The sequence below is a fragment of the Xanthomonas sp. NCPPB 3174 genome (assembly GCF_056725205.1).
Genome location: NZ_CM161517.1, coordinates 4878058 through 4935728 on the forward strand (window position 1 = coordinate 4878058; position 57671 = coordinate 4935728).

Genomic DNA, 57671 nt, shown 5'->3' on the forward strand with positions numbered 1-57671 from the left:
TGTCTTCACTAGCCATATTCATGGGCTATGTTTCCGAATCTAACGCAGAAGCGTCGTGCGCCAGATGTGAAACAGGATCAAAAATTGGCACGGCGCCGTCTTGCATACGCAATAACTCCCCAGGATATGGGCCGCAATATTGCAAGTACACCGTAGGTTCGGGATCTCCCCCGATGATCTACTGCGATGTGGGAGGATTTACCGGTTGCGAGTGCTGACAAACATCGAGAAGTGCCTATTCGCTAGGCACTTCTCGTTGACCACCTCAGGTGATTTATGCGGAAAAAAAAAGTTGCAAGCGTCAGCTTACTTGCCATCTTAGCCGTGACATTTTTTTTATACCTTTATAGAGGATCAATAAACTTTATATATACACCATGGTCTCTCGGCTCTAGCAAGCCGCATCCTATGAACGATGAGGCAAGGCCAAGCCAACGTTCAACGAATAACAAGTCCTCTAGTGTTACCACCACAGATGCAACTCACGGATTGGACAGCTCTATGTCGCGTCAAGATGATAAAACGGATCCTGGCTTAGCGGGTACGCTACCGTCATCAATCAGCGAAAAAAATATGAAACGGGTAGTCGCAATGCGAAACGACCTGATCGGTTCTAGCGATTTTTATAAAGACATTTATGACCTATATTCTGCTGAGGGCAAAGATGAAAAATGGTCACCAAGTATGGAAGCAAATATTGATACCCATCTGCGTTCCAAAGGGCGCGGCTATGATGGCTTGGAGGTTTCTGAGCCTAGTTGCAGCAAAACAATTTGTTACATAAGCACGGTCGTCAAGCCAAACACTTCTCCCAAAGCCGCTAATGCAGACTGGCAAACGCTCATGACATCTGCTTATGGTGAGCAATGGTTTAGAGACAACTTCGCAGATGCTCATATTGTTCAAGGTGGCGACAATAATGGGACAATTTATATCTCATTCTTTCAAAGAAAGTAGCCAATAGCACTGAGCATTTGGGAGCTTTTGGACTCATCAAATGTTAACCCTTGACGCCAGACTTCAGGCAGAAACTCTCATTAGGCTGATAAAACAGCCCGTGGTGACTGCTTTTTTGAGTAAAAACTTCGGCGGAAACAGCGACTACCATTTAAAAATAGTCGAGCAGCTAGCGCAACTCGCCATATCGACAAAATTAAACGCGCGCAATTTTCTATATGCACCGGACCCGGCGGCGCTCTATGCCCGGAGCTATGACTATGGCTGGAATCTATCCACCGAAGGCTCTTTGATTGACTTGAAGCGACTGTTACAGGCGGGCGGCCAATCGGTTAAACGGTCGATAGATCTGGATCTGGTGCGCCTCGGCTTACTTTGTGGATGTGTAAAAAGAATTAATAAAAGCCTGTCTTACGCGGTTGTAAGAGATGCCATCGGCGTACCGGATGAGGAACCCACTTTCACTTGCCGCCCTTGCTTTTGGTGCCTAGACATTATTGGGGATGAGATTGCGGAAGCACTCTATGAGAGCGAAGAAATTTTGTTGAACAGTTTAACTTATAGACGTTTATGCCCTTCATCGAAGGATGTAGCTCGCCGAGAGGGCGATACCCATAGAATAAAAAAATTTGGCGGCGCTCGGCAAGCGCGCTTATTCCAAGTGGGAAAAATAACGCTCGCAGCCGCTTTAGCTTTCTCGATCGCGGAATCGTGGTCAATGTTCTTTTTGCTGCTGATCCCATGTTTAGATGCTTTCCAACAAGTAATATATGCATTTTTCTGCACGTCGCAGCCCACCACGCTTAAATCCTTTGACCAAGAGGAGTTGAATGGCGCTGATGTAACCATTGTTATACCGCTACTTCTACACGGAGATAGCGACGTAATCGCAATTGTTTCAAACATATCCCGCGCTGCATCTTCTTCTCGGTCAGTAAAAAGAGTTATCTTGTTAACAGATTTTCCAGATCGCCTAACAGCTGAAGAAGGGCATTCTGAAAATCAAAAACTAATCAATTTGGCGACGGAAGCAGAAATCGGCTTTTCGGGACAACGCTTCACTTGGGAAATATTGCACCGTTGTAATGTAATCAGGAAAGACGGTACCTTCTGGGGTTGGGAGAGAAAGAGGGGCAAAATACTCGAGTTATGCTACGCTATTTCTTCCGGAAAGCGCTCTTTTTCCACGAGAATAGGACACCAACATGATCTGACAAAAATAGATATAGTTTTTATCATGGATGAAGATACAGTCATCATCGACGACTGCGTGGATTGGCTTTACCTGTCGATAAGGTACATGGAGGGCAATTCGCACCTTGACCATCATCCCCCCGGAATTATAGTCCCCGCTATAACTTCAGGTATTAAAGCGGAATCCGACCCTCTAATATCAGCAATACGCCACATCAGCAAATCGGGGTTTTATTCAACCCTGTTCAGCCAAGGTGTTTTTAGTGGGAAGGGCATGATGTCGGCTAGGGCGTATCTAGATAATGCTAGCAAATTACCGGAGGGCTGCATCTTAAGCCACGACACATTAGAGACTTATATAATGGGTGCAGCCATTCAACCGATGGCAGTAATAAAGGAATCCCCGCCCTCTACATATTTATCGCATGCTGCACGTCTGCATCGCTGGATGAGGGGGGACATCCAAAATTTCATATTCGGCTGGAGCTATGCCAATCAAGCATTTTCTGTAACTCATCGGTGGGATTTAATAATAACTAGGCTTTCGCAAATTTTCTACCCTATATTTTTTGTTGGCTTATTGATCCAAGGACACGTCTTAGCCCTTAGCTGCTTGATTTCCGCTCCATGGGTCGCCTTTCTGCTAACGTGGATATATCGCAATGTATCGCCTTCCTTCTATTTCTTATACACCCTCATAGTTACCGTTTGCGAAATTTTCAGGGCGGAAATAGTCCGCATTATTCTGAGCTGCCATAATTCTTTTTTGTTGGTAGACGCTGCCGTCACCTCTGTATTTAGAGCGCTCAGAAAAAGTAACCGTCTTCTTGAATGGACTCCGACAAGCCGGATTGGCGGCAATATCCACGTTAATCGAAGCTTGCTTGTTTCAGCATTTTCTGGAGTAGGGATTATGCTATTTACTGCAATGAAGAACTTTTCGTTTGAATACGCCTTTACGTTTCTTTTAGCCGCGGTCTGGACAGCATTTCCTTTAACCCAAGCCCGCCATTTCAATCCTGGCAAATAATTGAAGTTTGACTTGGACACTTTCATAAAGGTGATCAATCATGCGTAGACCTCAGTTGGTCTTGATGACGCTGAGCTTAATTTCTCTACTTGGGTTTTTGTCATCTTTGACAATTTATGCCAATGATACAAAGGTCAAAAGCCTAATAGATCAGCGCAGATGGCAAGATCGGAGTGTCCTTAACATTACACTCAACGCAGCAGAATTTATTGAATTGCGACGCAGAGGAAATGTGATCTTAGTCGATACTAGGCGTCGCGAAGATTTCTCCCGCGGCCATCTACTGGGTGCCATGAACATTCCTATCTATGAGCTTGCAATGCGTTTTAGGTCAGAAACAGATAGAAATAAGACCATTGTTCTTTATTGTGGAAGTTCACAATCTTGTGAACAAGGAGCAGTGATTGCCGGCAAGCCTACTTTTTGCGGACTGGCTTTGAGAGAAATAAATCAAATGGCGCCAAATCAGCGCGTCAGAATTCTAACAGGGCTAATTCCTGACTTCCCTCAGGCGGGCTTGGCGATAGAGTCGTCAGATTATTCGTTTCGGGTCGCCTACTTAAATGAATAAAATAAAAACATTTACCGTGTTAGCCGGACTATTTCTTGCTGCTAGCGGTGCATACTTCGCCGCGTGGCTTCACGGCAATTATATATTCTTGAAAGTCAAAGAAAATTCTATGCGCCCTGGCCTGTGTCCAGGAGATATTCTTTTCGTCGAGGTAATTAAAAATCCCGAAGAAGAAGACTACAAACGGCATGTCGGCGACAAGCTAATATTCGCTACAAAGGAAAACAAGGCGGCGATTAAGCGTCTTTATGCCGCTCCATCGCAGCGGGTCACTTACACTTTGAATCGAATCGAAGCGGAATCTTACGACTCACTTAGAGTCTCTACCTGTATGTCAGGCACAAATACAAGAAGTGATCCGGATTCTCTAGTGGTAGGAAGAAATGAGCTCTTCTTAGTGGGAGACAATCTCTCTATATCTACGGACTCGCGAGCGTTTGGCCCCGTACCTACTTCCACCGTAATCGGCAAGGTCGAAGCAACCGTGTCATTGCACCTCCATTCTTGTAGCTGCGCAAATGAATAGCGGTGACGCAATCAATGTGTGTATCCCCACACGAAACAGGCCGGTTCTGCTAAAGCGCGCTGTTGATAGTTTAATTAGCGATATCTCATGCTTTTCGGGGGATGTCCGAATCTTAGTAGTTGATCAATCCGATGCTGGTAATGCTTTCTTGAACACTGAGATTCTTCGTTCTCGCTCGGATAATTGCTCAAAAATATTCTATCTTGGCTGTAAAGAGCGCGAAAGCATAATTCGCACTTTTTCTTGGGAAAGAAAAATCTTTCTAGACACACTGTTGTCGGAAAAAAACGACTGCTATGGATTCAGCCGAAATTGGATTAGTCTTTTTTTTGCCGGACAGAAATACTGTAGTTATGACGATGACGTACTTATAAGATCGGCAAAAGCAATTTTGCCCTCAGGAGGCGAGCGCCCAATTAAGGGCTTTACGCCTTGGGGCCTTCTTGCCTATTCCAGCGAGAGTAATCTTATGGATAATATCTCGCTTCCAGGCAATAGCGCGACCTTAGCGCTTCACAGCTCTTTAGACGGCTCTGACGATATTGAAAAGCCCATCGCCTTTTCTTCATGCGGCGTCGCAGGGCATTCAGGCTTGAGCACTCATGTCTTGTGCAGCAAGATTGGGTGCTTGGAGTCACGCAGAAGAATATTCGCGTCTGACCGCTCTTTTCGCCGCACGATTGAAAGTTCATGGGTAGTTAGGCAAGCGCCTGTAAATACGCACACAAGCATGAACGGTTTTATTGCCACGGCCTATTGCGCATTAAACAGCAGCTCAATGATCCCATTTATACCCTATGGGCGTGGTGAAGACCGTATTTACTCTTCTTTGCTCCAGCACCTTGGGCTCAGTGAGAAGCGGCTTGAACTAGCGCAAAGCGTTTTCCATCTGCCGACACATGGACGAGTTCCAAGCAAGTCGATTGACGTCACTTCTACAGCCTCGTTGATTCTTAGCTTTTTACTGACAATTAATGTAGCCGGCGCTGATCTTGGAGCTTTTTTTAAAGAAGCTCAATCTAGACTTGTTTCGCCCGATTGGAAGGCGGATTTTTTGTCATGCTTTTCAAAATATTGCATGCATCAAGTTGAACAACTAATGCTTATAAGCTTGCTGGATGATCTTTGTGGGGCAGCATTCAGAGCCGTAGCGCGTGCCATAGAAGAATTCAAAGCTACAGCGACCATGTGCTTCCGTGCTGATATTCCCTGGTCTCTGGAAAATCGAGTTATCTATTGCAGGGATATTCTGCTCGATTGGCTCTCAGGAGTCGCCTCTTGGGACGCCATGTGGGATCAAGCGCTCTTAAATAGAAGCTATTTTCTTGATCTTTGCCAAATACGGCCACGCCATTAAATATTCTAGAATCTTTAAGGTGCACTTAAGCCGACTAATTTTTTGAAAACTACTCCGTTCCGGGTCGGCTAGACTCCCCATCGGTAAAATTTGGTCGCTTGCCGCTGCGTTTGCCACGCATCCACTCCGCAGCAAGAAGAGCGGCAGTTATGCAGCTATATAGGCGCTTGTATTAGCTATCTACTCTCCGGCAAAACTTGCTTAACTGTATTGTTACTGGCAATTTTTTAAGTAGCCCTGCAGTAGCGGTCGATGAACGCCCGGTGCGGCGGCATCGCGTCGGCGCAATGGCCGATGGTCTGCTCGACGCTGGCCATGAAGCGCTCCAGGTCGGCCTGCGGCACCTGGTCCACCAGTGGGTGGTAGGCGCGCGGCAGGATGCCCTGCCCGACCATCACCTGCACCCAGCTGATCTCGGCGAACATCTCGTCGCCATTGCGGTAGAAGCGGCCGCTGTCGCGGAACAGCTCCAGCGTCTCCTGCAGTTCCGGGGTGATCGGCATGCTGCGGCAGTGCCGCCAGAACGCGCTGTCGTCGCGCTCGGTGGCGTGGTAGTGCAGCAGCAGGAAATCGCGGATGCGGTCGAACTCGAAGGCGATGCGTTCGTTGTAGCGCCGCACCAGCACCGGGCTGATGCCCTCGCGCGGGAACAGCTCCAGCAGCTTGGAGATGCCGGACTGGACCAGGTGGATGCTGGTCGACTCCAGCGGCTCCATGAAGCCGCTGGCCAGGCCCAGCGCGATCACGTTGCGGTTCCACACCTGCTTGCGGCGGCCGGTGACGAAGCGCAGCGGGCGCGGATCGGCCAGGGCCTTGCCGTCGAGGTTGGCCAGCAGCGTGGCGGCGGCCTCGTCGTCGCTGATATGCGCACTGCAGTACACGTAGCCGTTGCCGGTGCGGTGCTGCAGCGGAATGCGCCACTGCCAGCCGGCCGCGCGTGCGGTGGCGCGGGTGTACGGCGTGGGCGGACCGACCTTGGCGCAGGGCACCGCCAGCGCACGGTCGCACGGCAGCCAGTGGCTGAAATCGTGGTAGCCGGTATGCAGCGCCTGCTCGATCAGCAGGCCGCGGAAGCCGGAGCAATCGATGAACAGGTCGCCGGCGATCGCCTCGCCCGAGACCAGGCGCACCGCGCGCACGTCGCCCGATTCCGGATGCAGCTGCACCTCCTCGACGATGCCTTCGCGCCGGGTCACCCCGCGCTGCTCGGCGTAGCGGCGCAGGAAGCCCGCGTACAACGCCGCATCGAAGTGGTAGGCGTAGGCGATGTTGGCCAACGGCGAATTCGGCGGCACGTCGGTGGCCGAGGTCATGAAGCGGTCGCGCTTGGCGGCGACGGTGTTGAGCGTATAGGCGCCCAGCGGCTTCGCCTTGCCGGCCAGCGCCTGCTTGAACCAGTACTGCTGGAACGGCAGCAGCCCGAGCGGATGCCCGATCTCGGTGCCGAAGCCGTGCACGTAGGACGTGCCGGGACGCTGCCAGTCGGCGAACTCGATGCCGAGCTTGAAGCTGCCCTGGGTATGGCGCACGAACTCGGCCTCGTTGATGCCGAGCAGGTTGTTGAAGGCCTTGATGTGCGGCACGGTGGCCTCGCCGACGCCGACGATGCCGATCTGCTCGGACTCGATCAAGGTGATGCGGTAGTCGGGGCCCAGCACACGCGCCAGCGCGGCAGCGGCCATCCAGCCGGCGGTGCCGCCGCCGACGATGACCAGGTTGCGGAGAGGGGCGGCGATCATGCGTGCGTGGTCCTGTACCGAAGAAAGGGGCGACCGCAAACGCGGACGGGGCCACGCGGCCCCGTCCGTTGAAACCCCACGCGCGCCGGTCGGGCACGTGCGTGGGTGATGCCGTGGATCAGAACTTGGCGCCGATCTCGAAGGTCACGGTGCGCGGCACGTAGTTGATGTCGCCGGTGGTGTTCAAGCCGACGTAGCTCGTATCCAGTCGTCCGCCAGTACCAAAGTAATTGCCGGTGCCGTCGGGACCGCCGTAGATGTAGCTCGAGTAGTTTTTGAAGTTGAAGGCGTTGAGCAGGTTCACGCGCGCCGTCAACTTGAAGTCGTTGTACACGGTGAAGTCCTTGGTCGCCTGGAAGTCCACCGTGCGGTAGCCCCAGATCTTGCCGCCGACCAGAAACTTGCCGCTGCCTGGCGGAACGAAGCCGATTTGCTGGCACGTTGCCCCATCTGCATCGACCTTGCCGTAGCAGGCAATTGTATTAACCGGCTCGGGCGTGGCCAGCACAAGCTTCGCACCAAAGGTCAGGCCCCACGGACCGTCGATCGAACCGGAGGCAACGAAACGATGTGCAGACACTGCATCGGACTTCACGAAGGGATAGTCATGGATGGTTGCCTTGTCGAACGCATAAGGCTCGTCGATGTTGCGGTTCTGACGCGCGCTGGTGTGCGTGTAAGACAGAGTCAGGCCCCAGCCCGATTCCTTGGTGTACGGCTTGTCGGCCGACAGCAGGATCTGACTGCTGCGCTGCTCCAGGCCATTCATGCCAAGGATCGTATTCTGATAGCCAGGCACCGGCTGGCCCCATGGCGCACTGCCCAACGCATCGAAATAGGCTCCGTTCGGGTAGCGATTGATCAACGACATGGCGAAGCCGTCGTAGCTCAGCACGCGCTGGAAGGTCACGTCAGTCTGCCAGTCGCCCACTTGATTGGTGATGCCGAGGCTGTACTGATCGCTATAAGGCGTCTTCAACTTATTGTTGAACATGAACAATTCCGCGCTGCCATTGACGCCCGGAATCGTATTCAACTGATCGACGCCATTGAGATAGCGAGGATCCCAAACGGCACAGGTACGATCAGCCTTGTAGCAAGAACTCGCCGCAGAATCCTTGAAGTACACAGCAACCGGAGACAATGCCGCCTTGCTGGTTTCAAGCGCCAATTGCTCGAACAGGTTGCGGTCGTAGGACCGACCTGCGCCGCCATGCAACACCGAACGCTCGTCGCCGAAGAAGTCATAGGAGAAGCCCAGCCGCGGCGCCCAGCCATCCTTGAAGTTCTTGCGGTTATGGCCGGTGCTGATGTAATCGGCAACATTGATGCCACTGGGCAGCAGGCGATTGGCCCACGGCTGGCCAGGATTGGCCGGATCGTCGGAGTACAGGGCGTTGACGAAGGCCTGGGAGGTGACGAAGTTGGTATAGGCCGGACTGTCTTCGTAGTCCCAACGCACGCCGGCATTGATCATCAGCTTGTCGGTGGCCGCCCAGTCGTCCTGAATGTAGATCCCGTACTGCTTGGAAGGCGACTCCACCGTGGCTTTCTGGCCAGGTGTGTTGTAGGGCGCGACGAAATCCACTCGGTAGGGAATAGCAGCGATGCCATTGGCATCGATCGAGTAACTGAACTGGGGATTGAGCGCCGCCGCGTCCTGCGAGGTCAGCTTGATGTCCTTGTAGCTGACGCCCATCTTGATGGTGTGCTCGCCATGCCACTGGAAGCTGGTGAAGGTCAGGTCATTCTGCAGGAACCAGCCCTTCTGGCTCTTGCGCTGTACGTTCAAGCCGCCAGCGGAGCCGGTTTCCAGGAAGGTGTACTCACCGATATTGGGATCGTTGTAGTTGAGGTACTTGTAGACGATGCCGTTGCCGATGCTCTTCGGATTCGGATTGTTCTCCGAGTCCTCGGTACCGACGATCAACTCGTTGAACCAGTTGTCGGCGCTATGCTGCCAACGAATATTGGCGCGCTTGTCCTTGTTGATCTTGTTGGTGCCGTGGTCCGGTGCGCTGGTACCGCCGACGTTGGCGGTCTGGGTTTCGTCGCGGTACTGTCCGCTCAGTTCAATGCGGTCGCGATCGGTCGGTTCGAAATCGATCTTGCCGAAGTAAAGATCCTCGCTGAACGGCATGTTGGCTGCGCCGTACTGGCTGGAGATGTTCGACGGCAGCAGGCCGAGGTAAGGCTGTGCGTTGGCGTCGGCCTGCACGCTCTTGGGCACCACGTTCTCCTTGCCTTCGTAGGCGACGAAGAAGTGCATGCGGTCCTGGATGATCGGGCCGCCCAGAGCGAAACCATACTCCTTGGTCTGCGAATCGATCTTGCCGTTCTTTTCCTCGTCCGGGCGCTTGTCGCGCAGATCCTGATCGGTGTAGCGGTAGAAGGCCTCGCCGTGGAACTCGTTGGTGCCGGACTTGGTGGCCGCGGTGATCGCCGCACCGCTGATCTGGCCATACTCCGCCTTGTAGTTGGAGGTGATGACCTTGTACTCACCGATCGCCAGCTGCGGGAACGGATTGCCCTGGGTATCGCTCTGGCCGGCGATGCCGCCGCCCTTGACGTAGCTCTTCTGGCCGACGCCATCGATGTACAGGTTGCCGGCGCTGGCGTTGGACGCACCGCCGCGCAGCTTGGTGTTTCCGTTGCCATCGACCTGGAACACCATGCCCGGCACAGTGTCGGCGAACTCCAGGAAGTTGCGGGTGGCCTGCGGCAGCTGCTGGATCTGGTGCAGCGACACCACGTTGCCCACTTCCGAGGTCTTGACATCCTTCAGCAGCGGCGCGCTGACGGTGACGGTGTCCAGGGTGGTCGCGTTGCCGCCGGCGGCCGCCGCGGTGCCGGCAAAATCGACAGTGGACGAGGAAGCCACCTGCAGGGTCACCGTCTGAGTGACGCCGTTGGCCTCGACCTTGTAGGTGCCCGGCGGCAGACCGACCACGGTGTAGTTGCCGTTGGCGGCGACCGGCGCGCGGCGCACCGAGCCGGTGGCGATGTTGGTGACGGTGACCTCGGTGCCGGCCTGGGCGGCGGCGACCTGACCGCGCAGGGTCGCGCTGCTGGACTGGGCCATCGCCGGCATCGTGGCGAACAGGCAGGTGGCCAGCGCGCAGCACAGCAGGCTGCGTGCGGGCAGGTTGGAGGCGGAACGCGGTTTCTTCATGACAAAAGCCCTCCCAGGGCGGTCAACGGGATCATTGTTGTGTTCTTCTAGGTGCTGCAAAAAACGACATCGGTGTTGCATGCGTCGGTGTCAGTCCATGGCGGTCCCTCGCTGGGCACTGGAAGCACGAACGATGAGTTGCGGGGCGATCGCGCCAGCCGACGCTGCCGACGCCGCCGAAGCGGCGTGCGGCTCCAGTGCGGCGAGCAGCAACTGCATGGCGCGGGCACCGAAGCCGGCGATGTCCACGCGCATGGTCGTCAGGGCCGGATGCACGTAGCGTGCCATCGGCACGTCGTCGAAGCCGGCCAGGGCGATGTCCTCGGGCACGCGCAGCCCGGCATGGGTGAAGGCGAACAGGCAGCCCAGCGCCATCATGTCGTTGGCCGCGAACACCACGTCCGGCCGTTGGCTCTGCAGCAGGGCTTCGCCGGCGCGGTAGCCGGAGGCCTCGTCGAAAGCGCCGGGCAACACCAGCGGCGCCACCTGCGGGCAGCGCTCGCGCAGTTCGTCGCGGTAGCCGCGCAGGCGCTCGCGCGCGTCGAAGTTGTCGTCCGGCCCGGCGATGAAGGCGATGCGGCGATGGCCCGCTTCCAGCAGGTGGCGGGTCATGGCGCGGGCGCCGCCGTAGTTGTCGACGTTGAGCACCTGCGCCTCGCCGATGCGCTCGGCGCAGTTCATCAGCACCGCCGGCAGTGTGCCGGGCAGCATGTCGGCCGGATCCTCGGCATCGCTGGCCAGGGACGGCGACATGATCAGCAGGCCGTCGACGCGCCCGGGCATGCGCCGCACCGCCAGCCGCTGCTGCTCCGGTTCGCCGTGGTAGCTGGACACCAGCAGGTGCAGGCCGCGCTCGCGCGCCACCGTGTCGATGCCGCGGATCAGTTCGGAGAAGAACTCGCCGTGCAGGTCCGGCAGCACCACGCCGATGGTGTGGGTACGGCGGCTGCTCAGGCTGCGCGCGGCGTGGTGCGGCACGTAGTGCAGGGTGCGTGCGGCTTCCAGCACGCGCGCGCGCACTGACTCGGCCACGTGCTGGTGGCCGTTCATGGTGCGCGACACGGTCGCCACCGACACGTTGGCCAGGCGCGCCACGTCCTTGATGGTGATGTTGGCGCGCTGGTCCGGCGCCATGACGGGGGGCGGGCTCACCAGTGTGCCTCCAGGGTCCGGAACGGCTTGGACAGGGTCACGCCGCCGGCGTCGTACTGGTCGATCCGGCGGCCGTCCACGCGCACCTGGGCCGGCCGCGTGCGCGTCGGCCAGACCACGCGCACGGCGGTGCCGGGGCGCAGGCCGCTGTCGAGTTCGACCCGCAGCCGCCCGTCGCGCTGGCGCGCGCGCAGGCCGAGCGTGCCGTAGGCGGTGGGCAGGCGCTGCACGGCCAGGCCATCGTCGGCGAGCCAGGCCGGCGGCACGCCGGGCAGCAGCACCAGCGCATCGTCGTCCTCGTGCATGAGCATGCCGAACAGCGTGCGCGCGTACTCGGCGCCGATCCAGGTATGCGGCATGTCGCCCAGGTAGCGCGGGAAGCGCAGCCGCGATTGCACTACCTCGGCCAGCACCTGCCATTCGAACGGGCGGCGGTCGCGCAGCAGGTCCTGCAGCAGTTCGTCGGCCACCTGCGGCTGGTCCAGATGCACGTAGGTCAGCACGTTGCGCATCTCGTACGGGGTGTAGGCCCACAGCGCGTTGGGCTGCTTGCGCTGGCGCACGTCTTCCAGATAGCGCGCGAAGGTGGTGCGCAGCGCCGCCTCCGGCAGCAGGTCCTGCTGGCCGGTGGGATCCAGGGCGATGGAGACGCTGGTCGGATCGCCGTCGCCCAGGTCGGCCGCGGCGGGAATGTAGTCCGCGCCCTTCCACGCCATGGTGGCGCGGATCGAGGCGGCCAGCGAGGTGCGCAGCGCCGCGTACTGTTCGCGCGCCCAGGCCGCGGTGGCGGTATCGCCCAGCGATTCGGCCAGCCAGGCACCGTCGTGCCAGCCCTTCAGCGCCCAGTAGTCGTCCCAGTAGCTGTGGGTGGGGCTGGAATAGCCTTCGTGGCTGATCGACGGGGCCAGGATGCCGCGGAAGCGTTCCGGCGCCGGCTGCTCGGCCATGTAGCCCGGCACCAGGGTGCGCTCGCGCAGCTCCTGCAGGAACTGCATCGCCAGCTTCACCTTCGGCAGGTAGGCGCGCACGCTCTCCGGGCCGCCGTCCAGCCGCACCACGTCGGCGACCAGGGTGATGTACTCGCCCTGGCTGTCGTACTCCAGGTCCGAGCCGAACCCGTCGTTGACGCTGCCGTCGTCGTTGAGGATCGGCGAGACCAACCCGTTCGGGTGCACCGCGTGGTCGCTGTACCACTGCAGGTAGTCGCGTGCGACCTGGGCCTGGCCCATGCGCAACAGGATCGCCGAGGTGGCCATGCCGTCGCGGATGAAGGAACGGTTGTAGTTGCGCGGCCCCGGCTGCATCGCCGGGCCGGTCTGGTTGATCAGCATGTACGCGGCCTGCGCGCGCAGCATGTCCACCAGGCTGGCGTCGGGCAGACGCAGGCCGACATTGCCCAGGCGCTGCTGCCAATCCGCGGAGACCTGCTCGGCCAGCGCATCGAAGCTGCGGCCCGCATCGCCACGGCCAGCGGCGAGCAGCGCGTCGCGGTCCAGCGGCGGCGCCGGCGGCAGGCGGCCCTGGGCATCGGCGCTGGCGGTGCCCAGCGGGAACGCCAGCACCACGTCCTGTTGCGCACCCGGCGCCAGGCGCACCGTGTAGTTCAGCATCGCCGCGGCCAGGCCGTCGGCGTCGTGCGCCTGGCGCTGCGCCGGCAGCGTGCCGGCGGCGACATGGCGGGTGATCTCGGTGGCGCCGTTCGCGCCGAACGCCTCGGCGCCGACGCCGCTGGGCGCGCTCAACGACGTCAGCAGCGCGCGGCCGTCGACCTGCACGGTGCCGCCGTCGACGGCGATGTCGTGGATCGGCGACAGGCCGCCGTTCTGCCACGGCGGATTCATCTGCATCGGCCGCACCAGCAGCGACAGGGTGCCGCTGACCGGCGTGGTGCCGATGTTGCGCAGGCGATGGCGCAGCAGCGTCACCGGCTGGCCGCCGCGTTCGATCGCGAAGGTCTCGCTGCGCAGTTCCAGCCCCGGCTGCGGCGACCAGCGCACCGACGGCATCGGCTTCCAGCCATCGCGCAGCGCGTGGGTCAGGGCATGGCCGTCGGCCCCGGCAGCGGTGCCGGACACGTCGCGCCACAGCGGCTGCACCAGCGGCGCGCCCTTCCACGCCTCCAGGTTGCCGTATTCGTCGAAGATCGACTTCTGCCGGCCGGCATGGATGCCGACCGCGGTCCAGTAGGTCTGCTGCATGTGCAGCGAGGCCGGGAACAGCGCGCGCGTGGCGCCGCGCTGCGCGGCGACCTGGTAGCGCTTCATCGGCGTCATCACCGCCTTCGGCCCCAGCAGGCGCAGGCGCGCCAGGGTCGGCGCGACGCCACCGGGCGCGGCGTCGACGCGCAGGCGCAGCGCGCGAATCTGCAGCGGCGCGGTGCCGGCCAGGTAGGCGCTGTCGCTGTCGCCGGCCTGCGGGTCGTCGGTCAGCGTCCGCCAGCGGCCTGCGGCATCCTGCGCCTGCAATTGCGCCGCGCCATGCGCGCCGGCGAACTCGACGATCAGGCCGGCGCTGTCGAACGCGCGCGGGAAGGCGATGTCCAGTTGCCGCGCCTGCGCGCCCTTGCCCGGCATCGCCATCGCGGCACCGCCCTTCCACAGCGCCGCAGCGTCGGCCGCGGACACGCCACGCAATTGCGCAGCGTCGGCGCCCAGCGGCTGCATCTCGTAGATCGACACGCCCCAGTCGGCGCTGCGCGCGGGCGCGGCCAGGCGCAGGTAGCGGGCCAGATGCGGCGCGAAGAACACCGTCTCGGTGCCGCCCAGCGAATCGGTCATGGTGTAGACCGTGTCCCAGCGCTGGCCATCGCGCGAGGTCTGCAGCAGGAAGCCTTCCGGATTGGAGGTGTCCCACTGCAGGCGCACGCCGCCGACCTGCGCGGCGCGGCCCAGATCGATCTGGAACCAGTGGCCGGGACTGAAGGCGCCGGCAGTGCGGGTGCTGGCGTCGCCGTCGATCAGATAGCCGATCGCCTGCGCCTTGACCTGCTTGGAGGAACTGGACGCCTGCCATTGCGCACGCGGCGGCAGGCGGCCGTCCTGCGCCTGCACCGGGGCCGTCATCGCAAGTCCGCACAGGACTGCAGACAACACCCAGGCGCAGCGGCGCGCGCCACCGTGACCGAGCACTCGGATGATCTCTGACGAATATCGCACTGGGTCCCCCGGCCAGCACCGCCTCAATCGAGGTGGGCGGACGTTAGCAGCAACTGCAAGCGGTTACATGATGCGTTGCAACATGTGCAATCCCCTGGCACGTCTGGTCATACGCCGACACGCCTGTCCCGACGGTCCCAAGCCGGGTCATGAAATGTCCTGCCGCGACAAGCTCAGCCCCCTGGATGCCTGCCAGTGCTCCCCGCGCCACACCCGCGCCCGGCTTGCCGGAATCGCCCGCGCCCAGCAAGATGCGGGACGTTTTGGGGAACGAGCCCGCACCGTATGTCGTCCTGCCCGACCCGGGTCATCTCCTCGCGCGCGCTGTGCGTCCTGCTGCTGGCGATGCTCGCCCTGGCCGCGGGCGGATGCAAGCGCACGCCCGCCGAACTGCCCGGCGCCAGCGCCGAGCCGGCCGCCGCGGTGCGCACGCTGGCGCGCGCGCTGCAGCGCAACGACCTGCTCGGCTATGCCCAGGCCGCGGTGCCGCCGGCCCAGTACCAGCGCCTGCAGCAGGCCTGGAGCGAGGACCGCAGCCGTTGGCCGCTGACCGAATTGCCGCTGGCCGAACGCCTGCCCGAGGTACTGGACACCCTTGCCGCGCCGGACGCCGAACGCCAGCTGCAGCGCGCCTTCGACGCGCAGTTCGGCGGCCAGGCGGCGAGCCTGAAGCAGGCGGCGCACTCGCTGGGCCTGTTCGGCGTGCAGTTCCTGCGCAATCAGGGCCACTACACGCCCGAGCAGCGCGGCCATTACGTGCAACTGGTGCAGGCGCTGAGCGCCTGGGCCGCGCGCGCGCCGCTGTCCGAGCGCAAGCGCGCGCAGGCGGCGCTCGCGCGGCTGTGCGCGGGCGCGCGCCGCACTGGCGTGCGCAGCGATGCCGACCTGCGCAGCCTGGGCATGGACGAGAGCCTGCGCCGGCTGGGCCCGTTCCTGGCCGACCTCAAGGCGGTGCTGGCCGACTATGGCCTGGACCTGGACGCCAGCGCCGGCGCGCTGCGCACCGGCCTGGTCAACCAGCAGGGCGACCAGGCGGTGGTGCGCATCCAGTACCCGCTGGACGGCGAACAGATCGACACCACCGCGGTGCTGGTGCGCCGCGACGGGCACTGGTACCTGCGCGACACCCTCAGCGAGGTGGACGCGCTGCTGGCGGCCAGCGCCGGCACCGCCGCCCCGGCCGCGGCACCCGCCGCCGACCCCGCTCCGCCGGCTAAGCGATAATGGCCCCGATGCCAGAACAAAATCCCCTCCCGTTCCCCGACGACGCCGCGGCCGCACGCGCGGCCGACGCGGCCCGTGCGCCCGCCGACGCGTCCCCCGCCGGCCCCGGCGCCGCGCCCTCTTCGACCGTTGTCCCCTCCCCCCTGCCCGTGGCCGTGACCGCCGCGCGCCAGGGCAAGGGACCGCTGTGGGCGCGCCTGCTCGGCCGCCTGGCCGATCCCTGGCTGGGCCTGAAGATCGAACCGGCCGAGCCCGGCCAGTACAACGACGGCCGCCCGGTGGTGTACGTGCTGGAGGACTACGGCCTGTCCAACGCGCTGATCCTGGACAAGGCCTGCCGCGAATCCGGCCTGCCCTCGCCGCTGGTGCCGCTGCCCGGCGATCCGCTGGGGCGCAAGCGCGCCTACCTGGCGCTGTCCCGGCGCAGCAGCAACCACGCGCTGCTGCCGGAACAGCGCGGCGCCAAGACCCACTCCGATTCGCTGGCCAAGCTGCTGCAGGCGCACCGCGAGCGTCCGGAGCTGGACATCCACCTGGTGCCGGTGTCGATCTTCGTCGGCCGCGCCCCGGACAAGCAGAGCGGCTGGTTCGCCGTGCTGTTCTCGGAAAACTGGGCGCTGGTGGGCAGCTTCCGGCGCCTGCTCGGCGTGCTGCTCAACGGCCGCAGCACCATCGTGCGCTTCGCCCCGCCGGTGTCGATGCGGCAGACGGTGGAGGAAGGGCTGCCGCCCGAGCGCACCGTGCGCAAGCTGCAGCGCGTGCTGCGCACCCATTTCCGGCGCATCCGCGAGGCGGTGATCGGCCCCGACCTGTCGACCCGGCGCCTGCTGGTGGACCAGGTGCTGGCGGCCGAGCCGGTACGCGAGGCGATCGCCGCGCAGGCCAAGCGCGACAACAGCAAGCCGGTGGACGCCTGGCGCAAGGCGCACGCCTACGCTTGGGAAATCGCCGCCGACTACTCCAGCCCGGTGGTGCGCTCGGCCAGCTTCCTGCTGACCCACGTGTGGAACCGCATCTACGCCGGCGTGCTGGTCCACCACCTGGACAAGCTCAAGGACGCCGCGCCCGGGCACGAGGTGATCTACGTGCCCAGCCACCGCAGCCACATGGACTACCTGCTGCTGTCCTACCTGCTGTACGAACGCGGCATCGTGCCGCCGCACATCGTGGCCGGCATCAACCTCAACCTGCCGGTAGTCGGCACCCTGCTGCGCAAGGGCGGCGCGTTCTTCATCCGCCGCTCGATCAAGGGCAACGCGCTCTATTCGGCGGTGCTCAGCGAATACGTGGCGCAACTGGTGGCCGGCGGCTACTCGATCGAGTACTTCGTCGAAGGCGGGCGCTCTCGCACCGGCCGGCTGCTGCAGCCCAAGGGCGGCATGATCGCGATGACCCTGCGCGCGTTCCTGCGCCAGCCGCGCAAGCCGGTGCTGTTCCAGCCGATCTACGTCGGCTACGAGAAGCTGATGGAAGGCAACAGCTACCTCGACGAACTCAGCGGCCGGCCCAAGGAGAAGGAATCGATCTGGGCGCTGCTGTGGGGCATCCCCAAGGTGCTCAAGCAGAATTACGGCCAGGTGGTGGTGAACTTCGGCGAGCCGATCCCGCTGAGCCAGGTGCTGGCGCAGCGCGCGCCGGAGTGGGACGGCCAGCCGCTGGGCGAGGACGAGAAGCCGGCCTGGTTGAACGGCACCGTCGATGCGCTGGCGCAGCAGATCCAGGTGCACATCAACGCCGCCGCCGACGTCAATCCGGTCAACCTGCTGGCGCTGGCGCTGCTGTCCACGCCCAAGCACGCCATGGGCGAGGCCGACCTGATCGCGCAGATCGAACTGTGCAAGAAGCTGCTGGCGGAACTGCCGTACTCGGACCGGGTCACGGTGACCCCGCACTCGCCCGAGCGCATCATCGCCCACGCCGAAGAGATCAACGTGCTGACCCGCACGCCGCATCCGCTCGGCGACGTGCTCAGCGTCAACGGCGACAACGCGGTGCTGCTGAGCTACTTCCGCAACAACGTGCTGCACCTGTTCACCGCCTCCTCGTGGGTGGCCTGCTGCTTCCAGAACAACCGCCGCATGAGCCGCACCGGCCTGCTGCGGCTGGGCCGCACCGTGTACCCGTTCCTGCAGGCGGAACTGTTCCTGCCGTGGAGCGAGGACCAGTTCGCCGAGCGCATCGAACGCACCATCGAGGTGTTCGTGCGCGAAGGCCTGCTGCTGCAGCTCGCCGAGGATGACGGCAGCGTGCTGGCGCGCAACACCGGGCAGACCGACGAGGTGTTCCGTCTGCGCGCCATCGGCCACTCGCTGCAACAGGCGTTCGAGCGCTATTACATCGCCATCTCGGTGCTGGTGAAGAACGGCCCGGGCAAGCTCGGCGCCGGCGAACTGGAGAGCCTGTGCCAGCAGGCCGCGCAACGCCTGAGCCTGCTGTACGCACCGGCCGCGCCGGAGTTCTTCGACAAGACCCTGTTCCGCGGCTTCATCCAGAAACTGCGCGAGCTGAAGCTGGTGTGGCCGGACGAGAACAGCAAGCTCATGTTCGACGAGCGGCTGGATGCATGGGCGAAGGATGCCAAGTTCATCCTTGGTCGCGAGCTGCGCCACACCATCGAACGGGTCAGCCCGGAAGCAGCCAAGGTCGAGGAGCCGCCGGTTCCGCAGGATTGAGGCGGCAGTTGCCGCACCTGCAGTCGTGATGCGGTGAGATTCTGGCGCGTGGCGCCGCGGCATAGTGACTTCCGACACGCGACCGTGGGCCGGTACGGGCCCGAGCATGCTTGAAACTCCCTGCTGCGGGTTCCGGCGATGCGCACAGCTCCTCTCTTCGCTCTGTTGCTGCTTGCCGCCTCCAGCGGCCTCGCGTGGGCCGACCAGGACGATGACGGCGGCAAGCACGACCATCGGCCGCAGGTGTCCTCGCGCCAGTGCGGCCTGAGCACGCCGTTCAACGTGCTCGCCGACACGGGTGGCATCTGGCTGACCCGCAGCGACGGCGATGGGCCGCGCGAGATCTTCTTCCATGCCGGCGAACTGAGCGTGGATCGTCAGGTGCAGCAGATCGGCGACGCCGATGCGCAACGGCTATTGGAGATGGAACGCGAAACCCGCGCGCTGATGCCGCAGGTGGCCGACCTTTCGCACGAGGTGGTCGATCTCAGCTACGACGTGCTCGGCTCGGTCGTGGAGATGCTGACCGGCAGCGCCGGCAACGCGCGCAAGATCGAACGGCTGCGCACGCACGCCAACGCCTACGTCGACGGAACGCTCGGCAAGGGGCGTTGGGACCAGGAGGTGTTCGACGACCGGTTCGAGGACTACGTCGAGACGCAGGCGGAAAGCTTCGTGGGCAGCATCACCCGTCACGTGCTCTGGCAGGTCATGACGGGCCGTGGGGACGCCATCGGCGACCGCGCCGAGCGCATGGATGCGGCCCTCGAGGCGCGGCTGGATGCGCGCAGCAAGCGGATCGAAACCAAAGCGCAGGCGCTGTGCGCGCGGGTGGTGCGGCTGGATCAGCTGCAGCAGGCGCTGGAGTACCGGTACCGCGGCCAGCCCCTGCGCCTGCTCGCCGCTTCCGAGGACGGTGCGACTGGACAGAGCACCGCCGCCCTCGTCGGCATCGACGATACGCCGCGGAGCAATGCGGTCACGGTGCCGTCGGTCCCAACGCATTGAGCCTGACACCGCCGCTGGCGCGTGGCGACGCACCCGCCGCGCTGGCGGCCTGCGGCGACGGCAGCACCGCTCAGGCGTCGAACAGGTCCCCGGTGCGCGGTCCGGCATCCGCCGCATCCGGCGGATAGACCAGTTGCCCCTGCGCGTCGCTGCGCGCGGCCGGGTTCAGCGTGGCCGGTTCTTGGCGGGCGACGTCGATCAGGTGCACCACCGGGTGGCCGTGATGCAGCAGATGGTCGCAGATGATCTGCCGGTGGCACTGGCGCCAGTAGGCCTCGGCGCACATCACCGCGCATGCGCCGTCGTCGCCGAAGGCCTGCAACTCGGTCAGCGCCTCGGCGAACTCGCTGCCCAACGCATAGTCGGCGTAGTTGTGGAAGCTGACGCTGCGCCAGTGACCGTTGCGCTGCGGATCGACCCCCGGCTGCCTGCCGCGGCGCCCGCCCAGGGCACGGAAGTGCCGGTAGGCGATGCCTGCCGCGGCCAGCGCCGGCGCCAGCGCGCTGCCGTCGAACTGTGGGAACCGCCGCGAATACGGAAACGCGCGCACGTCGGCCAGGCGGGTGACGCCGGCGCCCTGCAGGATCTGCAGCAAGGTCTCCAGGCTGCGCGTGGAATGGCCGACGCTGAAGAAGGTCGCCGCGCTCACGCCGGTTCGTCGGGGATCAGCAGATGCTCCAGGCGCATGATGCAGTCCTTCAGTTGCAGCTTGCGCTTCTTCAGCCGCTTGGCTTCCAGCTCGTCGTCCAGATTGGCCGGGATGCGCTGCAGCTGTTCGTCGAGCGCGCGGTGCTCGCGACGCAGGGCGTCGATGCGCAGGGAGATCTCGGCGGGCGTCAGGGTGTCCACGAGGTTCGAGCATACACAGGCCGGCGGTCCGCCGTCACCGTGCAACGCGTCGCTATCCGGGGCCCAGGCCAGCCGGCACAATGCGCGCGGGCGCCGCGGCGGAGGCGGCGCCCTCCCACCCTCGTGCCACCCGCGGCAGGATCGCCGCGCCGAAAGGAGTCAGCCATGCGTTCGTTCCGTTCCCCGTTCGTTCTCGCCCTCGCCCTGGCGGCGGCCCTGCCGCACCTGGCCGCGGCGGCCGATCCCAAGTTCTCCGGCTTCCTGTGCTGCAACATGCGCAGCGACGGCAGCTGGATCAGCGACAGCAACTACGCCGAAGACGGCAAGCAGGTGATTCCGGCCGGCACGCCGGTGCAGGTGACCGGTTACGGTCGCTACCGCGTCAATGTGTTGATCGACGGCAAGAAGCAGTCGATCGGCAACGACTACAGCCGCGACCTGGGCAATGAGGCCTTCGCCCAGCGCTACGTGGTCGCGCAGGATCCCAAGGCAAAGCTGGCGGCGTACCCGGCGAAGATCCGCGAGGCGATCGCCGCCAATCGCGTCACCAAGGGCATGACCCGCGAACAGGTGCTGATGGCGCTGGGCTATCCGATCACCAGCGAGAACCCGAGCCTGGATGCGTCGCTGTGGCGCTACTGGCTCGACAGCTTCAACGAGTTCCAGGTGTCCTTCGACGGCACCGGCAAGGTCGAGAAGGTCACCGCCGACCCGAAGACCCAGAACCTGGTCTGGCAGCCGTAAGCCCAGCGTGCGCTGGCGCCGCGCTCCCGACGCGATGGGAGGCGGCGCGAGCGGCGCGCCGTGGCCGCGGCCTGCTGCGACCATGGCCCACCGCGGCGGCGGTACCGTGCGCGCACTGCCGCCCTGCTACGCTCAGCGGCTCAGCACCTGCGGCGGATCGCTCCGCGTCGGGCCTTGTTGGGATGCCTGCAGCGCCTGTTCCTGCTCCTGTGCCTGGCGCTGCGTCTGCCCCTGCTGCGCTCCCAGTTGCTGCAGTTGCTGGTAGGTCTCCTGCGCCGGCCGCGCGATCGCCTCGCTGGTCGGCATGTGCGCGCGGTTGGCGTAGGGATCGGGCGAGACATCGCCGCCGCTGCGGTATACGAACGCCAGTTCGCCGCCCTGATAGGAAGCGGTAGGTCGGTTGAAGCCCACCGCCAGCTGGTCGCGCTCGCTGAAGCCATTCTGCCTGGCCAACAGGGTCAGGCTGGCGGTCATGCGCTCGCTGTTGTCGTCCCAGCCCTTGCCGATCGCCTGTTCGGCCTGGGCCACGCCGTCGCGGACCCGCTCGTGCAGGGCGCGATCGGCGGCACCCGGCGCGGCGGCCGGCTCGCTGGCGCGCGGCGCAGGCGGTTCGGGTGTCGGCGCCGGTGCGGAGCCATCGCGGAATCCCGCCGGCAGCACATCGCGCGGCACCTGCGCGGCATCGATGCCGAGCGCCTTCAGGTCGGCATGCACTACCGGCGGGGTGCGCTCGGGGTGCTGCGCCTGCGCCCGGTCCTCGGCATCGGCGATCTGCGCCAGCGCGCGTTCGCCATAGTTCTGCGGGTAGCCGCGCGCGTCGTAGAACAGCTTGCCCATCGCCTCCACGTTGCGCGGATTGTCGGCGTCGATCTTCAGATCCTTGCCGAAGCTCAGCCCGTCCTTGGCGGTGTAGGTGGCCTTGCTGCCCACGCCGTGCTTGTCGATGTAGCTCGCCATCTCGCTGCTGGCGTTGTACAGGTCCTTGAGCGTGGCCTTGGGGTTGTTGCGGGTGACGTAGTCGGCCAGCGTGTTGACCCCGGCGATCTCGTCCTTGGCCTCGCGGGTGCGCTGTTCCTGCCCGTAGGCCTTGAGCGTGGCGGTGTAGTCGTGCGGCGAAGGCGAGGCGGCGATGACGTCGACCTTGGCGGCGAACGCGGCATCGCTGCGGTCGATCGCGGCCTTGTTGATGGCATGGCCGATCTCGTGGCCCAGCACGATGCGGGCGGTGTTGGCGGAATCGTCGCGCGGCGCGTTCATCCTGGCCGTGGCCAGCACGTCCATCGGCAACTCGATCTGCCCAGTGCGCGGACTGTACGCGCCGGTGCCCGCCTCGGGACTGGGCGCAAAGCCGGACAGCTGCTGTTGCCCGATCGCCTGCTCCACCCGCGAGCGCAGCTCCGGCGTGTTGTCCAGCATCTGCCGCAGCGCCTGGCCTTCCTTCGGATGCGCCTGCGCGAACGTGTCGACCATGCCCTTCAGGCGTTCGTCGTCGTGTGCCATCTCCGCTCTCCTTATGCGTCGACCAGGATCTGCAGTATCTCCACGCACGCCTGCGCATCGTGCTCGCCGACGTCCTTGCCGACGAAGGCGTACACGGAGACCGCGCCGCGTTCGAAATGCCAGCGGCCGGCGCTGCCCTGACGCGGCGGTGCGATCCAGCGCGGCACGAAGCCGGCCGCGACCAGCGCCTGGCGATACGCGTCCAACGATTGCGTGCACTGCGCCGGCGCCGCGCCCGGCGCGGGGGTGAAGCGCAGGTCCAGCCGCGACGGCGGGGCGGCGTCGGCATCGGCGACCGATTCCAGCGTGTAGCCGCCACCGCCGGCGAGCGTGCCGGACGCGCTGAACGCATGTCCGCCTTCGTCCTCGACCTGCAGACCCGTCTGCGCCGCGACCTGCGCGGCGACCAGATCCTGCCTGCCGCCAATCGCCAGGATCAACCGTACTACGCCTTGTGCCAGGTGCTCTGGCGTCATCTCCGACATGGTCCGCTCCGTGTGTGCAGGGGTGATCGAGGGGGAAGAGGAATGCGCGCCGGCACAGGCGGCCAGCAGCGCGGTGGCCAGCAGCAGGGCGGTGCGCCGCGCCAGGCGTGTGCCGGCTGCGCGCCGATGCATACGGCCATTGCGATGAAACATCCGCTCCATGAAACGCCTCTCCGTCGAGCGCCTGCCGCGCACCGCAGCGCGGCCAGGCTTGGGGGTGCGATTGTAGCCAGCGCACCAGGGCCGCGCAGCCCGGCGCTGCGCCGGCGCGTCAGTCCCAGTCGGCGCGCCGCTGCCAGACGAAGCCGGGCAGATCGATACGCTTGCGCGGCGTGCCGTCCCAGTCAACGGTGAAGCCGGCCGCGCGCAACGCCGCAGCGACCTGCTGGCCGATCGCCAGATCCGCCTCCTCGCGCCCGTCCAGATCGCCGAACGCCAGCATCAGCCCGGCGCCATCGATGGCACGCTCCATGTCCTGGCCGTGATAGAAGCAGTAGCCGTGGTAGCGCCGGTCCGGCGCGTCGGCCACCGCCTGGTTCACTTCGACGTGACCGTCGGACATGGTGTAGCCGGCATTGGCCAGCGCGCAGATGCCGGCGGCGTGGAGCCGCTCGAACAGCGCGTCGAGCCGGTCGCAATCGGTCTGCGCCGGCCAGGTCCGTTCCGCCTGCTGCTTGGCCTGCCACTGGCTGGCGACCGAGGCGCGCAACATCGCCTCGTCGCAGTCGTCTTCCAGGATGTCCTCGATCATCTCCTGGATCTCGTCCTGGGAATAGAAGCCGGACCAGACCCATTTGCGGATCTCGTCGTACACATAGGCATCGGATTCGTTCACGGTCGCTCCTGCGGTCTTCGGCGCATGCCGCGCGCACTGTAGCAGGGCCGTCGCTCTGCTCTGCGCGTTCATCTGACGCTGCTGTCGCTGCCGGCCTTGGGATTAGACTGATGCCCGGGATGTTTCCAGGGATCAGCGCTTGATGAGGACTGTCTTCGGCTGGCCGTTGCTCGTGTCCGGCAGTTGGATACTGGGTGCCGTCCTGAACGAACTCGCATCGCGTAACGGCCTGATCGAGCTGGCCCACGATCGCCGTGGCGAATGGTCCGCCATGACGACACCCATCATCGCGAGTGTCGGCGTGTTGGCGAGTTACTGCGGTGCGCGTTGGCTGATCCTGAAGCAAACCTGCAGGCCATGGCACGTCGCCGGCACTGCCGTTCTGGTGGTGTTGCTCTCATTCTGTTGGCTGACGTCGCGCTTCCACCACGCCGTCTGATGATGGACGTTCAACCGCGCACAGCGTGGCGCCGCCGGAGCCGTTGGCGGCGGTGTCGTTGCGGACCACCATTCCGCGCTGCGAACGTACGCCGTGCAGCCTTCTCCCCGGGGGAACCCGGGGAGAGGCGCGGCGCGCGCGCTACGGTCGGCGGCGCGCGCCGTCTCTACGCCCTTAGCAGGCGTGTTCGACCAGTAACGGCGCCACCTGACGCGGACCACGCCGCGAGGTCGAGGTGCCGGCCGTGCCCAAGGGCTTGGCCTGGCTCCGCGCCGGCATGTCGCTGTTGCTGCCGGCCACGCGGAACAGCGTCACCGCCTCGCCGAGTTGGTTCGCCTGCTCTTCCATCGCCTGGGCCGCCGCCGCGGCTTCTTCCACCAGGGCGGCGTTCTGCTGGGTGGCCTGGTCCATGTGGGTGATGGTCTGGGTGACCTGTTCGATGCCGCTCGACTGCTCCTGCGAAGCAGCCGAGATCTCGGTCATGAAGTCGGTCACGCGCTGCACGCTGGCGACGATCTCGTGCATGGTGCTGCCGGCGCTGTTGACCAGTAACGAGCCTGCGTCCACCTTGCTCACCGAGTCGTCGATCAGCTGCTTGATCTCCTTGGCGGCTTCGGCCGAGCGCTGCGCCAGCACCCGCACTTCGCTGGCGACCACGGCAAAACCGCGGCCCTGCTCGCCGGCGCGCGCGGCTTCCACCGCGGCGTTGAGCGCGAGGATGTTGGTCTGGAAGGCGATGCCGTCGATCACGCCGATGATGTCGGCGATCCGCCTGGACGAGGTCTGGATGCCGTTCATCGTGTCGATGACCTGGGCCACCACCGCGCCGCCTTGCGACGCCACCGTGGTCGCGCCGATGGCCAACTGATTGGCCTGGCTGGCGCGTTCGGCATTTTGACGCACGGTGGAGGTCAGCTCTTCCATCGAGGCGGCGGTTTCCTCCAGGCTGGCAGCCTGCTGCTCGGTGCGGCGCGACAGATCGGCGTTGCCGGCGGCGATTTCGCCGGCGGCGCCGGTGATCTGCCCAGCCGCATGCTGGATGCGGCCGACGATCCCGGTCAACTGGGCCACGGTGGCATCGGCATCCTCGCGCATCTGCGCGAACACGCCCTGGAACTGCCCTTCCATGCGCGTGGTCAGGTCGCCGCTCGCGATGTCCTGCAGCAGCTTGGACAGGGCCTGCAGATTGCCGTCGGTGGTCGCCATCAACTGGTTCAACCCCTCGACCATCTCGCGGAAGTCGTACTGGAAGCGCGCGGTGTCGCCGCGCACGGCGAAGTCGCCGGCGGCCGCGGCGTCGACCAGCCGCCCGATCTCGGCATTCATCGCCGACAGATTGCGCTTGACCTGGTCCATGGTCTCGGTGAGCGCGGCCTGCTCGCCGGGCAGGCGATCCATGTCCTGCGACAGGTCGCCGATCGCGTAGCGTCCCATGATCTCGAGCAGGCGCTGCTGGAGGCTCACGTGCATGTCGAGCAACGCATTGCTCTCCCGCACCATGCGCCCGTACTCGCCGGGAAATGCGTGCTCGTCCATGCGCCGGCTGACGTCACCGTGCTCGTGGTGCCTGGCCACCTGCGACTGCGCCGCCATCACCGCCTGCAACTGTGCCTGCATGCGATCCATGCTGGTCAGCAGACGGCCGGTCTCGTCCTTGGGCTGCGGCGGGATCCGATGGTCCAGCCGGCCCTGGGCGATGGATTCGGCGATCTCCGTCGCGCGCCCGAGCGGCCCGGCCAGGCTGCGGGTGATCAGCACGCTCAAGATCGCGCCGAGCGCCGCCGCCAGCAGGCCGAACCCGATCAAGGCACGATTGCTGAACACCAGGGCCGCCTGGATCTCGTCGGAACTGAGCGCGTTCTGCCGGATCTGCAGATCCACCGCGTTCTGGATCACCTGCACGCGCCGCGCCAGCAGCGGCGCCGCATCGCCGTACAGCAGTTGCCTGGCCGCCTCGATCTCGCCGGAACTGGCCAGCGCCAGCACGCGGCTGTTGACCGACCGTGCGGCCGCCTGCGCCTCATGGATCTGCTTGCGCATGGCCAGACCCGCCGGCGTGCCCGGCAGGGCATCCAGCGCCTTGCGACGGCGATCGTTGTCGACGCGGATCTCCTGGATCTTGGCGGCGAGCGCCGGGCGCTTGTCGGCCGGCGAAAGCATCATGTCGCGCAGGTAACGCTCCGCGCTCATATTGTTGCGCAGCATGGTGTACAGCAGTTCGGTCTTCAGGTTGTTCTCGTGGACGATCTTGTCGACCGCCTGGCGCACGTTGTGGAACTGGTAGAGCGCCAAGGTGGAGGACGCGCCAAGCAGCACGATCAGCAGGCCGAACGACAGCGCAAGGCGCTGACTCACCTTGAAGGAGTGAAAGAAATGCATCGGGGGACTCGCGAGGGGGGGTACCTCTATCGGTACCAGCCCCGCGAACTTGACCCCAAGCGAGCGACCCAGGTCTCAAATCCGGACATTCGCAGGCGCAGACGTCGTCGGCGCCGCAGCAACGCGCGGCACCGCCGGTGCCCAGGAAAGCAGATACGCCACCGTATCGCCCGCAGCGCGCGCGGCGGGTGCGAACGGCATTGTTGGCCCACACCACAACGCGCGTGATGCCTGCAACGGCGCGGTCTGCGCGGCGTCGGCCGTCGCCTGGCACAGGTCGTCAGGCGCACCGGACAAGCTTCGGTGCATGCAGCGCGCACGGTCGCACCGGCCAAGCCGGCGCGACCGCGCGGTGCCATGCACGCCATGACCGTGGATCGGCCTACTTGACCTCCACCGCGCCGAGATCGCACACCGCGGTATTGCGGGGATTGCCGCGCTGGTCGATGGCGGCGCAGCCGCTGCCTGCATTCAACGCCGGGCTGTTGGCCGCAGGCAGCTGGGTGAGCGTCGGTCCGCCGTTGTTGGCCGGGGCCGACAGCAACGGATCGGCCGCTTTCACGGTGCCCGCGGCCAGGCAGGCATTCGGCCACACCGCGCCCTTGGCCGAGTACTCGATCAGGTTGTTGCCGGTGTTGCTCTGGTTGTTGCAGAACACGCGCTCGGTCTTGGAATACAGGATGCTGTTGCGCAGGTCGAACCTGTCGCCGAACAGCGTCACCCACGGCGTGTTCTCGGCGAAGGTGACGTTGTTGAAGCGCACGCTGGGGCTGCCCTGGTCGCCGTTGGCCGGCTGCCAGCCGACATGCTGGATGGCCGCGCCAACGCCCTTGGCGGAGTTGCCGTAGAAGGTGCTGTTGCTGACGTCGCAGGCGCCGTAGCAATCCAGGTACAGTGCGCCGGCGTTGCCCTGTTCGGCCTTGTTGGACAGGAAGCTGGTCTCGGCGACGCTGATGGTCCCCGGCGTGGTGATGGTGGTGCCGGCGTGCGAGGTGTCGGTGAAGCCCATGCTGATGCGTGCGCCGCCGCCGGGGCCGCCGGTGGCGACGTTGTTGGCGAAGGTGGAGTACTTCACGTCGATGGTGTCGGGCGCGTACGCCCACAACGTGGCACCGCCGGAGCCGTTGGCGGCGACGTTGTTGCGGACCACGGTGCCGCACATCGCCAGCGTGCCGCCGCTGCCGACGCCTCCCTTGAGATAGCCGGTCAGGGACGCGCCGTCGGTGTCGATCGCGCCGCCGCCGCCGAAGTTGCCGGCATCGGGGAAGCCCTGCGGCGCATTGATCGCCTGGTTGTTGGCGAATTCCGAACCGACGATGGTCAGCCGGCTGAGCTGGGTGTACAGCGCGCCGCCGAGCCAGGAGCTGTTCTTGTAGAAGCCGCTGCGGACGATGGTCACCTCGGCGTCGCTGCCGGCGAAGATGGCGCCGCCGCCGATGCTGCTGCGGTTGGCCAGGAACTGGCTGTTGATGACTTCCAGCTTGCCGCGGTAGCCGACCTTGATCGCGCCGCCACCCCAGGTGCCCGGATCGTAGGCCTGGTTCGATGCCGGCTGCACGGAACTGCCGTTCTGCAGTTTCAGGTTGCGCACCGACAGCGCACTGCCGGCATTGACCAGCAGGATCCGGGCGGACTGGCGACCATCCAGGGTGATCTTGCCCTGGCCGTCGATCACCGTGGGCGCCGCCGCTGCGATGACGATCGAACGGTCAACGGCGATGCTGGTCGGCTTGGTGCCGCAGTTGAAGGTGATGTAACCGCCTTGCGCGGCAGCGGTAGCCAGCGCGCTGGCGGTGCAACTGGCCTGCGTACCGTTGCCGACCACCGTGGCCGCGGCCGGCAGCGCCCAGGCCGGCGGCACGCTGCACTGTGGCGCCGCGGGGACCGCGGCGATCGCCGTGGCGGTGGTCATGAGGGCGAAGACACCCAGCGCGCGTGCGCCGGTGATGAGGGAGAACGTCGTGGTCATGATCATGCTCCATAGGGTTGCGGGGGAAACAACACGACGCGTGGCAGTCATTCAACTGTCATCCACGTCGCTGACACCTCGAGTGCGACCGGCAGCCTGCGCCGACCGGCGGCACAGGGTGCTTGAGCGCGCGGGGAGCGACCACAACGCAGGTAGCAGTTCGCGCGATTGCACGGTGCCCCGATGCGACAGTGTGCCGATCCGCGGCGCATGGCACGGTTTGGATGCGTCGCAAGGCACGTTCCCCCGCCGCACCCGATCGCGACGTGCATGCGGCGAGGCATCCGGTCCGCGCTACAGCGTGTCCAGGCGTTCGCGCAACTGCTGCGCCTGCGTCCGTAGCGCCTGCAGTTGCGCGGCCGGCAGCTTGCGCAACTGGCGGTAGACCATGTCCAGGCGGCGATTGCGCCCCAGCGTGTGCTGGTGCCGGGCGAAGAAATCCCAGTACAGCGCGTTGTACGGACACGCACGCGCGCCGGTCTTCTGCCTGCGGTCGTAGCGGCAGCCCTGGCAGTAGTCGCTCATGCGGTCGATGTAGGCCGCGCTGCTGACGTAGGGCTTGGTCGCGAGCAGGCCGCCGTCGGCGAACTGGCTCATGCCGACGGTGTTGGGCAGTTCGACCCACTCGAACGCATCGATGTACACGCCCAGGTACCAGCGATGCACCGCCGCCGGGTCCAGGCCGGCGAGCAGGGCGAAGTTGCCGATCACCATCAGCCGCTGGATATGGTGCGCGTACGCATCCTGCAGCGATTGGCCGATGGCGTGCTGCAGGCAGCGCATGTGCGTGTCGCCGGTCCAGAACCAGGCCGGCAGCGGCGTGTCGTGGCCGAGCGCGTTGCGCGCCGCATAGCCCGGCATGTGCGCCCAGTAGATGCCGCGCACGTACTCGCGCCAGCCGAGGATCTGCCGCACGAAACCTTCCACCGCCGCCAGCGGCGCGGCGCCGGCGCCATAGGCCGCCAGCGCGCGCTGCACCACTTCCTGCGGCCGCAGCATCTTGGTGTTGAGGGCGAAGGAGAGCTGCGAATGGAACAGGCGAGGACTGCGTGTGCTCATCGCATCTTCGTAGCTGCCGAAATGCGGCAGGGCGTCGACGATGAAGCGATCGAGGCAGGCCAGCGCCTCGGCCCGGTTCAGCGGCCAGCGCACCGCCTCTGCCTGCGGCTGACCGAAACTGTCCACGCCGGCGGCCTGGATGCGGGCCCACAGCGCGCGGTGATCGTGGGTCGGGCGCGCATCGGGCGGTGGCGGCGGCTCGCCATGCCAGGGTTGGCGATTGTCGTGGTCGTAGTTCCACTGCCCACCCTCCGGCGTGCCGTCATCCGCCAGCAGGATCCAGTGGCGCTTGCGCATGTGCCGGTAGAAGTGCTCCATCAACCATTGCGAACGCCCGCGAAAAAAATCCGCCAGTTCGCCGCGGCGCGTGTAGAAGTGCGTGCTGTCCACCGCCTCGACGACGAAGGCCTGCGCCGCGCCCCATTGCCGCAGTTGCTGGTCCAGGCGCCATTCGTCCGGATCCTGGTATTGCAGGCGCTGCGCACCGTAGTGCGCCATCAACGCACCGAGATTGGCGGGGATGGACTGGCGGTTGCTGGCATCGTCGATGGCCACGTAGCGCACGCGGTGGCCGGCGCTGCGCAGGTGCCGGGCGAAGTCGCGCATCGCGGCGAACACCGCCAGGATCTTCTGCGCATGATGCAGGACGTAGTCGGTCTCCTGCCGCACTTCCATCAGCACATGCACCACGCCGGGATCGCGCACGTCGAACCAGGCGTGCGCGGGATCGAGCTGGTCGCCGAGCACCAGGCGCAGGGTGTGGGCGGTGGAGGGCACCGGACTCACGCAGGGCGGCACGCCTGCTGGCATGCGGTGCGCCAGCCCACGGCCCGGCGGCTCACGGCGCCTCCGGCGCGCGCACGCGCTTGCGCTCGCCACGGCAACGGTCGGAACAATACTTCACCTCGTCCCAGACCTTCTCCCACTTCTTGCGCCAGCGGAACGGCCGGCCGCAATGCAGGCAGGGCTTTTCCGGCAGATCCTGTTTCTTGCGCATGCGCGATCCCGCGGCGATGTGGGACGGACCGGCCGGCGTGGCCGGGACCAGCAACCGGTATTTGCATAGTGTGCCCCGCCAAGTCCCCGACGGGACACTCCCGCCGCGGCCCAGGCGCAGTCGCGACCGAGTGCTGCCGATAAGACCGGACTGCGCTACTGTCCGCCCAGGCTGCGCGCCGCGCGGCCACGCCAGAGTGGATCGGATATGTGCCAGGGATACGCGCTGTTTGTCGCATTGTTGGCCGCGAGCGCGGCGCCGGTCTCCGCTGCGGAGCCTGCACGTTTGAATGACGCGCTTGCGGCCTACGATGCGAAGGACTACGGCACTTGTGCCGATACCTTGGCGCGCATCGACGCAGCGCCGGCCGGCCTACCGAGCGGAGGGGATCTGTTCTACGTCGAATGCCTGGCCGCTGCCGGGAGAACGGATGCGGCCGTGGCGGTACTCGACGCGCGACTGGCGCAAGGCCACATCGATGTGCAGGAACTGATGCACAAGGATCGGCCCGGCCTGAACCGGCTGCGCGCCTCGCCGGCTTGGCGAGCGCTGCTCGCCCGTGCCGAGACGCTCGATGCCGCACGCCAGGCGCGCCTCGACCAGCCACTGCGCCAGGCATTACTGGCGCGTGTGGAGAAGGATCAGGCCGTCCGACAGAGGGCCATCGACGAGGGAAACACCCCCGCATCATGGCAACAGACGGTGGCGGTGGATCAGGACAACACCGCCTGGCTGAAGGCGATGGTGACGAAGAAGGGATGGCCGACGCGCACATCGGTGGGCGAAGACGGGGCCAAGGCCGCGTTCCTGATCGCCCAGCACGCCACCCTGGACCCCGCCTTCCAGGAGCAGATCCTCGCGTTGATGCAGTCCGCCCTGGCGCAGAAAGAGGCGGATCCTTCCGACGTGGCGATGCTGCAGGATCGCGTGCTGCTGCACCAAGGCAAGCCGCAGCTTTACGGTACGCAGTTCAAAACCGAGCCGCACGGCACGATGGTCCTGGACAGGAGCCAGGACATCGATGGCCTGGATGCGCGCCGCGCGACGATGGGCCTGCCGCCGATCGCCGAGTACAAGGCCTTTCTGTCCGAGGTCTACCGCGCGCCGGTACGATGAACGGACCGGACGCACATGGCATCCACCCGCGCGCCCTCACTCCTGCGCCGGCCACTCGCGGAACACCACACAGACCGTGGTCGGGTCCAGCATCGCGAACTCGCGTGCGCCCCAGGGCTTGAGCGCGACGGTACGGCAATTCGGATGCAGCCACTGCGGCGCGCGTGCGGACAACTCGGCATGGATCGTGTCGATGCTGTCGGTTTCGATGCCCAGTTCCGGCCGGTCCTTCGCCGCCCACTCGGCGTTCTCCACCAGATAGGCCTTGGCGCCGTCGCGTGCAATCACCGCCATCGTGGCGTCCTGGTACAGCACCTGGAATCCCAGGCCGCCGACGAAGAAGTCCAGCCCGTCCTGCATGCGCGCGTAGAAGATCTTGGGGATGAGGTTCTTGAACATGGGGCGACCTTGCGTCCGTGACCAGGGGCGAGTGTAGCGGGCCGGTCCCGGCACGGCATGACGACAAAAACAGGGGCGCCGGACGCCGGACGCGCGCCGGGGCTGGCGATGCCGCAGGCGGCTACACTGGCCAACCTTCTTGCCGTCTCGACCCCAGCCATGACGTTCCGCTTCACCTGCAGCGCCTGCGATCAGGTCCACGAAGGCATGCCCGGCTTCAGCGTGGCGTCGCCGCTGAGCTATGCGCTGATTCCGGAGGCGCAGCGCGCCACCCGCTGCGAGCTGGGCTCGGACGATTGCGTGATCGACGAGGCTCACTTCTTCGTCCGCGGCTGCATCGAGATCCCCGTGCATGGCCACGCCGAGCCGTTTTCCTGGGGCGTTTGGGTCTCGCTCAGCGAAGCCAGCTATCTGCAGTGGGTCCGCTGTTTCGATCAGCCGCAGCGTGCGCATGTGGGGCCGTTCTTCGGCTGGCTGAACACCCGCCTGTCGCCGTATCCGGACACCGCCGGCCTCAAGACGCAGGTCCATCTGCGCAACGACGGCATTCGCCCATGGATCGAACTGGAGCCGACCGCGCACCCGCTCGCAGTCGAACAGCGTGAAGGCATCTCCGAGCAGCGGGTGGCCGAACTGTATGCGCTGATGACGCACACATCCATCTCCGTTGCGACGGACCCGGGGACGACGCCATGACGCTGTCGTCGGTGTGGATGTTTGTGGGCCGCGGGCCGCGTTTTCGTCCGGTGTAGCGGAGGCGTGGAGCCGCGCGCGGCGCCGCAGCGGTACGCTGTGACCCAAGACCCGGTCGGCGTCGGCGCGTAAGACTCGGCGGCGTACGAAGGCCCATTCCGACCGGGCATCAGCACTACGAAATTGGCGTGTAGGCTGTGCGAGAGCATCGCACTCGCGAAGCGGTGACGTCGCACGCCGCATCGCCCGCCCGACCAGCACGTTCGGGACGGTCGAGGTGGCGGAACTGGAATGACCGGCAACGCCGACCGCGCGGTGCTGCGCCACCCGCGCCGACTACACTACCGCCGATGACCTCGCCCCTGCCCCTGCCGCCGCTGCACCCGCTCGCCGATCCCGCACCGCCTGCCGCCCGCACCCCCGCGGCGCTGGGCAAGCGCCTGTGCCGGCAGGTCGGCCAGGCCATCGCCGATTTCGGCATGATCGGCGCCGGCGACAAGGTCATGGTGTGCCTGTCCGGCGGCAAGGACAGCTACACCCTGCTGGACATCCTGTTGCAGCTGCAGCGCAAGGCGCCGGTGCCGTTCGAGCTGGTGGCGGTGAACCTGGACCAGAAGCAGCCGGGGTTTCCCGCCGACGTGCTGCCGACCTACCTGCGCCAGCGCGGCGTGCCCTGGCATGTGATCGAACAGGACACCTATTCGGTGGTCACCCGGGTGGTGCCGGAAGGCAAGACCCTGTGTTCGCTGTGCTCGCGACTGCGCCGTGGCGCGCTGTACCGCTACGCAGCGGAGAACGGCTTCACCAAGATCGCGCTGGGCCACCACCGCGACGACATCGTCGCCACCTTCTTCATGAACCTGTTCTTCCACGCCAAGCTGGCGGCGATGGCGCCGGTGCTGCGCAGCGACGATGGCCGCCACGTGGTGATCCGGCCGCTGGCCTACGTGCGCGAGGACGACATCGCCGCCTACGCGCAGGCGCAGGCCTTCCCGCTGATCCCGTGCACGCTGTGCGGCAGCCAGGAGACGCTGCAGCGCCGCCAGGTCGGGCAACTGCTGCAGCAGTGGGACCGGGAGCATCCGGGGCGGGTGGAGCAGATCGCCCGCGCGCTGGGCAACGTGCATCCGGCGCAACTGGCCGACCGCGCGCTGTTCGACTTCGCCGCGCTCGGCGGCGCGGCCACCGCCGTGGCCGGCGCCTGGGCCGACGACGCGCCGGGCTGACCCACCTCGCTGAACCGCCCGATGCGGTACCCGGGCGGGCACGATGCGACAATGGCCACCGCTCCCCGGCGCACGCAGCCGGACCGTTCCGTTTCCTTCCGCTGGATGCTCGATGTTCTTTCGCAATCTGACCCTGTTCCGCTTTCCCACCACGCTCGACTTCTCCGAGGTCGAAAAACTCCTGCCGGAGGCCCAGCTCAAATCGGTCGGCCCGCTGGAAATGAGCTCGCGCGGCTTCATCTCCCCGTTCGGCCGCGACGAGCAGGAAGCCCTGTCGCACCGCATCGCCGATTTCCTGTGGCTGACCGTCGGCGGCGAGGACAAGATCCTGCCCGGCTCGGTGGTCAACGACCTGCTCGCGCGCAAGGTCGCCGAGATCGAGGAGAAGGAAGGCCGGCGCCCCGGCGGCCGCGCACGCAAGCGGCTCAAGGACGACCTGATCCACGAGCTGCTGCCGCGCGCCTTCGTCAAGTCCTCGCGCACCGACGCCATGCTCGACCTGCAGCACGGCTATGTCGCCGTGGACACGTCCAGCCGCAAGACCGGCGAGAACGTGATGTCGGAGATCCGCGGCCTGCTCGGCAGCTTCCCGGCGCTGCCGCTCAACGCCGAAGTGGCGCCGCGCTCGATCCTCACCGGCTGGATCGCCGGCGAGCCGCTGCCCGAAGGCCTGAGCCTGGGCGAAGAGTGCGAGATGAAGGATCCGATCGAGGGCGGCGCGGTGGTCAAGTGCCAGCACCAGGAGCTGCGCTGCGAAGAGATCGACAAGCACCTGGAAGCGGGCAAGCAGGTCACCAAGCTGGCGTTGGTGCTCGACGACCACGTGTCCTTCGTGCTCGGCGACGACCTGGTGATCCGCAAGCTGAAGTTCCTCGACGGCGCGCTGGACCAGCTCGAGCATGCCGACCAGGACGGCGTGCGCGCCGAGCTGGACGCGCGCTTCGCGCTGATGAGCGCCGAGGTGCGGCGCCTGTTCCTGCTGCTGGAAGCGGCGCTGAAGCTGAGCAAGGCCGACTGATGCCGCGGCGGAGGCGGCCGCACGCGGCTGTCACCGTGCGCACCCGCACCGGCGGTATGCTGTGCCCATGCCCGACCTGCTCCGTCGCCTGATCGCGCCGCCCCCGGCGGCCGTCGAACGCGACCTCGTCCGCTTCCGCCTGGACGAGCGCGATGTCGAGGTGCTGCGCGTGCGTGACCCGCGCGCGCGCCGCATCAAGCTCAGCGTGGACGAACGCGGCGCGCGCCTGACCCTGCCGCTGCGCGCGAGCCTGGTCGCCGGCGAGCGCTTCCTGCTGGAGAACCGGCAGTGGCTGGCGCAGCAACTGTCGCGCTATGTCGCCGCCGAGACGCTGGCGCCGCTGCGACCGGGCGAGGCCGGCGAACTGCCGCTGCGCGGGCAGTCGCTGCCGGTGGCCTGGCACGACGCCCGCTACGCGCGCATCGCGCTCGTCGACGGCGTGGCCGAGGTGCACCTGCCGCCGCGCGGCGGCGATGCGGCGCTGCGCCGCGCGCTGCGCGATTTCTACGAGGCCCAGGCCCGCGCCGACGTCGGCCGCTGGCTGCCACGCTACCTGCCGTCGCTGCCGCGTGCCCCGCGCGCGGTGCGCTACAAGGTCATGTCCTCGCAGTGGGGCTCGCTGGCGCCCGACGGCAGCATGGCCCTGGACCTGGCGCTGGTCCTGGGGCGGCCCTCGGCGTTCGAGTACGTGCTGGTGCACGAGCTCTGCCACCTGATCCAGGCCAACCACTCGCCGGCGTTCTGGCACGAAGTGGAAGCGCGCTTCCCCGACTGGCGCGCCGAGCGCACCTGGTTCCATCAGCACGGCCGCCAGCTCAAGGCGCATCTTCGCTGGCTGCTGCGTCCGGAGCGCGACTGAAGCACGCATCCGCGAACGGTGGGAAAAGCGCCGTAGGAGCGGCTTCAGCCGCGACGGGCATCACCGGGAACGCCCGTCGCGGCTGAAGCCGCTCCTACAAAACACGCTGCACACGCCAGGCTCGGACGAGCTCGCGGCGCTGGTACGCCAGACCGCGGCTGAACACCGAACATCGCGGTGCGCGCGGCGTCAGCGGCGAGGGTGCGGTCGGGTCGCGAATCGGACAAGCATGCTGCGTTGCGGCACGAGATGGCGCGACGGGGATGCGAACGAGAGGGATGAAGACTGTGGGTGGGCGCGCCGCTGCGGGCGCATCGCGGTGGGTTGGCCCAGCGCTGCGGAAGCAGAACTCCATGCAGCGCCCGGTAGGCCCCCTCTCCTCCCGCCTACCGCAAATCAGGCGCGACCTCCGGCGCCAGCGAGGCGGTACGGTCCGTGCGGCGCTACGCCGGCATGTCAGGACGCCGGGATCGAGCCGCGAACACAGGACGTATCGCGTCTACGCCTGTTGACGGCAGGCGCGGGCGCAACTTAAGCGAAAATTCTTTTACACACAAGCTTCACGTTCAGTGTGTAGGGCGCACCCCGACAGCACTGTCCGCAGGCCCCTTATGCCCGCGGATGCGATGTGACGATGGACGACCACGGGTCGCTGTCTGCGCTGCGCCCGACTTCCCGCTGACGCCTTCGCATCAAGCGCTGCGCGCGTAATCGAAGCCGACCGGCGCAGGCTGGATTGCCAGTGCCGGCGGCTCCTCCTCCGCACGCAGGACCGACGGTGCCGCACCGGCCAGGCGGAACACCGCCACCGCTTCGCTCAGGCTGCCGGCCTGCTGCTCCAACGCGTGCGACGCCGCAGTGGCCTGTTCCACCAACGCCAGGTTCTGCTGGGTGCTGCGGTCCATCTGCGCCATCGCCTGACCCACTTCTTCGATGCCGGCGGCCTGTTCCTGCGAGGCCGCCGCAATCCCCGTCATCAACGCGTTGACCTCGCTCACCGAGGCCAGCACGCGGCCCATGGTGCGGCCGGCGTCGTGCACCTGCGCCGAGGCCACCGCGACCTGGTCCACCGACGCCTCGATCAGGCGCTTGATCTCCTTGGCCGCATCGGCCGAGCGCTGCGCCAGCGCGCGCACCTCGCTGGCGACCACCGCGAAGCCGCGGCCCTGCTCGCCGGCGCGTGCGGCTTCCACCGCCGCATTGAGCGCGAGGATGTTGGTCTGGAAGGCGATGCCGTCGATCACCCCGATGATCTCGCCGATCTTGCGCGATGCCGCTTCCACGCCCTGCATCGTACCGACCGCCGCGTCGATCGACGCTCCGCCGTGGCCGGCCACGGTCGCCGCCGCATCGGCCAGCACGTTGGCGTGGTGCGCATGCGTGGCGTTCTGGCGCACGGTCTCGGTCAGGCGCGCCGCCGCGCGCGCGGTGCGCTCCAGCGTGCCGGCCTGTTCGGCGCTGCGCTGCGACAGGTCCTGGTGGCCGCCGGCGATGGCGCCGGCCTCGGCGTCGATCGCCGCGGCCGCGTGCTGGATGCCGGCCACGATCGACGCAAGCTGGTCGGCGCTGGCGTTGGCGTCGTCGCGCATGTCGGCGAACACGCCACGGAAGTCGCCGTGCATGCGCACGCCGAGGTCGCCGCTGGCGATGGCGCGCAGCAACCCGGACAACTGGCCCAGGTTGCCGTCCACCGTCGCCATCAGCTGGTTGAGGCTCTCGAGCATGATGCGGAAATCGTGCTGGTGCGCCCCCAGATCGGCGCGTGCGCTGAAGTCGCCCGCGGCGGCGGCCTCGGCCAGGTGCCAGATGTCGCGGCTGAGCGTGCCGAGGTTGGCCTTGATCGCATCCATCGCCTCGGAGATCGCGGCCTGCTCGCCGGGCAGGCGCGGCATGTCCTCGCTGAGATCGCCGATGGCGTAGCGCCGCATCAGCGCCACCATCGACTGCGCGGTGCCCACGTGCAGGTCGACCAGGGCATTGGCGTCGCGCAGCAGCTGCCCGTAGTCGCCGGGGAATGCCGCCGCGTCGCCGCGGCAGGCGATAGCGCCATCGGCGTGCCGTTGCGCCATGCGCCGCTGCTCGGCCAGCACCGCACGCAACTGCGTCTGCATGGTCTGCATGCTGCGCAACAGGTCGGCGGCCTCGTCGTTGCCCTGCGCCGGCACCACCGCATCGAGCTGGCCGGCGGCGATCGCCGCGGCCACGCGGGTGCCCTCGCGCAGCGGCCGCACCAGGCTCTGGGTGATGCACCAGCCCAGCCACGCACTGACTGCCAGCAACACGCCGCCGCCGAGCAGCAGCAGCCAGCGCGCGCGGGCCATCGTGGTCACCGCCTGCGCATAGGAGCCGTCGCTGAGCGTGCGCAGGTGCGCGGCATTGCGCTGGATCGCCTGCTGCCACTGCGCCAGCAGCGGCTGCAAGGTGTACAGGTGCAGGGTCTGCGCATCCAGGTTCTGGTTGTCGGCGGCCAGGGCCAGCACCTGCGACTGGAACGGCTGCACCTGCACGTAGGCCTTGTCGATCGCCGCGCGCAGCTGCGCGCCGGTGCGGTCGGCCGGATCCAGGCGCAGCGCGAACAGCTTGCGCCGCGCCTGCGTGTAGTCGCGCTGGGCGTCGCCGATGGCGCGCACCACCGCCTGCTTCTCGTCGGGGTTGGTCAGGATCACATCGTTGAGCAGGCCGATCTCCAGCCGCGCCTGCGCCGCGACCATGGCGTTGGACAGGCGGATCTTCTCCATCTTGTCCAGCGCGATGTCGTCGAGCTGCTGCCGCGCCAGCGCCATCGACGCCAGGCTGGCCACGATCAGGGCGCCGCAGATCAACAGCAGGGCAGCGAAGGCGAAGGTCAGGCGCGGGCCGACCCGGTAGCGGCGAAGGAGGTGGATCATGGGAAGCGCGGCGTAGGGCGGAAGGTGCGCGCTACGCTGTGCGCGGAAGTTTTCCGAACCGCGACGGCACGGCGACAACATGCCGAACTGTGACGCCGGAAGGCGCACGACCTCGGCGGGCTGCACAGCGCAGGTGATGCGTACGTCGCAGTCCGCGTGCGGGGTGCGCGACGGAGCGATGGCGCCGCAGGCGCGCACTGCGGCGCGGCGACCGCCGCGCCGGCCGCGGCCGCCTCAGAGGAAGTCGTGCAGCAACGCGGCCACTGCCGCCGGTTGTTCCATGTGCAGGTGGTGGGTGCCGGGCAGCGTGTGCACGCGGCCGTCGCGCAGGCACGCGGCGCGCTGCAGGCGCAGCGGCTCGGGCAACATGTCCTGGGCCGGATCGGCGAACACCACCGCGGTCGGGCATTCGATGCCGCGCAGCAGCGCCTGCATCTGCGACTCGGTCGCGCGGATCGCCGTCGGCAGGGTCAGGCGGCGATCGCTGCGCCACACGTAGCCGCCGTCCACCGCGCGCACGCCGCGCTCCACCAGCAGCCGCGCCGCCGGCTCGCTGAGCTGGTTGGCCAGCATCCGCGCCCGTACCGGCGCGGCCAGGTCGGGGAACACGCGCAACGGCGTGGCATTGGTGCGGCGCGTGCTGGCGACGCTGTTGCGCAGCCGTTCCACCGCCCCCGCCTCGCTCTCGGCCAGGCCGCCCAGCATCTCGATCGCCACGAACTTCTCGATGCGCTGTGGTGCTGCGGCCGCGAGCAGGCTGGCGATGGCCGCGCCCATCGAGTGGCCGATCAGCACGAAGCGCTCCCAGCCCAGTGCATCGGCCGCGTCCAGCACCGGGTGCAGGGCGCTGGCCAGCAGGTACTCGGCGCCATCGGGCAGGTCGCTGCTGTGGCCGTGGCCGGGCAGGTCCAGCATCACCAGATCCCACTGCGGCAGGTGTCGGCTCAGCGGCACGAAGCTGGCGGCGTTGTCGAGCCAGCCGTGCAAGGCCAGCGCCTTCGGCCCCTGCGGATCGCCGCTGCGCAATCCGGCCAGCGCGCCCACCCGCGACGGGCAGGCGAAGGGACGCACACTCATGCGGCGCGGGCCGCCAGTTGCGCCAGCGCGCGCGCGTGCGCCGGGGCGTCGTTGAGGCAGGGGATGTAGCGCACCTGCATGCCGCGTTCGGCGCAGGTCTCGACGAAGCCCATCGCCACTTCTTCCAGGGTTTCCAGGCAGTCGGTGGCGAAGCCGGGACAGATCACGTCCACCTGCTTGACCCCCTGCGCCGCCAGTTCCCACAGCCGCGGTTCGGCATACGGGCGCAGCCAGCGCTCGGCGCCGAAGCGCGACTGGTAGCCGAGCTCCCACTGCCCGGCCTCCAGGCCCAGCGCGGCGGCGATCGCCTGCGCGCTGGCTTCGCAGCGCTGCGGGTAGGGGTCGCCATTGTTGGCCACGCGCTGCGGCAGGCCATGGAAGGAGAAGAACAGGCGCTCGCCGCGGCCGTGCTGCGCCCAGTGCGCGCGCACGCTGTCGGCCACCGCGGCGACCCAGGCCGGGTCGGTCGGATAGTCCTCGATCAGGCGCACCGGCAGATGCGGATGGCGCGCCTGCCAGGCCTGCACCACATCCTCGATCGAGGCGGTGGTGGTGGTCGAATACTGCGGGTACAGCGGCAGCACCACGATCCGGCGCACGCCGGCCTCGCGCAGCGCGTCCAGGGCCGGCGCCAGCGCCGGCGCGCCGTAGCGCATCGCCCAGGCCACGCGGTGCCCGGGCAGTTCGCGCTGCATGCCTTCGGCCAGGCGCCGGGTGTACACCGCCAGCGGCGAGCCGTCGGCCAGCCACACCTGCGCGTACTTCTCGGCCGATTTCGGCGAGCGCCGCGGCAGGATCACCCAGTGCAGCAGCGGCCACCAGAACAGCCGCGGGATCGCGACCACGCGCTTGTCGCCGAGGAACTCGGCCAGGTAACGGGCGACCGCAGGCGCGGTGGGCGCCTCGGGCGTGCCTAGATTCACCACCAGGATGGCGGTCTCGGGTGCGTCGGACATGCGCGCATTGTGGCAGAGCGCACGCCCCACGGCGTGTCGATTCGCTCGATCACGGCGATCGACGGCGCCTGCGCCTGGCGGCGGCGGCACTCATTGGCGATTCATTGCCCTGTGACTAAGTTCAAGTACTTGCAGTATCTTGCTGCGGACCTATTTCGGAGCCCGCCATGCCCCTCCTGCCGCGCCTCGCCCTGTTGTTGAGCACCGTGTTGTTCGCTGGCCACGCCGTGGCCGGACCGGAAGAGGACGAGCGCGCCCGCAACGCGCTGCGCGTGCTGACCGACATCCAGAAGATCCCCGAACAGTCCATTCCCGACAAGCTGCTCGACGAGGGCCGCGCCATCGTGGTGATCCCGGACACGCTCAAGGCCGGGCTGGTGATCGGCGGGCGTCGCGGCCACGGCCTGATGTCGGTCAAGCGCCCCGACGGCACCTGGTCCAACCCGGTGTTCGTCAAGCTCACCGGCGGCAGCATCGGCTTCCAGGTCGGCGTGCAGTCCTCCGACGTGGTGCTGGTGTTCCGCAATGACCGCAGCCTGGACAACATCGTCAACGGCAAGTTCACCCTCGGCGCCGATGCCGGCGTCGCCGCCGGCCCGGTCGGGCGCAACGCCGCCGCCGCCACCGACGGCCAGCTCAAGGCCGAGATCTGGTCGTGGTCGCGCGCCCGCGGCCTGTTCGCCGGCGTCGCCCTGGATGGCGCCGCGCTGCAGATCGACGATGCCGCCGACCTCAACGCCTACGGCAGCAACACCACCCCGCGCATGATCTTCGAGGGCCGTACCAGCAACCGTCCGTCCAACGACATCGTCGCCTTCCGCGACAAGCTCGAGGAAGCCACCTACGCCGCGCGGCAGAGCCGTGGCACCGATGGCAGCGGCAATCCGACCGCCGCCCCGGCACCGGCCGCCGTTCCGGCGCCGCAGGCCACGCCGGAACCGACCGCCGCGCCCGACGCCGCCGCCAGCACCGTGCCCCTGCAGGGCCAGACGCAGCCGGCGCAGCAGGGCTTCCAGCCGGTGTCCGACGGCGAGATCCGCACCGAGAAGCTCGACGGCGATCGCTGAGCGCCGTTCCCAACGCCACCTGTCCATTCGGCCGTGCAGGCACGCCTGCATGGCAGGGAAAGGTAACGCGGCGCGGCGCGGTGCGTTATCCTGCGGGTTCCTTACGACTTTTCTGCGAGCGGATCATGGGCAGTCTTAGCATCTGGCACTGGCTGGTCGTGCTGGTGATCGTGCTGCTGGTGTTCGGCACCAAGCGGCTGACGAGCGGCGCCAAGGATCTGGGCAACGCGGTCAAGGAATTCAAGAAAGGCATGCGCGACGACGACAAGCCCGCCGGCCAGCTCGGCGACGAGACGCGCAGCAGCAGCGAGCCGTCCCGCCAGACCCAGACCGAACGCGACCGCGACGCGCACTGACGGGACTTCGCCGGCGTGTTCGATATCGGATTCAGCGAACTGCTGGTGATCGCGGTGGTGGCCCTGGTGGTGCTGGGGCCCGAACGCCTGCCCAAGGCAGCGCGCTTCGCCGGGTTGTGGGTGCGCCGCGCCCGCGCGCAATGGGACTCGGTGAAGCACGAACTGGAACGCGAACTGGAAGCCGAGGAACTCAAGCGCAGCCTGCACGATGTGCAGAGTTCCCTGCGCCAGGCCGAGACCGAGCTGCGCGACAGCGGCCAGGAGCTGCAGCGGCAGACCGAGGCGCTGCGCCGCGAGATCGATCCGAATCCTCCGGTGCCGCCTGCCGACGCCGCGCCGACGGTCGCGCCGGCAGCCACCGCCGATAGCGCGATGCCGCACGCTGCCGACACGGCCACGCCCCTGCCGACGCCGCCGCCCGCGGTCGCGACCGCAGCGTCCGCCGTGCCGGCCGCCGCGCGCGGTGCGGCCGCACCGCATCCGACGCCCACGGCCGCGACCGCGCAGATCGGCCAGCCGCTCTCCGATGACCCGGAGGCGCCGCGATGAACGTCGAAGCCGAAAGCAGCCTGATCGAACACCTGATCGAACTGCGTGCGCGGCTGATGCGCGCGCTGATCGGCCTGGGCGTGGTGGTGGTGGCGCTGCTGCCCTTCTCCAAGCGCCTGTACTCCTGGTTGGCCGAGCCGATGCTGGCGCAATTGCCGGTGGGCCAGAGCGTGATCGCCACGCACCCGGCCGGCGCGGTCATCGCCCCGCTGAAGCTGGCGTTCTTCCTGGCGCTGTTCGTGTCCGCACCGTGGCTGCTGTACCAGGCCTGGGCCTTCGTCGCTCCCGGCCTGTACCAGCGCGAGAAGCGCCTGGCGCTGCCGCTGCTGGCCTCGGCGGTGGTGCTGTTCTACCTCGGCTGCGGCTTCGCCTACTTCCTGGTGTTGCCGGCGGTGTTCCACTTCCTGACCACGTTCAAGCCGGACGTGATCCAACTCACCCCCGATGCCGGCGCCTACCTGGACTTCGTCCTGGCGATCTTCTTCGCCTTCGGCGCCAGCTTCGAGTTGCCGGTCGCCCTGGTGATCCTCGCCCTGCTCGGCTGGGTGACCCCGCAGCAACTGCGCGAGGGCCGCGGCTACGCGGTGGTCGGCATCTTCGTGCTGGCCGCGGTGCTGACCCCGCCGGACGTGGTCTCGCAACTGATGCTGGCGATCCCGATGTGCCTGCTGTACGAACTGGGCATCCTGGCGTCGAGCTGGCTGGTGTCGAGCCAGGCGCGGACGCAGTAAGCGAATGCGGCGGTAGACCGCGCGATCGCTTGCGCTGATCTGGGATGCGAATTACGGCAACGCCCTGGCGCGTGACATATAAAAGTCTCCACGGTCGACTGCACGCCGTCGTTCCGAACACACCGCAACGGATGCCCCCTGGGGGCCGCGAATACGCCAAGGAAGGTGCCGCGTGCGAATGACTGCCGGTACACACGACCAAGACCATTCCCTTGCGCGCACGCCGATCGCCCATGCGCGGGTGCTGTCGCTTGCGCGACGACGTGATCTGCGGAGTCAGCGGTGCGATGCGCTTCCACGGCGCGGCGTAGACCTCGTTGCGGCGCGCCACGCCACGCCATTTCGCCAACGCTGCAGCTGAGTCAGAAAAAGGTGTGTTGTCGGCTCGTGGCCGACGCTGGATCGCGCGATCCGCATACACGGCGTCGCAGCCGCACCCGATCACAGGAGCATCGGCACCGGGCCGCATTCCGGCCCTGCCGACACGGTCATGGAAGACCGTATTCGTGGCGGTGCGTACGTCCACGCCGCCATCCCCCGGTCCCTGGCGGACGGGCAGGCCGGGAGCGCGCAGGAGGTCGCGTCGACCCGGCTTCTCTCGCAATGAAGTAGTATTCCAATGACCAAGGAGCACGTCATGAAACGTCTGGCTGCACTGGGATTTACCTTGCTGGTATCGACCGCGGCGGTCGCGGCTACGCCATCGTTCCAGAAACTGAGCGGGAAAGCGAAGTTCATCAACGGCGACAATCTGGTGACCGGCGTGTCCGCGGAAACCGCACCGCCGACGGACACGCGCTTGCAGAGCCCGCAACAGAAGGCCGCTGGCCTGAGCGCGGTGATGGTCACCCGCAATGGCGACCAGTACGCGTCGCCGGCAAGCGCGGAGGACGTGGCACTCTTCGAAGAGGCGATCAGGGCGATGGAACTGCTCGGCCGCCTGCCGAATTCCGTGCCCGGCACGCCGCCGCAGCGTCCCACCGACCACGGTGACGGCCGCGCCGTTCCCAACGTGGTGATCGGGACCGACGAGCGGGTGCAGGTGACCACCACCACCGCCGCGCCGTACTGGCACATCGGGCGCATCGCCATCGGCTGCACCGGAACGCTGATCGGGCCCAAGCACGTCCTGACCGCCGGCCACTGCGTGTCCAACGGCGCGGGCAGCTGGTATTCCAGCCTCGACTTCACGGTGGCCCAGAACGGCAGCTACCAGCCGTGGGGAACGGCGACGTGGGCGCGTGCCATCACCACGACAGCGTGGCTCAACAACGGCGACAGCAACTACGACTATGCGCTGATCGTGCTGAGCACGGCGCCCCATGGCGGCAATGCGGGCTGGGGCACCTACTCGGGAGGCACCCATACCATCACCGGATATCCGGGCGACAAGCCGTTCGGAACGATGTGGAGTGCGTCCGGGGGCGTCTCCACCAGCGGCTCCTACCGGCTCTGCTACACCATCGACACCAGCGGCGGCAACAGCGGGAGCGGCATCTACGACAGCGGCTACGTCGTCCGTGGCGTCCACACCACCGGCTCATCGAGCCAGAACTGCGGGACGCGGCTGACCAGCACCGTCTTCAACACGCTGCAGAACTGGATCGCCGACAACCCGTGATGCGCGCACGGTGACGATCCTGCGCGATACCGCCGTGGTGCAGCGGGCGACTGCGCACCACGGCGTTGGCCGAACCCGCGATGCAGGAGGAGGTGGGATGAGACAGGTGCTTGTCGCGACGCTGCTACTGCTGGCGGGCTGCAGCCTGGGCAGTGGACCGGCCGCCAATCGCGAGCCGCTGGAATCCGCGCTGATTATCGGCAGCGCGCAATCCCCGGACCCCGTGCTGGCCCGGGTCACGGAACTGAAGGCGCAGGGCGTGGTGGAGGGCGTCGTGGTGTACGAATCGTTTCCCGTGCAGATCCGACTGCGCGCACCCAGGCGGGTGATCGACGAACTGCAGGCGATTCCGCGGGCGGCCCAGCGCACGCCCGGCGACGGCAGCGAGCGCCGGTGAGTCAGCCGCGATCAGGCTTCGATGACATTCGCTGGCGGCGCGACGGCTGCGACATCGCCGGCGTGCACGAACATCTGCTTCCAGGCCACGTACACGATGCCGGCGATCGTCGGCGGCAACACCGCCATCAGCAGCACCTGCGCGATCAGCGCCGCCATCGTGGTGCCGACCAGCAGCTGCAGCACCAGCATCACCACGGTCAGTGCGAAGTAGAACGCGAACATGGCCAGGAAGGCGAGCACGAAGAACACCAGCAACGCCGGCAGATTGTGCAGGCAGGCGCGCAAACCCAGGCCGATCGCGGCGATGCCGTTGCGGCCGTCGAACATCACCTGGGGAGCGAACAAGAACAGGGTCAGCGCCACCGCCACGACGCCGACCGCCACCAGCATCAGCCACAACAGGATGCGCAGCGCCGGCAAGGTGGCCACGAGTTGCTCCACCTGCTGTGGATCAGGTTGCACGCCGGACTGGCCAATTTCGTTGAACTTGTCGATCACCGTGTTCAGCTGCTGCAGTCCGCTCGGGCCGATCACCACCACGGCCAGGAGCGCCAGCGCCAACCCGACCGCCACTTGCGGCAGCAGCGCCACCAGCAGGTTCGGCGCGCGGTTGCCATGCAGGCCCTGCAGCAGGTGCGCCGGCTCGGCACTGCGGCCCTGGTCGACCTCGCGCGCGGCCCACACCAGCCCGCCGAACAGCAACGGCCCAGCCAGGCCCATCAGCAGTTGCGCCAGCATGCCCAGGGTCGGATGGAGCGCGCTGAGGAACACCGCAAGCAGTGTCGCCAGGCCCCAGATCACCCCCAGCCGGCCCAGCGCCCACGGCGCCCGTCGCAGCAGGGCCACACCACCCAACAACCATTCCGCGCCGGCCGAGGCCGGCAGCTTGCGAATCTCGATCATTGCCAATCCGAAGTGGGGGACGCCGTACAGCGCGGCGACTGCACAGATTATCGCGGTTTTGCCTGGCCGCTGCTGTGCTGCCCGCGTGCGTGCTGAACGAAGCGCCGCAACAGTTTGCGTGCCAGCGGCGCGGCGCTGACCTCGCGGGCGATGGTACGGGCGCAGCGTCCGGCGCTGCGTAGACAGTCCGCGCGCGCCTGCACGTAGCCGCGCATGTGGTGGGTGGCGAACTCCGGGTGGAACTGCACGCCCCAGGTCGCCTCGCCCCAGCGGAACGCGTGGCACTGGTCCTGCGCCGAGCGGGCCAGCACCGTGGCGCCGGCCGGTGCGCGCAGCACCGTCTGCAGATGCGTGGCATGCGCGGGGAAGCGCGCCGGCAGACCGGCGAACAGCGGATCCTCGGCGGCGGGCGGATGCAGTTCGATATGCACGGTGCCCGATTCGCGCCCGGCCGGGTTGTAGGCCACCTCCCCGCCCAGCGCGTGCGCCAGCAGCTGGTGGCCGTAGCAGATGCCCAGCAGCGGCGTGCCGTCCTCGGCAGCCGCGCGTAGCCAGTCGGCCGAGCGCTCGCTCCAGTCGGCGCGGTCGGTGACGAACGCCGCCGAGCCGGTCACGATCACCCCGGCGAAGTCGTCCCGCGCCGGCAAGGCCTCCCCGGCGGCGACATTGGCCACCACCGTGTCGCGCTCGGCCAGGCCGGCGGCGACGCGGATCCAGTGCGGGAAGCGTCCGTAGCGCCGCATCGTCGCCACCGGTTCGCCGGTTTCGAGGATCAGGAAGGGCGCAGCACGGCGACGGACGGGAGAAGCGAACGGCATGGAGGGATTCTAGACGCCGTCGCCGTGGATTGTTCAAGGGGGCGCGGCGGTCGCGGCATAGCCATATAACTGGCGATCATGAGGCGGGAAAGCGCCCGGCGCTCACTCCCGCGGCGGCAGCACCGACAGCACTTCCTCGATGGTGGTCAGCCCGGCGGCCACCTTTTCCAGGCCCGCGCGGCGCAGGGTGCGCACGCCCTCGGCCTGGGCGGCGCGGCTGAAGCCGGCCAGGTCCATGTCGGCGCGGATCAGGGTGCGCAGGCGCGGGGTCACCGGCAACAGCTCGTACAGGCCCACGCGGCCCAGGTAGCCGGTGCGGCGGCATTCCAGGCAGCCGACCGGGGCGTAGGGTTGCAGCGTCTCGGGCAAGGCCTCGCCCGGTTCGCGCAGCGCGTCCCATTCGTGCGGCTCCAGCGTGTGCGGGCGCTTGCAGTGGCTGCACAGGGTGCGCACCAGGCGCTGCGCCAGCACGCCGTTGAGGGTGGAGGCGACCAGGTAGTGCGGCACGCCCAGGTCGAGCAGGCGGGTGATCGCCGAGGGCGCGTCGTTGGTGTGCAGGGTCGACAGCACCAGGTGGCCGGTCAGCGAGGCCTGCACCGCCATCTGCGCGGTTTCCAGGTCGCGGATCTCGCCGATCATGATGATGTCCGGGTCCTGCCGCAGCAGGGTGCGCACGCCGCTGGCGAAGTCCAGGTCGATGTTGGCCTGCACCTGCATCTGGTTGAACTCGGTGGCGATCATTTCGATCGGGTCTTCCACGCTGCACACGTTCACGTCCGGCGTGGCCAGGCGCTTGAGCGTGGAGTACAGCGTGGTGGTCTTGCCCGAGCCGGTGGGGCCGGTGACCAGCACGATGCCGTGCGGGCGCTCCACCAGCGCGTTCCAGCCGGCCGCTTCCTGCGCGCTGAAACCGAGCTGGTCCACGCTCTTGAACGCGGCATCCGGGTCGAAGATGCGCATCACGCACTTCTCGCCGAACGCGGTGGGCATGGTCGACAGGCGCATCTCGGTCTCGCGCCCGCCCGGCGAGCGGGTCTTGATGCGCCCGTCCTGCGGCCGCCGCCGCTCGGCCAGATCCATGCGCCCGAGCACCTTGATGCGGCTGACGATGGCGGTCATCACCGCCGGCGGCACTTCCAGCACCTTGTGCAGCACGCCGTCGATGCGGAAGCGCATGCGCCCGGCCTCGCGCCGCGGCTCCAGGTGGATGTCGCTGGCGCGCTGCTCGTAGGCGTACTGCAGCAGCCAGTCGACGATGTGCACGATGTGGTGGTCGTCGGCGTTGACGTCGCCGCCGCGGCCCAGTTCCACCAGCTGCTCGAAGCTGGGCAGGCCGCTGCTCTGCTCGGTGCGCCCGTCCTTGGCGCCGCGCACCGAGCGGGTCACGCCGAAGAACTCCATCGTGTAGCGATGCAGGTCCAGCGGGTTGACCACCACCACCTCGATGCGCCGCCGCGCCAGGTGCTGCACGTCGCTGAGCCAGTCCAGCGCCAGCGGTTCGCTGGTCGCCACCAGCAGGCGCTCGGGCTGCAGCGCCAGCGGCAGGATGCGGTGGCGGCGCGCGTAGGCGTGCGAGACCACGCCGGTGACCGCGGCCACGTCGACCCGGGTCGGATCGATGCGCAGGTAGCGCAGGCCGCAGCGCTGCGCCAGCCATTCGGTCAGCCGTTCCAGGCTCAGTTCGCTGCCCGGCGGGCGGGTGGCGGCCAGTTTCAGGTTGGACAGCAGCACCAGCGGATGCACGTCGCTGGCGGTGCGCGCGGTCTGCGCCGAGAACTGCACGCGGCCGCGTTCGGCCGGTGCGACCAGGCCGTCGGCGAGCAATGCGGCGGCCACGCGCTCGAAGCTCAACCGGCCCGGCGGCAAGGCCACGGTGGGCTCGGCGGGCGACGACGCGGGCGGCGCGGCAGGGCGCGAATCCATGGTCCAGGTCCGGTGCGCGGAAGTCCCCGCGAGTCGGTCGCTATACTAGCGCACCCCTCAACCGGCCCCTGCTAGATGTCCGTCACCCGGTCCGTACCGATCACGTTCCAGGGTCTGATCCAGACCCTCAACCAGTTCTGGGCGCAGCACGGCTGCGTGCTGATCCAATCGCTGGACCTGGAAGTGGGCGCCGGCACCTTCCATCCGTCCACGTTCCTGCGTGCGCTCGGACCGGAGCCGTGGAACGCCGCCTATGTGCAGCCCAGCCGGCGCCCCACCGACGGCCGCTACGGCGAGAATCCGAACCGCCTGCAGCGCTACTACCAGTACCAGGTGGCGATGAAGCCGAACCCGGACAACATCCAGCAGCTGTACCTGGACTCGCTCAAGGCGCTGGGCATCGATCCGCTGGTGCACGACCTGCGCTTCGTCGAGGACAACTGGGAATCGCCGACGCTCGGCGCCTGGGGCCTGGGCTGGGAGGTGTGGCTCAACGGCATGGAAGTCACCCAGTTCACCTACTTCCAGCAGGCCGGCGGCCTGGAGTGCAAGCCGGTGCTGGGCGAGATCACCTACGGGCTCGAGCGCCTGTGCATGTACCTGCAGAACTGCGACAACGTTTACGACCTGGTGTGGACCTACGGCCCGGACGGCACGCCGGTCACCTACGGCGACGTCTACCACCAGAACGAGGTGGAGCAGAGCGCGTACAACTTCGAGCACGCCAACGTGGCCGAACTGTTCCACCGTTTCGACGCGTGCGAGCAGGAAGCGCAGGCGCTGGTCGAGGTCGGGCTGCCGCTGCCGGCCTACGAACAGGTGACCAAGGCCAGCCACGCCTTCAACCTGCTCGACGCACGCCGCGCGATCTCGGTGACCGAACGCCAGCGCTACATCCTGCGCGTGCGCGCGCTGGCGCAGGCGGTGGCCAAGGCCTACTACGCGCAGCGCGAGAAGCTGGGCTTCCCCGGCGTCAAGAAGTGATGCAAGCCCCTCTCCCACCGGGAGAGGGGTTGGGGTGAGGGTACGCCGGCACGCACGGCTGGCTGCTCCGACCCCCCAGGCGCCCGCACCCTCATCCGCCCCTTCGGGGCACCTTCTCCCGCAGGGAGAAGGGAAAAACCGCTAGCAAGGTCTGACACATGAGCCAACACCTTCCCCTGCTGATCGAACTGGGCACCGAGGAACTGCCGGTCAAGGCATTGCCGGGCCTGGCCCAGGCGCTGTTCGACGGCGTGATCGCCGGGCTGGAGAAGCGCGGCATCGCGGTCGAGCGTGGCGACGCCAAGCCGCTGTCCACGCCGCGCCGGTTGGCGGTGCTGCTGCCGGGTGTGGCCGTCGAGCAGCCGGAGCAGCGCGCGGAAGTGCTCGGCCCCTACCTCAACATCGCGCTGGACGCGGACGGCCAGCCGACCAAGGCCCTGCAGGGTTTCGCCGCCAAGGCCGGGATCGACTGGACCGCGCTGGAGCGCACCAGCGACGCCAAGGGCGAGCGCTTCGTGCACCGCGCGGTGAACCCGGGCGCGCGCACCGCCACGCTGCTGCCGGAGATCCTGCGCGAAGCGATCGCGGCGATGCCGATCCCCAAGCCGATGCGCTGGGGCGATCACGACTACGGTTTCGCCCGGCCGGTGCAGTGGCTGGTGCTGCTGTTCGGCAGCGAAGTAGTGCCGATGCCGCTGTTCGGCGTGGAGGCGGGGCGCGACAGCCGCGGCCACCGCTTCCTGCACGATGCGCCGGTGCCGCTGGCGCAGCCGGGCGACTACGTGGCCGCGCTGCAGGCCGCGCAGGTGCTGGTGGACCCGGACGTGCGCCGTGCGCGCATCGTCGCCGAGGTCGAACAGGCCGCGCGTGAGGCCGGCGGCAGCGCGCGCATTGCCGAGGACAACCTGGAGCAGGTGGTGAACCTGGTCGAATGGCCGTCGGCGGTGCTGTGCAGGTTCGAGCCGGCGTTCCTGGCGGTGCCGCAGGAAGCGCTGATCGAGACCATGGAGAGCAACCAGAAGTTCTTCCCGGTGCTGGATGACGGCGGCAAGCTCACCGAGCACTTCATCGGCATCGCCAACATCGTTTCGCGCGACGTGGCCGAAGTAGCCAAGGGCTACGAGCGGGTGATCCGTCCGCGTTTCGCCGACGCCAAGTTCTTCTTCGACGAAGACCTCAAGCAGGGTCTGGAGGCGATGGGCGCCGGCCTGGCCAGCGTCACCTACCAGGCCAAGCTCGGCAGCATCGCCGACAAGGTGCAGCGCGTGGCCGCGCTGGCCGAGGCGATCGCCGCGCAGGTCGGCGTGGACCCGGCGCAGGCGCGCCGCGCCGCCGAACTGAGCAAGAACGACCTGCAGTCGCGCATGGTCAACGAATTCCCCGAATTGCAGGGCATCGCCGGCCGTCATTACGCCGTTGCCGCCGGCGAGCCGAGCGAGATCGCCCTGGCGATCGACGAGGCCTACCAGCCGCGCTTCGCCGGCGACGACATCGCGCTGTCGCCGCTGGGCAAGGTGCTGGCGATCGCCGAACGTCTGGACACGCTGGCCGGCGGGTTCGCCGCGGGGCTGAAGCCCACCGGCAACAAGGATCCGTTCGCGCTGCGGCGCAATGCGCTGGGGCTGGCGCGGACGGTGATTGAGAGTGGGTTTGATGTTGATCTGAAGAAGCTCCTATCGACCGCTGCGACCCAGGCGATGGAGGCAATTCGGCGTTCCGCCCTGCTGAAGAAGCTGGATGCAGCAGCAGAGGCGAAGCGCGACGGTGCTGAGACTGCACCCGGGCAACATCAGGTGGGCACGGTTTCGCTGGAGCAGGCCGAGGAGATCTTCGACTTCATCCTCGACCGCCTGCGCGGCTACTACGCGGACAAGGGCGTGCCGGCGACGCAGTTCAACGCGGTGGCCGCGCTGTTCTCGGTCGCGGCTGATCCCGAAAAGGGGACAAGAGCCGCTCCTACGACGGCGCCAGCAACCGCGGCGCTCGGCTCGCTGTACGACTTCGACCGCCGCATCGACGCGATCGGCACCTTCGCCGCGTTGCCTGAGGCCGAGGCACTGGCCGCGGCCAACAAGCGCATCCGCAACATCCTGCGCAAGGCCGAGGGCGAGATTCCGGCGCAGGTCGACGCGGGCCTGCTACGCGAGCCGGCCGAGCGCGCGCTGGCCGAAGCGGTGGAAGCGGCGATCGCCGAGACCGACGGTGCGCTGCGCCAGCACGACTACGTGACCGTGCTGAACTTCCTGGCGCGGCTGCGCCCGCAGGTGGACGCGTTCTTCGACGGCGTGATGGTCAACGCCGACGACCCGGCGCTGCGCCGCAACCGCCTGGCCCTGCTCAAGCGCCTGGGCGACCGCCTCGGCAGCGTCGCGGCAATCGAGCACCTGTCGGCCTAAGCGCCAGCAGTGTCGAACCAGAGACGGGCCGCCTGCGCGGCCCGTTCTCGTTTGCGGGTGGAGCCTCCCGCGGCGCGGCGCGGCGCCACTGGCTTCGGCACACTGCAATGCGTCGGGACTGAAGTCCCTCCCACAGGGTCTCCAGCCCACTCCCCGCAAGCTCACTGTGGGAGCGACTTCAGTCGCGACGAGCGAACGCCGGCAACCTCCAAAGCAAAACCAAAGAATCGCCTGACTAGGCCCTATCCGCGGTGCACATGCAGCCAAAAGTGAATCCCCTGCTTAAGCCCCTCTCCCCCCGGGAGAGGGGTTGGGGTGAGGGTTCGGCGCGAAGCGACTCGCGGAGTACGAGTTCACGAGGCTTCGCCCGTACCCTCATCCGCCCCTGCGGGGCACCTTCCCCCCAAAAGGGGGCCGTGGTCCCGGTGGGAGAAGGAACAACCGACTAGCCCCGGCGTACATCCGCACGTCCCCTCCCAGCCACGGCGCTCACGACGCACCCGCTATTACGAATCCCCAATCCCAACTCCCGAATCCCCGCCTTCAATCAAACAACGCCTGGATCGCCGCCAGCCCCGCATTAGCGCGCTCCTTCTTGCGCGCCGCGTCGGCCACCGGGTCGGCGCCGTCGCGCTGCATTTCCTCGGCCGGGATCTCGTCGAAGAAGCGGCTGGGCTTGAGCCGGATGTGCTCGCCGAACTTGCGGGTGAGCTTGCTGTAGCTCATCCACAGCTGCTCCTTGGCGCGGGTGATGCCCACGTACAGCAGGCGCCGCTCCTCCTGCAGGTTGCCCTCTTCCAGGCTGACCTCGTGCGGCAGCACGCCGTCCTCGCAGCCGACGATGAACACATAGCGGAACTCCAGACCCTTGGACGCGTGCATGGTCATCATCCGCACCTGGTTGCCGCCGTCGTCCTTGTCGTTGCGCGACAGCAGCGCCAGTTGCGCGGCCAGGTCGCCGACGGTGGCGCCGCGTGGGCCGCCCTCGAACCACTTGGCCAGTTCCTCCAGGTTGCCGCGGCGGCGCTGGAAACTCGCTTCGTCCTTGCACTGGCTGCGCAGTTCGCGGATCAGCCCGGATTGTTCGGCCAGCTGGCGCACCACGTCGGCCGAGGACAGCGTGGTCGAGGCCGCGCGCAGTTCGTGCAGGATGTCGACGAAGTCGCTCAGACCGTTGGCCGCGCGCGGCGGCAACTGCTGCAGCGCGCCCACCGACTCGGCCGCGCGCGACATCGGCAGGTGCTTGGCCGAGGCCAGTTCGGCCAGCTTGGCCAGCGAGGTCGCGCCGACCTCGCGCTTGGGCGCCTGCACCGCGCGCAGGAACGCCGCGTCGTCGTCGGGATTGACCAGCAGGCGCAACCAAGACAGCACGTCCTTGACCTCCTGCCGCTCCAGGAACGCGGTGCCGCCGGTGATGTGGTACGGCACGCTGGCCATCTGCAGCGCTTTTTCCAGCGGCCGCGACTGGAAGTTGCCGCGGAACAGGATGCAGAAGTCGCTCCACGGCACCTGCTTGGCGGTGCCCAGATACGCGATCTCAGCGGCGACCTTCTCCGCCTCGTGTTCGCTGTCGCGGCACTCCCAGACACGGATGCGCTCACCGTCGGCCTGGTCGCTCCACAGCGTCTTCAAGTGCTCGTGCGGGTTGTGCGCGATCAACGCGTTGGCCGCGCGCAGCACGCGGTTGGAGCAGCGGTAGTTCTGCTCCAGCTTGATGATCTGCAGGGCCGGGTAGTCGCGGCCCATCTGCATCAGGTTTTCCGGGTTGGCGCCGCGCCAGGCGTAGATGCTCTGATCGTCGTCGCCCACGCAGGTGAAGTTGCCGCGCGGGCCGGCCAGCATCTTCAGCAGGCGGTACTGCGCGTCGTTGGTGTCCTGGCTCTCGTCCACCAGCAGGTAGCCGATGCGCTCGCGCCAAGCCATCACGATGTCCTCGTTCTCCTCCAGCACCTGCACCGGCAGGCGGATCAAATCGTCGAAGTCCACCGCGTTGAAGGTGCTCAGCCGCGCCTGGTAGCGCTCGTACAGGCTGGCCGCTTCCTGCTCGCGGTTGCTGCGCGCGGCCGCCATCGCCTGCTCCGGCGACAGCCCGGCGTTCTTGGCGCGCGAGATCAGGTTCTTGGCGTCCTCGATGGCATCGGGCTTGGCGCCGGGCATCAGGTCCTTGATCTGCGCAGCGGCATCGTCGGCGTCGAAGATCGAGAAGCCGCGCTTCAGGCCCACCGCGGCGTGTTCGATCTGCAGGAACTTCAGGCCCAGGGCGTGGAAGGTGCAGATGGTCAGGCCGTCGGCCGCCTCGCTGCGGATGCGCTTGGCCACGCGTTCGCGCATTTCCTTGGCCGACTTGTTGGTGAAGGTGATCGCGGCGATGCGCTTGGCCGGGTAACGGCCGCTGGCGATCAGGTGCGCGATCTTTTCCACGATCACGCGGGTCTTGCCGCTGCCGGCGCCGGCCAGCACCAGCAACGGACCCTCGCAATGCAGGACCGCGGCGCGTTGGGGAGGATTGAGACCGTGCATGAAGACTTCCCTTGGCCGCCTATTGTACCGGGCGCCCGCCGGCGACGACGTCCCCGCCGTCCCCCCTGCGCTGAACCGGTTCGCCAAGCGCAGGCCGGCCGGGGCGCGCGGCCGCCGCGCTAGAATCGGCGGCATGGCGAAACTGTACTTCTACTATTCGGCGATGAACGCCGGCAAGACCACCACGCTGCTGCAGTCGGCGCACAACTACCGCGAGCGCGGCATGCGTACGGCGATCCTGACGCCGCGGCTGGATCACCGTGCCGGCAGCGGCGTGGTCGCCTCGCGCATCGGCCTGCGTGCCGACGGCATGCCGTTCGTCGCCGAGACCGATCTGCTGGCCACCCTCGAGGCCGACATCGCCAGCCACGGGCCGCTGCATTGCGTGCTGGTGGACGAGGCGCAGTTCCTCAGCCGCGCCCAGGTCTGGCAACTCAGCGAAGTGGTCGACCGGCTGCGCATCCCGGTGCTGTGCTATGGCCTGCGCACCGATTTCCGCGGCGAGCTGTTCGAGGGCAGCCAGTACCTGCTGGCCTGGGCCGACGAACTGCAGGAGATCAAGACCATCTGCCACACCGGCAGCAAGGCGACGATGACCGTGCGCGTCGACGAGAACGGCCACGCGGTGCAGGACGGCCCGCAGGTGGAGATCGGCGGCAACGAGCGCTACGTGTCGGTCAGCCGCCCCGAGTTCAAGAAGATCATGCGCGGCGAAGGGCGCATCGATCCGCTGCAGATCGCTTTGCCGCTGTAACCCGGATGTACCACTGACGCACCGCGCTGGTGCGTCGCGCCACGATGCGATGAACCGTGGCTGACGTGTGCCGTACACGCGTCTGTTCCTATGCCATCAGTCTATGGAGCGCACCCGGGCGGCGTGTCTAGAATCGCGCCGATCGCTCACTCATGGGATGAGGAACATGCTTTCGTTCAAAGGATTTCTTGCCGGCAGCAGCACCGCATTGGCCTGTGCACTGCTGCTCGCCCTGCCCGGCCCCGCCACTGCGGCCCCGGGCGACCACACCTTCCAGGACATCCCGGCGCAGGTGCTGACCGACGGCTTCCTCGAGGCGCACCTGGACCTGTTCTATCGCCGCGCCGGCATTCGCGCCGACAAGAAGGGCGAGTACGCCGAGGCCAGGAAGCAGTACCAGCTGGCCGCGCGCTACGCCGACAAGCCGTCGCAGGCGCGGCTGGGCGAAATGTACTGGGAGGGCCAGGGCGGCGCTGCCGACCATACGATGGGCTTCCTGTGGATGGCGCTGGCCGCCGAGCGCGGCTACGACCAGTTCGGCGCACGCAAGATGGAGTACTGGGACCAGCTGACCCCGGACGAGCGCAAGCGCGCGGTCAAGCTCGACAAGTCGATGCTCGCCGAGTACGGCGACGAGGTCGCCAAGCCGCGCCAGGAGGCGGTGCTGCGGCGCGAGGCGATGCGCAGCACCGGCGGCCTGCTCGGCCACTCCGGCGCGTCCGGTCCGCTGTCGATCAACGGCCCGCGTGGCGGCAGCATCGATCCGGAAGTGTTCTATGCCAAGCAGTTCTGGGAGCCGAGTGCGTACTGGAAGCTGCAGGACCAGGTGTGGGACGGCCGCACCCCGGGCCGGGTCGACATCGGCGATGTCGAGGACATCAGCACGGAAGGCGCGCCGCAGAAGCCGCCGCAGGAGCCGGACAAGCACTGAACGCGGAGCCATTTCCGCGTCGGCACTGAAGTCCCTCCCACAGCAACACATTGCCGGGACCGCGCATCCTTGTAGGAGCGGCTTCAGCCGCGACGCGCGATGCGCACCACGCTCGCATACCCGACTGCGTCGGGGTTGAAATACGAGCGCGATGCCCGATCCAACCCCACGCGCGATGCCGGCAGGCACCGCGCGCGGTCGCGCTCAATACAGCTTGCGCTCGGCCGCCGGCGGCGGCGTCCACTGATACAGCCAGGTTTCGGTGAGCGGGCGCTCGGCGCTGCGCAGGTACAGGCGGATATCGATTTGCTCGGTGCCGTCGTCCGGCGGCACCACGTCGAACATCGCGCGGTAACCGGAGATCTCGTGCAACGGCCGCGCCGACACGATCTCGGTGCGGCCGCGGTTGAGCTGCAACACCGCCTCGACATTGGCGTCCTTCTCCTTGCCCAGCTTGGCCAGTTCGCCACCGGC

47 protein-coding genes (1 of these 47 running past the window's edge) are annotated in these 57671 nt (G+C 66.8%); 25 read left to right on the top strand and 22 right to left on the bottom strand.

The features are described 5' to 3' along the window. Positions 1–408 precede the first annotated feature (408 nt). The 5 genes from AC1PK7_RS20965 to AC1PK7_RS20985 all read left to right on the top strand — a co-directional run bounded on the left by AC1PK7_RS20965 (position 409) and on the right by AC1PK7_RS20985 (position 5635). Positions 409–957, top strand: coding sequence for a hypothetical protein (locus AC1PK7_RS20965; RefSeq protein ID WP_371180978.1), 549 nt, complete (start codon positions 409–411; stop codon positions 955–957). A gap of 40 nt (positions 958–997) precedes the next feature. Next, complete coding sequence (locus tag AC1PK7_RS20970; RefSeq protein ID WP_481099393.1) at positions 998–3181, top strand: glycosyltransferase family 2 protein; 2184 nt, start codon at positions 998–1000, stop codon at positions 3179–3181. 40 nt (positions 3182–3221) lie between these two features. Beyond that, positions 3222–3752 carry a rhodanese-like domain-containing protein gene (locus tag AC1PK7_RS20975; RefSeq protein ID WP_481099394.1) on the top strand — a complete coding sequence of 177 codons (531 nt, stop codon included), beginning with the start codon at positions 3222–3224 and terminating at the stop codon, positions 3750–3752. Continuing rightward, positions 3745–4278 carry a signal peptidase I gene (gene lepB, locus AC1PK7_RS20980; protein WP_371180981.1) on the top strand — a complete coding sequence of 178 codons (534 nt, stop codon included), beginning with the start codon at positions 3745–3747 and terminating at the stop codon, positions 4276–4278. Before AC1PK7_RS20975 ends, lepB begins: the two co-directional genes overlap by 8 nt. A 148-nt stretch (positions 4279–4426) precedes the next feature. After that, positions 4427–5635 carry a hypothetical protein gene (locus AC1PK7_RS20985; RefSeq protein WP_481099395.1) on the top strand — a complete coding sequence of 403 codons (1209 nt, stop codon included), beginning with the start codon at positions 4427–4429 and terminating at the stop codon, positions 5633–5635. A gap of 227 nt (positions 5636–5862) precedes the next feature. Here AC1PK7_RS20985 and AC1PK7_RS20990 read toward each other — a convergent pair whose 3' ends face one another. From AC1PK7_RS20990 to AC1PK7_RS21005, 4 genes are all read right to left on the bottom strand, one after another. Continuing rightward, a complete protein-coding gene (locus AC1PK7_RS20990; protein WP_481099396.1) occupies positions 5863–7374 on the bottom strand; it encodes a tryptophan halogenase family protein in 1512 nt (503 codons plus the stop codon). Between the two features lie 118 nt (positions 7375–7492). Next, positions 7493–10546 (bottom strand): TonB-dependent receptor, encoded by a 3054-nt coding sequence (locus AC1PK7_RS20995; RefSeq protein ID WP_371181042.1) that lies wholly within the window; start codon positions 10544–10546, stop codon positions 7493–7495. 90 nt (positions 10547–10636) lie between these two features. Then, positions 10637–11680 (bottom strand): LacI family DNA-binding transcriptional regulator, encoded by a 1044-nt coding sequence (locus tag AC1PK7_RS21000; RefSeq protein WP_481100954.1) that lies wholly within the window; start codon positions 11678–11680, stop codon positions 10637–10639. Between the two features lie 14 nt (positions 11681–11694). Then, positions 11695–14760: a galactose-binding domain-containing protein gene (locus tag AC1PK7_RS21005; protein WP_481099397.1), complete on the bottom strand. Its 3066-nt coding sequence runs from the start codon at positions 14758–14760 to the stop codon at positions 11695–11697. A 378-nt stretch (positions 14761–15138) separates the two neighbouring features. On the opposite strand from AC1PK7_RS21005, the gene AC1PK7_RS21010 reads away from it, so the two are divergent. The 3 genes from AC1PK7_RS21010 (at position 15139) to AC1PK7_RS21020 (ending at position 19757) form a co-directional block, all read left to right on the top strand. After that, positions 15139–16077: a hypothetical protein gene (locus AC1PK7_RS21010; RefSeq protein ID WP_481099398.1), complete on the top strand. Its 939-nt coding sequence runs from the start codon at positions 15139–15141 to the stop codon at positions 16075–16077. Continuing rightward, positions 16077–18749 carry a glycerol-3-phosphate 1-O-acyltransferase PlsB gene (gene plsB, locus AC1PK7_RS21015; RefSeq protein WP_481099399.1) on the top strand — a complete coding sequence of 891 codons (2673 nt, stop codon included), beginning with the start codon at positions 16077–16079 and terminating at the stop codon, positions 18747–18749. The genes AC1PK7_RS21010 and plsB overlap by 1 nt, the downstream gene beginning before the upstream one ends. A gap of 165 nt (positions 18750–18914) precedes the next feature. Continuing rightward, entirely contained in the window at positions 18915–19757 is an 843-nt protein-coding gene (locus AC1PK7_RS21020; protein WP_481100955.1) for a DUF2884 family protein, read from the top strand. A gap of 70 nt (positions 19758–19827) precedes the next feature. Here AC1PK7_RS21020 and AC1PK7_RS21025 read toward each other — a convergent pair whose 3' ends face one another. After that, the gene (locus tag AC1PK7_RS21025; protein WP_481099400.1) at positions 19828–20406 is read right to left on the bottom strand and encodes a DUF488 domain-containing protein; all 579 of its coding nucleotides are present in this window, start codon (positions 20404–20406) and stop codon (positions 19828–19830) included. Further along, complete coding sequence (locus tag AC1PK7_RS21030; RefSeq protein WP_010342388.1) at positions 20403–20606, bottom strand: YdcH family protein; 204 nt, start codon at positions 20604–20606, stop codon at positions 20403–20405. The genes AC1PK7_RS21025 and AC1PK7_RS21030 overlap by 4 nt, the downstream gene beginning before the upstream one ends. Before the next feature lie 165 nt (positions 20607–20771). On the opposite strand from AC1PK7_RS21030, the gene bamE reads away from it, so the two are divergent. After that, positions 20772–21350 (top strand): outer membrane protein assembly factor BamE domain-containing protein, encoded by a 579-nt coding sequence (gene bamE / locus AC1PK7_RS21035; RefSeq protein WP_420008351.1) that lies wholly within the window; start codon positions 20772–20774, stop codon positions 21348–21350. A 132-nt stretch (positions 21351–21482) separates the two neighbouring features. Here bamE and AC1PK7_RS21040 read toward each other — a convergent pair whose 3' ends face one another. From AC1PK7_RS21040 to AC1PK7_RS21050, 3 genes are all read right to left on the bottom strand, one after another. Then, a complete protein-coding gene (locus AC1PK7_RS21040; protein ID WP_481099401.1) occupies positions 21483–22850 on the bottom strand; it encodes an XVIPCD domain-containing protein in 1368 nt (455 codons plus the stop codon). A gap of 11 nt (positions 22851–22861) precedes the next feature. Continuing rightward, positions 22862–23467: a hypothetical protein gene (locus AC1PK7_RS21045; RefSeq protein ID WP_481099402.1), complete on the bottom strand. Its 606-nt coding sequence runs from the start codon at positions 23465–23467 to the stop codon at positions 22862–22864. Between the two features lie 139 nt (positions 23468–23606). Beyond that, the gene (locus tag AC1PK7_RS21050) at positions 23607–24170 is read right to left on the bottom strand and encodes a DUF6891 domain-containing protein (protein WP_481099403.1); all 564 of its coding nucleotides are present in this window, start codon (positions 24168–24170) and stop codon (positions 23607–23609) included. Between the two features lie 142 nt (positions 24171–24312). Here AC1PK7_RS21050 and AC1PK7_RS21055 point away from each other — a divergent pair, with 142 nt between their 5' ends. Continuing rightward, on the top strand, positions 24313–24609 hold the full coding sequence (locus tag AC1PK7_RS21055) for a hypothetical protein (protein WP_420008355.1): 297 nt from the start codon (positions 24313–24315) through the stop codon (positions 24607–24609). Between the two features lie 174 nt (positions 24610–24783). On the opposite strand, the gene AC1PK7_RS21060 is transcribed toward AC1PK7_RS21055, so the two are convergent. The 4 genes from AC1PK7_RS21060 to AC1PK7_RS21075 form a co-directional block, all read right to left on the bottom strand. Then, positions 24784–26988 carry a methyl-accepting chemotaxis protein gene (locus AC1PK7_RS21060; protein WP_481099404.1) on the bottom strand — a complete coding sequence of 735 codons (2205 nt, stop codon included), beginning with the start codon at positions 26986–26988 and terminating at the stop codon, positions 24784–24786. Positions 26989–27370: 382 nt separating this feature from the next. After that, on the bottom strand, positions 27371–28963 hold the full coding sequence (locus AC1PK7_RS21065) for a choice-of-anchor Q domain-containing protein (protein WP_481099405.1): 1593 nt from the start codon (positions 28961–28963) through the stop codon (positions 27371–27373). Between the two features lie 288 nt (positions 28964–29251). Then, positions 29252–30826 (bottom strand): cryptochrome/photolyase family protein, encoded by a 1575-nt coding sequence (locus tag AC1PK7_RS21070; protein WP_481099406.1) that lies wholly within the window; start codon positions 30824–30826, stop codon positions 29252–29254. Positions 30827–30854: 28 nt separating this feature from the next. Then, positions 30855–31013: a DUF2256 domain-containing protein gene (locus AC1PK7_RS21075; RefSeq protein WP_017912123.1), complete on the bottom strand. Its 159-nt coding sequence runs from the start codon at positions 31011–31013 to the stop codon at positions 30855–30857. 207 nt (positions 31014–31220) lie between these two features. Here AC1PK7_RS21075 and AC1PK7_RS21080 point away from each other — a divergent pair, with 207 nt between their 5' ends. Beyond that, positions 31221–32129, top strand: coding sequence for a DUF6624 domain-containing protein (locus AC1PK7_RS21080; protein ID WP_481099407.1), 909 nt, complete (start codon positions 31221–31223; stop codon positions 32127–32129). Between the two features lie 36 nt (positions 32130–32165). Here AC1PK7_RS21080 and AC1PK7_RS21085 read toward each other — a convergent pair whose 3' ends face one another. Continuing rightward, positions 32166–32528, bottom strand: coding sequence for a VOC family protein (locus tag AC1PK7_RS21085; protein WP_481099408.1), 363 nt, complete (start codon positions 32526–32528; stop codon positions 32166–32168). 159 nt (positions 32529–32687) lie between these two features. Here AC1PK7_RS21085 and AC1PK7_RS21090 point away from each other — a divergent pair, with 159 nt between their 5' ends. The 4 genes from AC1PK7_RS21090 to AC1PK7_RS21105 all read left to right on the top strand — a co-directional run bounded on the left by AC1PK7_RS21090 (position 32688) and on the right by AC1PK7_RS21105 (position 36324). Then, complete coding sequence (locus AC1PK7_RS21090) at positions 32688–33224, top strand: DUF2199 domain-containing protein (protein ID WP_481099409.1); 537 nt, start codon at positions 32688–32690, stop codon at positions 33222–33224. 347 nt (positions 33225–33571) lie between these two features. After that, positions 33572–34447 (top strand): tRNA 2-thiocytidine(32) synthetase TtcA, encoded by an 876-nt coding sequence (gene ttcA, locus AC1PK7_RS21095; protein ID WP_481099410.1) that lies wholly within the window; start codon positions 33572–33574, stop codon positions 34445–34447. A 112-nt stretch (positions 34448–34559) separates the two neighbouring features. Continuing rightward, complete coding sequence (locus tag AC1PK7_RS21100) at positions 34560–35465, top strand: recombination-associated protein RdgC (RefSeq protein ID WP_481099411.1); 906 nt, start codon at positions 34560–34562, stop codon at positions 35463–35465. A gap of 67 nt (positions 35466–35532) precedes the next feature. Beyond that, entirely contained in the window at positions 35533–36324 is a 792-nt protein-coding gene (locus AC1PK7_RS21105; RefSeq protein WP_010340614.1) for a YgjP family zinc-dependent metalloprotease, read from the top strand. Between the two features lie 692 nt (positions 36325–37016). Here AC1PK7_RS21105 and AC1PK7_RS21110 read toward each other — a convergent pair. The 3 genes from AC1PK7_RS21110 to hemH all read right to left on the bottom strand — a co-directional run bounded on the left by AC1PK7_RS21110 (position 37017) and on the right by hemH (position 41245). Next, positions 37017–39212 (bottom strand): methyl-accepting chemotaxis protein, encoded by a 2196-nt coding sequence (locus AC1PK7_RS21110; RefSeq protein ID WP_481099412.1) that lies wholly within the window; start codon positions 39210–39212, stop codon positions 37017–37019. 234 nt (positions 39213–39446) lie between these two features. Then, positions 39447–40289: an alpha/beta fold hydrolase gene (locus AC1PK7_RS21115; protein WP_371181001.1), complete on the bottom strand. Its 843-nt coding sequence runs from the start codon at positions 40287–40289 to the stop codon at positions 39447–39449. Continuing rightward, entirely contained in the window at positions 40286–41245 is a 960-nt protein-coding gene (hemH, locus tag AC1PK7_RS21120; RefSeq protein WP_420008366.1) for a ferrochelatase, read from the bottom strand. The genes AC1PK7_RS21115 and hemH overlap by 4 nt, the downstream gene beginning before the upstream one ends. Positions 41246–41412: 167 nt before the next feature. Between hemH and AC1PK7_RS21125 the strand changes: the two genes are divergently transcribed. The 6 genes from AC1PK7_RS21125 to AC1PK7_RS21150 all read left to right on the top strand — a co-directional run bounded on the left by AC1PK7_RS21125 (position 41413) and on the right by AC1PK7_RS21150 (position 45966). After that, a complete protein-coding gene (locus AC1PK7_RS21125; protein WP_481099413.1) occupies positions 41413–42312 on the top strand; it encodes a lipid-binding SYLF domain-containing protein in 900 nt (299 codons plus the stop codon). A 125-nt stretch (positions 42313–42437) separates the two neighbouring features. Next, a complete protein-coding gene (gene tatA, locus AC1PK7_RS21130) occupies positions 42438–42668 on the top strand; it encodes a Sec-independent protein translocase subunit TatA (RefSeq protein ID WP_371181004.1) in 231 nt (76 codons plus the stop codon). Positions 42669–42683: 15 nt separating this feature from the next. Continuing rightward, positions 42684–43217 (top strand): Sec-independent protein translocase protein TatB, encoded by a 534-nt coding sequence (tatB, locus tag AC1PK7_RS21135; protein WP_481099414.1) that lies wholly within the window; start codon positions 42684–42686, stop codon positions 43215–43217. Then, positions 43214–43948, top strand: coding sequence for a twin-arginine translocase subunit TatC (tatC, locus tag AC1PK7_RS21140; protein WP_010340865.1), 735 nt, complete (start codon positions 43214–43216; stop codon positions 43946–43948). The genes tatB and tatC overlap by 4 nt, the downstream gene beginning before the upstream one ends. Positions 43949–44585: 637 nt before the next feature. After that, positions 44586–45569, top strand: a complete 984-nt coding sequence (locus AC1PK7_RS21145) for a trypsin-like serine peptidase (RefSeq protein ID WP_371181006.1) — start codon at positions 44586–44588, stop codon at positions 45567–45569. Positions 45570–45579: 10 nt separating this feature from the next. Beyond that, complete coding sequence (locus tag AC1PK7_RS21150; RefSeq protein WP_481099415.1) at positions 45580–45966, top strand: hypothetical protein; 387 nt, start codon at positions 45580–45582, stop codon at positions 45964–45966. Positions 45967–45977: 11 nt separating this feature from the next. On the opposite strand, the gene AC1PK7_RS21155 is transcribed toward AC1PK7_RS21150, so the two are convergent. From AC1PK7_RS21155 to AC1PK7_RS21165, 3 genes are all read right to left on the bottom strand, one after another. Next, on the bottom strand, positions 45978–46871 hold the full coding sequence (locus AC1PK7_RS21155; RefSeq protein ID WP_371181008.1) for a BPSS1780 family membrane protein: 894 nt from the start codon (positions 46869–46871) through the stop codon (positions 45978–45980). Positions 46872–46918: 47 nt separating this feature from the next. After that, a complete protein-coding gene (locus AC1PK7_RS21160) occupies positions 46919–47689 on the bottom strand; it encodes a glutamine amidotransferase (RefSeq protein WP_371181009.1) in 771 nt (256 codons plus the stop codon). A 102-nt stretch (positions 47690–47791) separates the two neighbouring features. Continuing rightward, positions 47792–49612, bottom strand: coding sequence for a GspE/PulE family protein (locus AC1PK7_RS21165; RefSeq protein WP_481099416.1), 1821 nt, complete (start codon positions 49610–49612; stop codon positions 47792–47794). Between the two features lie 75 nt (positions 49613–49687). Here AC1PK7_RS21165 and glyQ point away from each other — a divergent pair, with 75 nt between their 5' ends. Continuing rightward, a complete protein-coding gene (gene glyQ, locus AC1PK7_RS21170) occupies positions 49688–50596 on the top strand; it encodes a glycine--tRNA ligase subunit alpha (protein WP_184448847.1) in 909 nt (302 codons plus the stop codon). 158 nt (positions 50597–50754) lie between these two features. Beyond that, positions 50755–52992: a glycine--tRNA ligase subunit beta gene (gene glyS / locus AC1PK7_RS21175; protein WP_481099417.1), complete on the top strand. Its 2238-nt coding sequence runs from the start codon at positions 50755–50757 to the stop codon at positions 52990–52992. 543 nt (positions 52993–53535) lie between these two features. On the opposite strand, the gene rep is transcribed toward glyS, so the two are convergent. Continuing rightward, the gene (gene rep / locus AC1PK7_RS21180; RefSeq protein WP_010340793.1) at positions 53536–55512 is read right to left on the bottom strand and encodes a DNA helicase Rep; all 1977 of its coding nucleotides are present in this window, start codon (positions 55510–55512) and stop codon (positions 53536–53538) included. A gap of 133 nt (positions 55513–55645) precedes the next feature. On the opposite strand from rep, the gene AC1PK7_RS21185 reads away from it, so the two are divergent. After that, the gene (locus AC1PK7_RS21185; RefSeq protein WP_017912189.1) at positions 55646–56266 is read left to right on the top strand and encodes a thymidine kinase; all 621 of its coding nucleotides are present in this window, start codon (positions 55646–55648) and stop codon (positions 56264–56266) included. Between the two features lie 166 nt (positions 56267–56432). Next, positions 56433–57197 (top strand): SEL1-like repeat protein, encoded by a 765-nt coding sequence (locus tag AC1PK7_RS21190; RefSeq protein ID WP_481099418.1) that lies wholly within the window; start codon positions 56433–56435, stop codon positions 57195–57197. Positions 57198–57401: 204 nt separating this feature from the next. Here the strand turns inward: AC1PK7_RS21190 and AC1PK7_RS21195 are convergent, their stop codons facing one another. Beyond that, positions 57402–57671 carry the final stretch of an OpgD/OpgG family glucan biosynthesis protein gene (locus AC1PK7_RS21195; RefSeq protein WP_481099419.1) on the bottom strand. 1335 nt of this gene lie beyond the right edge of the window, so 270 of the gene's 1605 nt are visible here — the last part of the coding sequence; its start codon lies off the right edge, out of view — the gene reads right to left on this strand; the stop codon is at positions 57402–57404.

Bases quoted from the DNA above. Each gene is read 5' to 3' on its own strand.
- AC1PK7_RS20965 (WP_371180978.1), top strand. From the start codon at position 409: ATGAACGATGAGGCAAGGCCAAGCCAACGTTCAACGAATAACAAGTCC.
- AC1PK7_RS20970 (WP_481099393.1), top strand. From the start codon at position 998: ATGTTAACCCTTGACGCCAGACTTCAGGCAGAAACTCTCATTAGGCTG.
- AC1PK7_RS20975 (WP_481099394.1), top strand. From the start codon at position 3,222: ATGCGTAGACCTCAGTTGGTCTTGATGACGCTGAGCTTAATTTCTCTA.
- lepB (WP_371180981.1), top strand. From the start codon at position 3,745: ATGAATAAAATAAAAACATTTACCGTGTTAGCCGGACTATTTCTTGCT.
- AC1PK7_RS20990 (WP_481099396.1), bottom strand. From the start codon at position 7,374: ATGATCGCCGCCCCTCTCCGCAACCTGGTCATCGTCGGCGGCGGCACC.
- AC1PK7_RS20995 (WP_371181042.1), bottom strand. From the start codon at position 10,546: ATGAAGAAACCGCGTTCCGCCTCCAACCTGCCCGCACGCAGCCTGCTG.
- AC1PK7_RS21000 (WP_481100954.1), bottom strand. From the start codon at position 11,680: ATGGCGCCGGACCAGCGCGCCAACATCACCATCAAGGACGTGGCGCGC.
- AC1PK7_RS21005 (WP_481099397.1), bottom strand. From the start codon at position 14,760: ATGACGGCCCCGGTGCAGGCGCAGGACGGCCGCCTGCCGCCGCGTGCG.
- AC1PK7_RS21010 (WP_481099398.1), top strand. From the start codon at position 15,139: ATGTCGTCCTGCCCGACCCGGGTCATCTCCTCGCGCGCGCTGTGCGTC.
- plsB (WP_481099399.1), top strand. From the start codon at position 16,077: ATGGCCCCGATGCCAGAACAAAATCCCCTCCCGTTCCCCGACGACGCC.
- bamE (WP_420008351.1), top strand. From the start codon at position 20,772: ATGCGTTCGTTCCGTTCCCCGTTCGTTCTCGCCCTCGCCCTGGCGGCG.
- AC1PK7_RS21040 (WP_481099401.1), bottom strand. From the start codon at position 22,850: ATGGCACACGACGACGAACGCCTGAAGGGCATGGTCGACACGTTCGCG.
- AC1PK7_RS21045 (WP_481099402.1), bottom strand. From the start codon at position 23,467: ATGCATCGGCGCGCAGCCGGCACACGCCTGGCGCGGCGCACCGCCCTG.
- AC1PK7_RS21055 (WP_420008355.1), top strand. From the start codon at position 24,313: ATGAGGACTGTCTTCGGCTGGCCGTTGCTCGTGTCCGGCAGTTGGATA.
- AC1PK7_RS21060 (WP_481099404.1), bottom strand. From the start codon at position 26,988: ATGCATTTCTTTCACTCCTTCAAGGTGAGTCAGCGCCTTGCGCTGTCG.
- AC1PK7_RS21065 (WP_481099405.1), bottom strand. From the start codon at position 28,963: ATGATCATGACCACGACGTTCTCCCTCATCACCGGCGCACGCGCGCTG.
- AC1PK7_RS21070 (WP_481099406.1), bottom strand. From the start codon at position 30,826: ATGCCAGCAGGCGTGCCGCCCTGCGTGAGTCCGGTGCCCTCCACCGCC.
- AC1PK7_RS21075 (WP_017912123.1), bottom strand. From the start codon at position 31,013: ATGCGCAAGAAACAGGATCTGCCGGAAAAGCCCTGCCTGCATTGCGGC.
- AC1PK7_RS21080 (WP_481099407.1), top strand. From the start codon at position 31,221: ATGTGCCAGGGATACGCGCTGTTTGTCGCATTGTTGGCCGCGAGCGCG.
- AC1PK7_RS21085 (WP_481099408.1), bottom strand. From the start codon at position 32,528: ATGTTCAAGAACCTCATCCCCAAGATCTTCTACGCGCGCATGCAGGAC.
- AC1PK7_RS21090 (WP_481099409.1), top strand. From the start codon at position 32,688: ATGACGTTCCGCTTCACCTGCAGCGCCTGCGATCAGGTCCACGAAGGC.
- ttcA (WP_481099410.1), top strand. From the start codon at position 33,572: ATGACCTCGCCCCTGCCCCTGCCGCCGCTGCACCCGCTCGCCGATCCC.
- AC1PK7_RS21100 (WP_481099411.1), top strand. From the start codon at position 34,560: ATGTTCTTTCGCAATCTGACCCTGTTCCGCTTTCCCACCACGCTCGAC.
- AC1PK7_RS21105 (WP_010340614.1), top strand. From the start codon at position 35,533: ATGCCCGACCTGCTCCGTCGCCTGATCGCGCCGCCCCCGGCGGCCGTC.
- AC1PK7_RS21110 (WP_481099412.1), bottom strand. From the start codon at position 39,212: ATGATCCACCTCCTTCGCCGCTACCGGGTCGGCCCGCGCCTGACCTTC.
- AC1PK7_RS21115 (WP_371181001.1), bottom strand. From the start codon at position 40,289: ATGAGTGTGCGTCCCTTCGCCTGCCCGTCGCGGGTGGGCGCGCTGGCC.
- hemH (WP_420008366.1), bottom strand. From the start codon at position 41,245: ATGTCCGACGCACCCGAGACCGCCATCCTGGTGGTGAATCTAGGCACG.
- AC1PK7_RS21125 (WP_481099413.1), top strand. From the start codon at position 41,413: ATGCCCCTCCTGCCGCGCCTCGCCCTGTTGTTGAGCACCGTGTTGTTC.
- tatA (WP_371181004.1), top strand. From the start codon at position 42,438: ATGGGCAGTCTTAGCATCTGGCACTGGCTGGTCGTGCTGGTGATCGTG.
- tatC (WP_010340865.1), top strand. From the start codon at position 43,214: ATGAACGTCGAAGCCGAAAGCAGCCTGATCGAACACCTGATCGAACTG.
- AC1PK7_RS21145 (WP_371181006.1), top strand. From the start codon at position 44,586: ATGAAACGTCTGGCTGCACTGGGATTTACCTTGCTGGTATCGACCGCG.
- AC1PK7_RS21155 (WP_371181008.1), bottom strand. From the start codon at position 46,871: ATGATCGAGATTCGCAAGCTGCCGGCCTCGGCCGGCGCGGAATGGTTG.
- AC1PK7_RS21160 (WP_371181009.1), bottom strand. From the start codon at position 47,689: ATGCCGTTCGCTTCTCCCGTCCGTCGCCGTGCTGCGCCCTTCCTGATC.
- AC1PK7_RS21165 (WP_481099416.1), bottom strand. From the start codon at position 49,612: ATGGATTCGCGCCCTGCCGCGCCGCCCGCGTCGTCGCCCGCCGAGCCC.
- glyQ (WP_184448847.1), top strand. From the start codon at position 49,688: ATGTCCGTCACCCGGTCCGTACCGATCACGTTCCAGGGTCTGATCCAG.
- glyS (WP_481099417.1), top strand. From the start codon at position 50,755: ATGAGCCAACACCTTCCCCTGCTGATCGAACTGGGCACCGAGGAACTG.
- rep (WP_010340793.1), bottom strand. From the start codon at position 55,512: ATGCACGGTCTCAATCCTCCCCAACGCGCCGCGGTCCTGCATTGCGAG.
- AC1PK7_RS21185 (WP_017912189.1), top strand. From the start codon at position 55,646: ATGGCGAAACTGTACTTCTACTATTCGGCGATGAACGCCGGCAAGACC.
- AC1PK7_RS21190 (WP_481099418.1), top strand. From the start codon at position 56,433: ATGCTTTCGTTCAAAGGATTTCTTGCCGGCAGCAGCACCGCATTGGCC.